Origin of the sequence: Vibrio cyclitrophicus, assembly GCA_023206055.1 — a bacterium.
GTDB lineage: Bacteria > Pseudomonadota > Gammaproteobacteria > Enterobacterales > Vibrionaceae > Vibrio > Vibrio cyclitrophicus_A.
This window is the reverse complement of the sequence record CP065367.1, coordinates 1,499,456-1,557,126: the sequence shown is the minus strand read 5'-3', so window position 1 is coordinate 1,557,126 and position 57,671 is coordinate 1,499,456. Positions and strand designations below refer to the sequence as shown.

60 protein-coding genes and 2 pseudogenes (2 of these 62 running past the window's edge) are annotated in these 57,671 nt (G+C 44.7%); 34 read left to right on the top strand and 28 right to left on the bottom strand.

The genetic code is table 11. The features are described from left to right. Positions 1 to 419 carry the start of an alpha/beta hydrolase gene (locus ITG09_22545; protein ID UPR54158.1) on the bottom strand. The gene continues 430 nt to the left of window position 1, outside the view, so only the first 419 of its 849 coding nucleotides appear in the window; the start codon lies at positions 417 to 419; its stop codon lies beyond the left edge, outside the window. Between the two features lie 192 nt (positions 420 to 611). After that, a complete protein-coding gene (locus ITG09_22540; protein UPR54157.1) occupies positions 612 to 1,205 on the bottom strand; it encodes a TetR/AcrR family transcriptional regulator in 594 nt (197 codons plus the stop codon). A gap of 161 nt (positions 1,206 to 1,366) precedes the next feature. Here ITG09_22540 and ITG09_22535 point away from each other — a divergent pair, with 161 nt between their 5' ends. Both ITG09_22535 and ITG09_22530 read left to right on the top strand, forming a co-directional pair. Beyond that, the gene (locus tag ITG09_22535) at positions 1,367 to 2,323 is read left to right on the top strand and encodes an AEC family transporter (protein UPR54156.1); all 957 of its coding nucleotides are present in this window, start codon (positions 1,367 to 1,369) and stop codon (positions 2,321 to 2,323) included. A 122-nt stretch (positions 2,324 to 2,445) separates the two neighbouring features. Beyond that, positions 2,446 to 3,486: an acyltransferase family protein gene (locus ITG09_22530; GenBank protein ID UPR54155.1), complete on the top strand. Its 1,041-nt coding sequence runs from the start codon at positions 2,446 to 2,448 to the stop codon at positions 3,484 to 3,486. Positions 3,487 to 3,610: 124 nt separating this feature from the next. Here the strand turns inward: ITG09_22530 and ITG09_22525 are convergent, their stop codons facing one another. Together ITG09_22525 and ITG09_22520 are read right to left on the bottom strand one after the other, a co-directional pair. Beyond that, positions 3,611 to 4,489 carry a 6-carboxytetrahydropterin synthase gene (locus ITG09_22525; GenBank protein UPR54154.1) on the bottom strand — a complete coding sequence of 293 codons (879 nt, stop codon included), beginning with the start codon at positions 4,487 to 4,489 and terminating at the stop codon, positions 3,611 to 3,613. Positions 4,490 to 4,719: 230 nt separating this feature from the next. Next, positions 4,720 to 5,544 carry an AraC family transcriptional regulator gene (locus ITG09_22520; GenBank protein UPR54153.1) on the bottom strand — a complete coding sequence of 275 codons (825 nt, stop codon included), beginning with the start codon at positions 5,542 to 5,544 and terminating at the stop codon, positions 4,720 to 4,722. Positions 5,545 to 5,654: 110 nt separating this feature from the next. On the opposite strand from ITG09_22520, the gene ITG09_22515 reads away from it, so the two are divergent. Both ITG09_22515 and ITG09_22510 read left to right on the top strand, forming a co-directional pair. After that, a complete protein-coding gene (locus tag ITG09_22515; protein ID UPR54152.1) occupies positions 5,655 to 6,131 on the top strand; it encodes a hypothetical protein in 477 nt (158 codons plus the stop codon). Positions 6,132 to 6,311: 180 nt separating this feature from the next. Beyond that, complete coding sequence (locus tag ITG09_22510) at positions 6,312 to 6,947, top strand: START domain-containing protein (protein UPR54151.1); 636 nt, start codon at positions 6,312 to 6,314, stop codon at positions 6,945 to 6,947. A 43-nt stretch (positions 6,948 to 6,990) separates the two neighbouring features. Here ITG09_22510 and ITG09_22505 read toward each other — a convergent pair whose 3' ends face one another. The 4 genes from ITG09_22505 to ITG09_22490 all read right to left on the bottom strand — a co-directional run bounded on the left by ITG09_22505 (position 6,991) and on the right by ITG09_22490 (position 9,733). Then, positions 6,991 to 7,521, bottom strand: coding sequence for a DNA mismatch repair protein (locus tag ITG09_22505; GenBank protein ID UPR54150.1), 531 nt, complete (start codon positions 7,519 to 7,521; stop codon positions 6,991 to 6,993). A gap of 8 nt (positions 7,522 to 7,529) precedes the next feature. After that, positions 7,530 to 7,916: an MAPEG family protein gene (locus tag ITG09_22500; protein UPR54149.1), complete on the bottom strand. Its 387-nt coding sequence runs from the start codon at positions 7,914 to 7,916 to the stop codon at positions 7,530 to 7,532. 612 nt (positions 7,917 to 8,528) lie between these two features. Further along, entirely contained in the window at positions 8,529 to 8,996 is a 468-nt protein-coding gene (locus tag ITG09_22495; protein UPR54148.1) for a YjiG family protein, read from the bottom strand. Further along, the gene (locus tag ITG09_22490; protein UPR54147.1) at positions 8,996 to 9,733 is read right to left on the bottom strand and encodes a YjiH family protein; all 738 of its coding nucleotides are present in this window, start codon (positions 9,731 to 9,733) and stop codon (positions 8,996 to 8,998) included. Before ITG09_22490 ends, ITG09_22495 begins: the two co-directional genes overlap by 1 nt. Before the next feature lie 532 nt (positions 9,734 to 10,265). Here ITG09_22490 and ITG09_22485 point away from each other — a divergent pair. Next, positions 10,266 to 10,436, top strand: a complete 171-nt coding sequence (locus ITG09_22485; GenBank protein UPR55253.1) for a hypothetical protein — start codon at positions 10,266 to 10,268, stop codon at positions 10,434 to 10,436. 249 nt (positions 10,437 to 10,685) lie between these two features. Then, positions 10,686 to 12,125 carry a sodium:proton antiporter NhaD gene (gene nhaD, locus ITG09_22480; protein ID UPR54146.1) on the top strand — a complete coding sequence of 480 codons (1,440 nt, stop codon included), beginning with the start codon at positions 10,686 to 10,688 and terminating at the stop codon, positions 12,123 to 12,125. Here the strand turns inward: nhaD and ITG09_22475 are convergent. From ITG09_22475 to ITG09_22465, 3 genes and pseudogenes are all read right to left on the bottom strand, one after another. Then, positions 12,122 to 12,346: pseudogene (locus tag ITG09_22475) on the bottom strand (hypothetical protein). The gene nhaD and the pseudogene ITG09_22475 sit on opposite strands and share 4 nt — an antisense overlap. Before the next feature lie 44 nt (positions 12,347 to 12,390). Next, complete coding sequence (locus tag ITG09_22470) at positions 12,391 to 12,873, bottom strand: methylated-DNA--[protein]-cysteine S-methyltransferase (protein UPR54145.1); 483 nt, start codon at positions 12,871 to 12,873, stop codon at positions 12,391 to 12,393. Positions 12,874 to 12,898: 25 nt separating this feature from the next. Further along, positions 12,899 to 14,275, bottom strand: coding sequence for a DNA-3-methyladenine glycosylase 2 family protein (locus ITG09_22465; GenBank protein UPR54144.1), 1,377 nt, complete (start codon positions 14,273 to 14,275; stop codon positions 12,899 to 12,901). 242 nt (positions 14,276 to 14,517) lie between these two features. On the opposite strand from ITG09_22465, the gene ITG09_22460 reads away from it, so the two are divergent. Next, a complete protein-coding gene (locus tag ITG09_22460; protein UPR54143.1) occupies positions 14,518 to 14,721 on the top strand; it encodes a hypothetical protein in 204 nt (67 codons plus the stop codon). A gap of 187 nt (positions 14,722 to 14,908) precedes the next feature. On the opposite strand, the gene ITG09_22455 is transcribed toward ITG09_22460, so the two are convergent. After that, entirely contained in the window at positions 14,909 to 15,799 is an 891-nt protein-coding gene (locus tag ITG09_22455) for a LysR family transcriptional regulator (GenBank protein ID UPR54142.1), read from the bottom strand. Between the two features lie 154 nt (positions 15,800 to 15,953). Here ITG09_22455 and ITG09_22450 point away from each other — a divergent pair, with 154 nt between their 5' ends. Continuing rightward, positions 15,954 to 16,307, top strand: a complete 354-nt coding sequence (locus ITG09_22450) for a DUF413 domain-containing protein (GenBank protein UPR54141.1) — start codon at positions 15,954 to 15,956, stop codon at positions 16,305 to 16,307. Between the two features lie 582 nt (positions 16,308 to 16,889). Continuing rightward, positions 16,890 to 17,690 carry a glucosamine-6-phosphate deaminase gene (locus ITG09_22445; GenBank protein UPR54140.1) on the top strand — a complete coding sequence of 267 codons (801 nt, stop codon included), beginning with the start codon at positions 16,890 to 16,892 and terminating at the stop codon, positions 17,688 to 17,690. Positions 17,691 to 17,950: 260 nt separating this feature from the next. Here the strand turns inward: ITG09_22445 and ITG09_22440 are convergent, their stop codons facing one another. From ITG09_22440 to ITG09_22430, 3 genes are all read right to left on the bottom strand, one after another. Next, positions 17,951 to 18,487 (bottom strand): transcriptional regulator, encoded by a 537-nt coding sequence (locus tag ITG09_22440; GenBank protein ID UPR54139.1) that lies wholly within the window; start codon positions 18,485 to 18,487, stop codon positions 17,951 to 17,953. A gap of 50 nt (positions 18,488 to 18,537) precedes the next feature. Further along, on the bottom strand, positions 18,538 to 19,686 hold the full coding sequence (locus tag ITG09_22435; GenBank protein ID UPR54138.1) for a mannitol-1-phosphate 5-dehydrogenase: 1,149 nt from the start codon (positions 19,684 to 19,686) through the stop codon (positions 18,538 to 18,540). A 184-nt stretch (positions 19,687 to 19,870) separates the two neighbouring features. After that, positions 19,871 to 21,763 carry a PTS mannitol transporter subunit IICBA gene (locus ITG09_22430; GenBank protein ID UPR54137.1) on the bottom strand — a complete coding sequence of 631 codons (1,893 nt, stop codon included), beginning with the start codon at positions 21,761 to 21,763 and terminating at the stop codon, positions 19,871 to 19,873. 571 nt (positions 21,764 to 22,334) lie between these two features. Here ITG09_22430 and ITG09_22425 point away from each other — a divergent pair. The 4 genes from ITG09_22425 (at position 22,335) to norW (ending at position 27,125) form a co-directional block, all read left to right on the top strand. After that, complete coding sequence (locus tag ITG09_22425; GenBank protein ID UPR54136.1) at positions 22,335 to 23,201, top strand: glycerol kinase; 867 nt, start codon at positions 22,335 to 22,337, stop codon at positions 23,199 to 23,201. A gap of 314 nt (positions 23,202 to 23,515) precedes the next feature. After that, entirely contained in the window at positions 23,516 to 24,172 is a 657-nt protein-coding gene (locus tag ITG09_22420; GenBank protein UPR54135.1) for an NAD(P)H-dependent oxidoreductase, read from the top strand. 276 nt (positions 24,173 to 24,448) lie between these two features. After that, the gene (gene norV / locus ITG09_22415; protein ID UPR54134.1) at positions 24,449 to 25,954 is read left to right on the top strand and encodes an anaerobic nitric oxide reductase flavorubredoxin; all 1,506 of its coding nucleotides are present in this window, start codon (positions 24,449 to 24,451) and stop codon (positions 25,952 to 25,954) included. Position 25,955: 1 nt separating this feature from the next. Then, a complete protein-coding gene (gene norW / locus ITG09_22410) occupies positions 25,956 to 27,125 on the top strand; it encodes an NADH:flavorubredoxin reductase NorW (protein ID UPR54133.1) in 1,170 nt (389 codons plus the stop codon). Positions 27,126 to 27,225: 100 nt separating this feature from the next. Here the strand turns inward: norW and gltS are convergent, their stop codons facing one another. Next, complete coding sequence (gene gltS, locus ITG09_22405; protein UPR54132.1) at positions 27,226 to 28,452, bottom strand: sodium/glutamate symporter; 1,227 nt, start codon at positions 28,450 to 28,452, stop codon at positions 27,226 to 27,228. A 316-nt stretch (positions 28,453 to 28,768) separates the two neighbouring features. Further along, positions 28,769 to 29,125 carry a YibL family ribosome-associated protein gene (locus tag ITG09_22400; protein UPR54131.1) on the bottom strand — a complete coding sequence of 119 codons (357 nt, stop codon included), beginning with the start codon at positions 29,123 to 29,125 and terminating at the stop codon, positions 28,769 to 28,771. A gap of 327 nt (positions 29,126 to 29,452) precedes the next feature. Between ITG09_22400 and ITG09_22395 the strand changes: the two genes are divergently transcribed. Beyond that, positions 29,453 to 30,250, top strand: coding sequence for a hypothetical protein (locus tag ITG09_22395; GenBank protein ID UPR54130.1), 798 nt, complete (start codon positions 29,453 to 29,455; stop codon positions 30,248 to 30,250). A gap of 98 nt (positions 30,251 to 30,348) precedes the next feature. On the opposite strand, the gene ITG09_22390 is transcribed toward ITG09_22395, so the two are convergent. Next, on the bottom strand, positions 30,349 to 30,735 hold the full coding sequence (locus ITG09_22390; GenBank protein ID UPR54129.1) for a tautomerase family protein: 387 nt from the start codon (positions 30,733 to 30,735) through the stop codon (positions 30,349 to 30,351). Between the two features lie 252 nt (positions 30,736 to 30,987). Between ITG09_22390 and ITG09_22385 the strand changes: the two genes are divergently transcribed. The 15 genes from ITG09_22385 to ITG09_22315 all read left to right on the top strand — a co-directional run bounded on the left by ITG09_22385 (position 30,988) and on the right by ITG09_22315 (position 42,718). Then, positions 30,988 to 31,608, top strand: coding sequence for a hypothetical protein (locus tag ITG09_22385; GenBank protein UPR54128.1), 621 nt, complete (start codon positions 30,988 to 30,990; stop codon positions 31,606 to 31,608). Positions 31,609 to 31,718: 110 nt separating this feature from the next. Beyond that, the gene (locus ITG09_22380) at positions 31,719 to 32,366 is read left to right on the top strand and encodes a sigma-70 family RNA polymerase sigma factor (GenBank protein ID UPR54127.1); all 648 of its coding nucleotides are present in this window, start codon (positions 31,719 to 31,721) and stop codon (positions 32,364 to 32,366) included. Then, positions 32,359 to 33,039 carry a cupin domain-containing protein gene (locus ITG09_22375; protein UPR54126.1) on the top strand — a complete coding sequence of 227 codons (681 nt, stop codon included), beginning with the start codon at positions 32,359 to 32,361 and terminating at the stop codon, positions 33,037 to 33,039. The genes ITG09_22380 and ITG09_22375 overlap by 8 nt, the downstream gene beginning before the upstream one ends. Positions 33,040 to 33,213: 174 nt before the next feature. Then, positions 33,214 to 34,161 (top strand): DUF1722 domain-containing protein, encoded by a 948-nt coding sequence (locus tag ITG09_22370; protein UPR54125.1) that lies wholly within the window; start codon positions 33,214 to 33,216, stop codon positions 34,159 to 34,161. After that, positions 34,158 to 35,573, top strand: coding sequence for a deoxyribodipyrimidine photo-lyase (gene phrB / locus ITG09_22365; protein UPR54124.1), 1,416 nt, complete (start codon positions 34,158 to 34,160; stop codon positions 35,571 to 35,573). The genes ITG09_22370 and phrB overlap by 4 nt, the downstream gene beginning before the upstream one ends. 14 nt (positions 35,574 to 35,587) lie before the next feature. Continuing rightward, positions 35,588 to 36,019, top strand: a complete 432-nt coding sequence (locus tag ITG09_22360; protein ID UPR54123.1) for a nuclear transport factor 2 family protein — start codon at positions 35,588 to 35,590, stop codon at positions 36,017 to 36,019. Beyond that, positions 36,019 to 36,750 (top strand): SDR family NAD(P)-dependent oxidoreductase, encoded by a 732-nt coding sequence (locus ITG09_22355; protein UPR54122.1) that lies wholly within the window; start codon positions 36,019 to 36,021, stop codon positions 36,748 to 36,750. Before ITG09_22360 ends, ITG09_22355 begins: the two co-directional genes overlap by 1 nt. Positions 36,751 to 36,752: 2 nt before the next feature. Next, a complete protein-coding gene (locus ITG09_22350) occupies positions 36,753 to 38,024 on the top strand; it encodes an FAD-dependent oxidoreductase (protein ID UPR54121.1) in 1,272 nt (423 codons plus the stop codon). Beyond that, positions 38,021 to 38,827: a DUF1365 domain-containing protein gene (locus ITG09_22345; GenBank protein ID UPR54120.1), complete on the top strand. Its 807-nt coding sequence runs from the start codon at positions 38,021 to 38,023 to the stop codon at positions 38,825 to 38,827. Before ITG09_22350 ends, ITG09_22345 begins: the two co-directional genes overlap by 4 nt. Before the next feature lie 105 nt (positions 38,828 to 38,932). Then, positions 38,933 to 40,213, top strand: coding sequence for a class I SAM-dependent methyltransferase (locus ITG09_22340; protein ID UPR54119.1), 1,281 nt, complete (start codon positions 38,933 to 38,935; stop codon positions 40,211 to 40,213). Next, on the top strand, positions 40,191 to 40,712 hold the full coding sequence (locus ITG09_22335; protein UPR54118.1) for a DUF2878 domain-containing protein: 522 nt from the start codon (positions 40,191 to 40,193) through the stop codon (positions 40,710 to 40,712). Before ITG09_22340 ends, ITG09_22335 begins: the two co-directional genes overlap by 23 nt. Before the next feature lie 3 nt (positions 40,713 to 40,715). After that, positions 40,716 to 41,291, top strand: coding sequence for a chalcone isomerase family protein (locus ITG09_22330; GenBank protein ID UPR54117.1), 576 nt, complete (start codon positions 40,716 to 40,718; stop codon positions 41,289 to 41,291). Further along, entirely contained in the window at positions 41,288 to 41,830 is a 543-nt protein-coding gene (locus tag ITG09_22325; protein UPR54116.1) for a DUF3833 domain-containing protein, read from the top strand. Before ITG09_22330 ends, ITG09_22325 begins: the two co-directional genes overlap by 4 nt. Positions 41,831 to 42,081: 251 nt before the next feature. After that, positions 42,082 to 42,345 carry a DNA polymerase III subunit epsilon gene (locus tag ITG09_22320; GenBank protein UPR54115.1) on the top strand — a complete coding sequence of 88 codons (264 nt, stop codon included), beginning with the start codon at positions 42,082 to 42,084 and terminating at the stop codon, positions 42,343 to 42,345. A 133-nt stretch (positions 42,346 to 42,478) separates the two neighbouring features. Further along, complete coding sequence (locus ITG09_22315) at positions 42,479 to 42,718, top strand: RNA-binding protein (GenBank protein ID UPR54114.1); 240 nt, start codon at positions 42,479 to 42,481, stop codon at positions 42,716 to 42,718. Between the two features lie 142 nt (positions 42,719 to 42,860). Here ITG09_22315 and ITG09_22310 read toward each other — a convergent pair whose 3' ends face one another. The 4 genes from ITG09_22310 to ITG09_22295 all read right to left on the bottom strand — a co-directional run bounded on the left by ITG09_22310 (position 42,861) and on the right by ITG09_22295 (position 45,658). Beyond that, on the bottom strand, positions 42,861 to 43,205 hold the full coding sequence (locus ITG09_22310; GenBank protein UPR54113.1) for a hypothetical protein: 345 nt from the start codon (positions 43,203 to 43,205) through the stop codon (positions 42,861 to 42,863). Between the two features lie 209 nt (positions 43,206 to 43,414). After that, positions 43,415 to 44,647, bottom strand: coding sequence for a PatB family C-S lyase (locus ITG09_22305; protein UPR54112.1), 1,233 nt, complete (start codon positions 44,645 to 44,647; stop codon positions 43,415 to 43,417). A 128-nt stretch (positions 44,648 to 44,775) separates the two neighbouring features. Beyond that, positions 44,776 to 45,237: an OsmC family protein gene (locus ITG09_22300; GenBank protein ID UPR54111.1), complete on the bottom strand. Its 462-nt coding sequence runs from the start codon at positions 45,235 to 45,237 to the stop codon at positions 44,776 to 44,778. Positions 45,238 to 45,265: 28 nt separating this feature from the next. After that, entirely contained in the window at positions 45,266 to 45,658 is a 393-nt protein-coding gene (locus ITG09_22295; protein ID UPR54110.1) for a GFA family protein, read from the bottom strand. Between the two features lie 241 nt (positions 45,659 to 45,899). Between ITG09_22295 and ITG09_22290 the strand changes: the two genes are divergently transcribed. Then, a complete protein-coding gene (locus tag ITG09_22290) occupies positions 45,900 to 47,378 on the top strand; it encodes a PTS transporter subunit EIIC (protein ID UPR54109.1) in 1,479 nt (492 codons plus the stop codon). Between the two features lie 150 nt (positions 47,379 to 47,528). On the opposite strand, the gene ITG09_22285 is transcribed toward ITG09_22290, so the two are convergent. The 3 genes and pseudogenes from ITG09_22285 to ITG09_22275 all read right to left on the bottom strand — a co-directional run bounded on the left by ITG09_22285 (position 47,529) and on the right by ITG09_22275 (position 50,663). Further along, complete coding sequence (locus tag ITG09_22285) at positions 47,529 to 48,848, bottom strand: HAMP domain-containing histidine kinase (GenBank protein ID UPR54108.1); 1,320 nt, start codon at positions 48,846 to 48,848, stop codon at positions 47,529 to 47,531. Beyond that, a pseudogene (locus ITG09_22280) lies at positions 48,832 to 49,505 on the bottom strand (response regulator transcription factor). The gene ITG09_22285 and the pseudogene ITG09_22280 overlap by 17 nt, the downstream one beginning before the upstream one ends. A gap of 234 nt (positions 49,506 to 49,739) precedes the next feature. Further along, positions 49,740 to 50,663 carry a LysR family transcriptional regulator gene (locus tag ITG09_22275; protein UPR54107.1) on the bottom strand — a complete coding sequence of 308 codons (924 nt, stop codon included), beginning with the start codon at positions 50,661 to 50,663 and terminating at the stop codon, positions 49,740 to 49,742. Between the two features lie 125 nt (positions 50,664 to 50,788). Between ITG09_22275 and ITG09_22270 the strand changes: the two genes are divergently transcribed. The 4 genes from ITG09_22270 (at position 50,789) to ITG09_22255 (ending at position 54,976) form a co-directional block, all read left to right on the top strand. Next, complete coding sequence (locus tag ITG09_22270; protein ID UPR54106.1) at positions 50,789 to 51,472, top strand: SDR family oxidoreductase; 684 nt, start codon at positions 50,789 to 50,791, stop codon at positions 51,470 to 51,472. 91 nt (positions 51,473 to 51,563) lie between these two features. Further along, entirely contained in the window at positions 51,564 to 52,772 is a 1,209-nt protein-coding gene (locus ITG09_22265; GenBank protein UPR54105.1) for an MFS transporter, read from the top strand. A gap of 85 nt (positions 52,773 to 52,857) precedes the next feature. Beyond that, positions 52,858 to 53,946 carry an alkene reductase gene (locus ITG09_22260; protein UPR54104.1) on the top strand — a complete coding sequence of 363 codons (1,089 nt, stop codon included), beginning with the start codon at positions 52,858 to 52,860 and terminating at the stop codon, positions 53,944 to 53,946. A gap of 208 nt (positions 53,947 to 54,154) precedes the next feature. Continuing rightward, positions 54,155 to 54,976 (top strand): HNH endonuclease, encoded by an 822-nt coding sequence (locus ITG09_22255; protein UPR54103.1) that lies wholly within the window; start codon positions 54,155 to 54,157, stop codon positions 54,974 to 54,976. 269 nt (positions 54,977 to 55,245) lie between these two features. Here ITG09_22255 and ITG09_22250 read toward each other — a convergent pair whose 3' ends face one another. From ITG09_22250 to secD, 3 genes are all read right to left on the bottom strand, one after another. Beyond that, the gene (locus ITG09_22250; protein ID UPR54102.1) at positions 55,246 to 56,112 is read right to left on the bottom strand and encodes a 23S rRNA (adenine(2030)-N(6))-methyltransferase RlmJ; all 867 of its coding nucleotides are present in this window, start codon (positions 56,110 to 56,112) and stop codon (positions 55,246 to 55,248) included. 201 nt (positions 56,113 to 56,313) lie between these two features. Further along, positions 56,314 to 57,252, bottom strand: coding sequence for a protein translocase subunit SecF (gene secF / locus ITG09_22245; GenBank protein UPR54101.1), 939 nt, complete (start codon positions 57,250 to 57,252; stop codon positions 56,314 to 56,316). Positions 57,253 to 57,254: 2 nt separating this feature from the next. After that, positions 57,255 to 57,671, bottom strand: the end of a protein-coding gene (gene secD, locus ITG09_22240) for a protein translocase subunit SecD (GenBank protein ID UPR54100.1). The gene runs 1,383 nt beyond the window's last position; the window shows 417 of its 1,800 coding nt (coding positions 1,384-1,800); its start codon lies off the right edge, out of view; the stop codon is at positions 57,255 to 57,257.

The following is a 57,671-nucleotide window of genomic DNA, read 5'->3' as shown; positions in this document are numbered from 1 at the left end:
GAATCTAGAATCGCTTCCAAGCCGTTCACAAATGCAGGGATATGACCATGCACGCCATCACTACCACCATGAGCAGGGTGATCATAAGCCATTGCCGTAAAACCTTTAGCTGCGATATGTTCCATCAGAGGAAAAAACTGACTCGCGGTGCCAGACCAACCATGAGTCAGCACCCAAACAGGACCCGTCCCCAAAGAGTAGGTTTTTAAGACTCCATCACGACCTTTGATTTCACTCTTGATGAGCCCTTGCGGATCGGCATTCTTCTGCTCAGTACGCATTGGAGTGAGTAGCAGCTTACGTGCTGTTTTCTTCGCGTGGCTCGGCGCTATGATGTAATGCAGATTGGTTGTAGCGCCAATTAAACTGCGCTTGAAGCTGAATTTGTTCGATGTATTAAAATAGATTTTGTCACTCATGACCGTTCCTTGTATCGCCATCACAATTGGCGGATCGAGCTCGGCCCTAAAATCGAACGACCGTGCTATTTGTTGATATAAAAAATGGCGCTACTGCGATTTATCATCGCTTACCACCACTTCTCTAAAATTTTGTTGTAAACCTTACTTCAGCAAGACTCACATGATTTGCGAGTTAACCTGCTGTATGTATTAAACCGCTTTCCAGCTGGCGATTAAGCGCTCTACACCACTCCAAAAATGCGTGTGGCTCGCTTGTTGGCCTCGTAATGAGTAGAACAAGTTCGCACTTAAATAGAGACCGTACAACTCGAAGGTTGCCTGCTTAGGGTCTAAATCGGCTCTGAACTGTTTGCTCTCCACCGCTTTTGCTACCTGAATCGTCAAGTAATCAATCCAAACCGAAATGGTTTTCTGCAGCGCTTTCTGAATCACAGACGTTTCACTGCCTGCATCTTTCCAAGCATCAATAAACATGCAGCTGCCTTGGAACGAATGGTTCCAACCCAGCCAATTATCGAGCAACTGCTTCAATTTCGCTTCAATATCACCATCACCGAGCTCTCGCGCAGGAATGATGACTCTTTCAGTGAATATGGCGTTGGAATATTCGAGTACAGAGAGCTGCAGGTTCTCTTTAGAGTTGAAGTGTGCAAACAAGCCACTCTTAGACATGCCACACTGCTTGGCTAATTCGCCAATCGTCAAACTCTCAAGCCCATTCTCACTCGCAAGTGCGAATGCATGGCTCAAAATATACTCTTTGGTTATCTTTCCCTTACTCATTATTCACCAATAATAAATCTGATACATTATTTTTAGCACGTTCGTTCTTTTTTTCAAGATTTTTTACTTAACCCTTGGTATTCATTTTGTCTTATCAAAGAACTGTGGAAAAATGCGACAATATTCAAAGGAAATTGAAATCGACTAACAAAGGAAAAAAAATGAACACACTTTGGGAACAGTTTGCGTTTTCGGCGTCAGTAACAGGCCCTATCTGTTTAATGCTGTTTCTTGGTGTGATGCTCAAGCGAATCGGCTTAATAAATGACAATTTCATTGATGTCGCATCTAAGGTCGTATTTCAAGTCACCCTACCCGCGATGCTATTTCTGAGTATTGTTCAATCGAATCACAACTTTTCAGCCAGTAGCGCGTTAGTTGCCTTTGGCGTCATCGCTAACTTTGTCTTTTTCTTATTCACGATTTTCTCAACCAAACTAGTATTCAAAGGTTCGAAAGATCAAGGTGTGATTGTCCAAGGTGGATTCCGCGCTAATACCGCGATCATCGGCCTCGCCTATGTAGCTAATATCTATGGTAACCAAGGTGTGGCACTGGCTGCTATCTATGTTGCATCCCTAACCGTGTTGTATAACATTCAAGCCGTGATTGCACTGACACCAAAAGGTGAAGACACAGGGGCTAAAGCCATTAAAGTGATCGCTAAGTCGATTACCAAAAACCCATTGATCATCGCTATTTTCTTAGCAGTCGTCTTCTATGCGCTTTCAATTCCTATCCCAAAAATGGTGACAGACGCTGGTCAGTACTTTGCCAACATGACGTTACCTTTGGCACTGCTGTGTACCGGTGGGTCACTGGATATCAGCTCGCTCAAACAAGAAAAGTTATCAACGTGGTTCGCCTCTAGCTACAAGTTAATTGCCTCCCCTTTATTGATTACACTGGCTGCTGGGTACTTAGGATTTGAAGGGCTCGATCTTGGGCTTATCTTCTTGATGAGCGCGGCACCAACCGCGGCTGCCAGCTATGTTATGGCACGTGCGATGGGTGGAAATTCAACATTGGCTGCCAATATAATCGCGCTCACCACCGTCGTTTCACTTATCACTTGCACGCTTGGTATTTTTGCACTTACTGCAATGGATTTAATATAGCTGCGACAGGCTTCAAAGAATCAATACAAGCCTTAAAACAAAGCTCGCAACCCTTGATTTAGCGCTAACTGGTTCAATAAAAAGGCTGTTAGATTCTACGAAAATTTTCTTAGAGATCTAATATGTCTTCCGTTCAACATACGCCTTCACAACGCATCGCCAGTATCGAGTTAGGCCGAGTGATTGCTATCTTGGCGATCATTGGTTTACACGGTCAAATGGCACTCACTTATTGGCAAATAGATGAAGTGCCTTGGATCGGTTATGTACTCAACCAAACCGCTCGTTTTGCGGTACCTCTGTTTTTCCTAATTTCCGGTTATCTTATTCAGCCCAAGTTGACTGCATCCCCGTGGCAAACCGTCAATAATTATTCTAAACCACTGCTTAAGGTATGGTTGGCATGGAGTATCATTTGCTTAGTGATGCCATTCAACCTCGCTAAGGTTGAAGAATTAGGTTACCTAGGCGAACGCCATGGCTACTGGGGCTTTTTAATGAATACCCCGCTCAACTCTTTCTTAGAGGGGGGGTTGGTTCACTTATGGTTCATTCCTGCCCTTGTGTGTGCGGTTTTGATCATCGCCTTAATGGTTGAAATGAAACTCGAAAAACTGCTATTACCGGCGGCTATTGTACTTTACGTTTATGGTGTTTTGGCAGGCAGCTACGCAACGCTAACCGGGTTAGAAGCACCCTTCTTCACGCGTAATGGCCCGTTCTTTAGCACGTTAATGGTGACCTTAGGTTTCCTTATTCGTCAGAATCAGTGGAAGGTGTCATCGGCCAAGGCGCTGGGATTATTAGCGCTAGGCATGTTCATTCACTTTGCTGAGGCAGCATGGCTAACCACGTTCGACGTCGGATTCAACATGAATGATTTCTTGTTTGGCACGGCGCTATGGGGGATGGGCGTGTTCATGTGGCTTTTAGCAAATCCAAACATGGGTAACTACGCTTGGGTTCGTTCTATCTCGAATCGCATGCTAGGTATCTACGTTTGCCATCTGCTGATCATTATCGTGCTGTTCAATGTTTGCGGAATATTGGGTATCACGGAACTCGGTAAAGACATCACCGTCTTCTTCGGCACCTTTATCCTGAGCTTTATGTTGGTTGCTGGTATCGAAAAAACGCCATTACGACACGCGCTGCTTCGTTAGTGTTTGTGCCTAAAACTATCCGCTAAATCAGTTTTAAAGAGCCACAAAAAAGAAAGGCAAGATAACGGGTTATCTTGCCTTTATTTCATCATATTGGAACCGAGATTATCTCACTCGTGAGGTGCTATAGGAACGCCATCGCGCCTTTACCTACCCCTTCATAAGCGACGATCTGTAGTGACTGGTTTTCTGCCAAGCTTGGGGCAACTTGATCCGCAATATAGCCTGCCAGTAACTCAACCGTGGTATCTGTTGGTAAGATTTCCGTTTCGCTCTTAGCAATCGCTAGTTCAAATTCGCCTTGAGGTGCCGTGTAGCGGAAGCCATAGTGGCTTTCATCATTAACGCTTTGCGCGTGTTCACTCAGGTTAAGTGAAGAAACTGAAACTTGGTCTTCTTTAGAACCTAAATAGATGTCTTCCCAGCGCTGAGCAAATGCTTGTTCGCGTTGCTCGTCACGCTGACCATCAACCAAAATTTCGACTGGAGAACGGTGACCATGTGCGATGCGTTGGCAGTTGCCATCATGCTTTTTCAAGCCATGGGTGTAGTGGTAGAACGCGCCATTAATGTTCTCATGACGAAGGGTGATCTCTAACCCTGTGACGTTACTTGGTAGGTTATCGCGAAGAATATGATAAACGTGTGCGGTCACACTTTCGATGGTGATCGCTTCAGCATCAATCAAGCAGTATGCTTCATCAGGGCAGTGCAGATGCAGGCTCTTGTCACCACGCAGCACATCTACCTTAGAGTAACCGACTTTGCTTGCTTGAAGAACAATTGCAGCGTTTTTCATTGGCAGCAGTAAGCGATGGTCAACATGTTGATCAACCAACTGTTTGATCTGCTTTTTGACTCGGCTAAAGTCCAGCACCATGCTCATTTCATTAAGTTCACCAGACATGGTGACATCTAAAATCCAACTATCTCCTACGACCCCTCTGTGTTCACAGATGTATGAAGAATCGATAACGGTAAGGTCTCTTACAAATAGGTTCAAGTTGAACTCCTTAGTGCTTTAATGAGATACGGGAGGCTGAATAATGTTCAGCAGGCACTTCGTCTCATTGATGTCTGATAAAATAGGACGGGCAGAATGTTACAACGAGCTTATAAAGTCCACCTTTTTACACCCTCTTCCGATAAAAGAACAAACTACATACAATTTCCGCTAAAACATAGACTAGCCTCATGCTAATAGCCACATTTCAGTTAGGGTTGCCCAGCGATTCACGACACATTTTGCTTTAGCCACAAACGCGGCGACATTCCCGTAACATGCTGAAAAGCTCGAGAGAAGCCAGAATAGCTGTTGTACCCCACTTCATCCGCCACCCAATTGATAGGCTTGTTTTGTAACAGCAACGACTGAGCCACAGACACCCGCCACTTTTGTACATAGTCACCTGGGGTTTCACCCACTTCACGCTTAAATGCTTCTATAAACTGAGTGCGAGACATCGCGGCCAGTGACGCCATTTCGACAATCGAATAATGACGAGCAGGTAATCGATGAATAGCCGTGACCACAGAAGCCAATCGTGGGTGAGCAAGAGCCGAGAAAACACCGCTATCAATTTTCTGTTGTTCAATGAGGTGACGAAAAATCAAAGCCATCAAGGCGTCACTCAACTTGTCCATTAAGTACTGCTGCCCCGACGATTCTTGGCTCGACTCGTTAGATAACACCTCGATCACTGGCATTAAGTTAGGTGCCTCCTCAAACGGAATCACTATCACGTCGGGCAGAGCAGACAATAAAGGATTCATCTGCCCCGAACGATACTCCACGTTCGCGCACACGACTTCCGCACCGTCTCCCACACCTTCAATCGCATGTGGCGTGCTATTCGGCAAATAAACAATGCAAGGTTGTGACAATTGCCTGTGTTCCGTGTGAGCGCTAGACAAGCTCAGCTCCCCTGCGCTCAATACATGCAGGTGTCCCTCTTTGCCTTGTTGCGCGTTAAACGACGACACCCCACACAGGTTTCCTGAATAGAAAACGCCAGTACGTATCGAGAAGTGTTCCATTAGTTGTGAAAGCAGATCCATGCATCCTCCGAACGATTCGCTTACTTTTTAGTTCTTTTGTCCCTTTATAGACCGGACGAGTGGGCTAAATTACTTCAAACAAGATAACTAACACTGACAAGGAACTTGATATGTCACACATGAAATCGACCAGTCAAAAAATCACGCTATTGGCCGCGCTACTTGGAACTAGCTTTTCTTTAATGGCCGCAGACCTTGATATGAGCGTCGACAGCAATGACCTCGCGATTAAAGGTTATGACCCTGTCGCTTACTTTGCCAATGAAGGGCCAGTTAAAGGCACATCTGAGTTCACAGCGACTTATAAGAATGCGATTTATAACTTTGTGAGCAGTGAAAACCGAGATGAATTCCGAACCAACCCACAAGCTTATGCACCTCAATATGGCGGCTATTGCGCCTTTGGTGTGGCAATGGGTAAGAAATTTGAAACCGACCCATTAGCTTGGAAAGTAGAGGATGGAAAGCTGTACTTGAACTTAGATAAGTCAGTTCAAAAGCGTTGGTTGGAGAACACGCAAGAATTCATCCAAGACGCCAACAGCAATTGGACGACGATCAAAACCGTAGAAGCCTATAAGCTTTAGGTTTTAGCTTAACCCTCAACGTTTATCCATTGCCCAAGAATAAAACGGAAGCGACCGAACGCTTCCGTTTTTATTTAGATTTTCCCAAAAGAAGTAAACCCAAAGCGATTGGAAACACCTACCAAGCCCATTTCTATTCTATACTCCTAGCAGATAAGCTTTTCTTTTTATGGAAGAATAATGACATTACCTAGGATTTTGGTACTCGGACTCTGCGCTCTATCGACACTGACTTATGCCAACCCGTGGCAGTTCGTCACAAGTGAAGATGGCATCATCATTGATAAAAGGCCACACAGCGAAGGCTTGGTCGAGATACGAGCACAAATGCAAACGCCCACCACTTATTCTGGTTTTTTGCTGTTATTGGAAGACAGTGAGAACGTGCCAAACTGGATAGATAACGTATCAGAAAGTCGTGTCTTAATGCAGATATCTGAGGATGAAAATATCGTCTATACCCAATTCAAAGCGCCATGGCCTGCTAGAGATCGCGATATGGTGACCTACTCAAAATACAGCATTGAGGATGGCCAGTTTGTCTTGTCGATTAAAGATGCATCTAACTATTTGGCGAAAGAGTCAGGGTATATTCGAATTTACGATGTGGACGCACTTTGGACGCTGCAACCGCTCACCAATGGCAATACTTACATTACCTACACCGCGTATGCGAACGCAGGTGGCATCTTGCCAAATTGGTTGATGAATAAGTTATCGATTGGCAGTGCACTGAGCACGTTTAAAGGGCTGAAAGAACAGCTACAAAAATACCAAGGCCAGCAGCACCCCAACCTGCCAAGTGAGTCTCGTTAACTATACAGGTTTAGTGAGGCAGGCAGCGACAACGCTAGATAAGCTAAGGCCTTCTTGCTAGATCGCGAGCCAAGATAAGTGCTAAACCAAACACCTGAAGAAACAGGGCAATATTCTTGTAGAAAGCCATTTTCTCATCGAGCCTTTGGATTAATTCAACCAAGGTCAGATTATCCAAATAGTAGTCATCAATTCGTGCTCGTTGGGCTTCTTGAGCACTGTTTATCAGCATCATAAGCTTAGGTAAATTAGCCAACGAGATGGCTGGCACCTCATCACTCACCCAACTCCGGAGTTGGCCGCGAAGCGCTTCATTAAGAACAGTGGCAGGTTGAGCGGTTTCTGGGGATAGCTTATCAAGGTGAATCAGAATCGCTTCACGCTTACGCTCTAAGGTTTCGATCGTATTCCAGGAAAGTTGTATCGAGTACACATTGCCGTATTTACGATCGTTGTATTCCGCTTTCTCCGCTTCAATTTTGTCCAACACCAAGCTCGACATGACAATCGCCATGATGTTGAGTATTAACCCTGCAAGGACAATCGCCCAAGCAGGAGGAAGGCGCAATGCCATAATGCTCCCTAGAACATTTTATCAAAAGGTAGGTAAGCTAAGTTTAGGACAATCAAAGAGATCATGCAGATAAGCGTTAACACCATACCCACTTTTCTGCCTTTGAAATTCTTCGCTAAGATCCCTTTCGCGTGAATCACTCGCCCCAGAATAAACGCCACACCAATGACATGAATAAGCCACACACCAGCCCCATTCACCTCTAGCAACCCCATCAAAATCACCGTTATTGGGATGTAATCCATCGCGTTACTTTGTGCCGAACGTGCTATCTGTAACGACTCAACACCGCCATCGGCATGAGCAACAAGATTGATTCGTCTTTGCTTAATAACTTCAATCGCCAACCAAATCATTACTACCGTCAGCAGAGCTGCGTAAAGTGCTGTAACCATTATATTTCCCTATTACTTGGTGTTTATTCATCATCCATTACCCATCAATTCATTGATGCGGTCAACGCAAAATGATAGTCGAGCCCGAAAGTTTGTAAGAGATCTCTCACACCGAACGTAAGAGATCACAATCAAGCTTCGCAGAAAATTCCTAAAATACAAACCCAACCCCTTGTTTTGTATGAATCCACGCATATTTATTTCGGTTAGTGAGTACATTTATTTCTTGAGGTGGATTGTGAGTAAAGCCTCTGCAGTGTTTAATACACATGTCGACAGGGAGTTGGCAGGAACAGGAAAAAGCCTAACGGATTAGGTATCTTCAGGATGAAGATTTGATAGCTTAGGACGAGTTATCAGCAAGGAAGTTATGCTCTAGGATAGAGTCACTTATCAGGATGATGAGTTAGCAAGGACACCGCTAGGACGGCGATGAATTGGATAGGTTAAAGGATTTAGCCACGTCAAGGAACGATGCAGGGAGCACCAGTTACCTATTGAAAGATAAGTAACGCGCAGTAGCAGGATGGCTACGAAAAGAATAGACCCCGTTTGGTGAAAGCCAAGCGGGGTTTCCTTTTTTGTGACGTTTGAAATCGAGCCAGATTAACGTTACAAAATAATGTTCATCAAGAACATCGCACCAAAGGCATTCAATACTGAAATCGCAATCATCACTGGAATGTAGCGACCTTCAGTCCCGATTGGTCCCATGATACGACCCATGTATTGCACCTGAGAGCCCATCAAGTAGATAGCTGGCGCCAAGATAGCGATATGGTTGCCGTTCAGGATGCCTTGGTCAAACAACGTAATAACCACGCCAACCGCACCACCCATCGACATCCACGCGCCAATCAATACTGCTGCCGCTTCACCCGGCAAACCAAATACCGCCATGATTGGAGCAAATACACTGCCCATCAAATCCAGCGCACCAGTGATCTGCAATGCCTTGATGATAACAAACGCCATTAGAACATTCGGTACTGTAGAGGTTGTCGCAATGACCCAGCCTTTCTTAGCACCTTCAACGAAAATATCAGTAACCATTGGTTTCTTTGCTTTAACTTCGCTCATTATGCTACTTCCTCTTCCAATTTTTGTTCTTTATCTGCTTTTGGTTTGTCTTCTTTGCCTTCAGTAATATTGAGGTAGAGGCGGAATAGGTTCGCACCAACAAATTTGAAAACAAACATCACTGCAACCGCTAGACCAATAGACGAAGTCACAGCAAGAGAGCCGTCCATCGCTGTCAGCGTGAACAACACTGCGCCCGAAGAGAAAAAGTTAACGATAGCCGCGCCAGCAGTAAACTGGAACATAGTGAAGACATCGGTTTCACGCTTAGTTAGATGCCCTTCGTCTTTTAACTGACGCGTCATCGCTGCGCCAGCATCGGTACTTTGCAAAGACGCAATCAGTGCCAAGCCTGAGTTGCCCGGAATACCCATCAAAGGACGAAGTAGAGGTGTAAGCAACTTACGAGCAGCATCCAGCGCGCCGTAATGCTCAAGAACATTAATCATTCCTAGTGCAAACATCACGGTCGGAATAAGTGTCAAAGCAAAAATGAAACCGTCACGAGCACCACTACCGCCTTTACCACGTAAAGAAGTAGTTGCTGCTTGAACACCATCGGCCGTCTCACTGACATCGTAAGCGACTTGGCCAAACGAACCGTTGAGCGTCGTAAAATCGAACACGCCATACCATTCGTTGGACTGCATTAAACCGGAAAAGAACACAATCGCGAAAGCGAGTGCGATGTAACTGCCGATCGTGACTTTACGATCGGTTTTGGTTGGATTAGCCATAAGGACCTCTATACATCTCGTTTATGTGGAACAGAACACGTATAGATAGTGCAAACTAATGAGCAAAAGGTTACTGACCAAAATCAAATAGCGTATAAGTTTAAATGGAAGAACATCAACAACATATAAAACTGTGATTATGGTTTAGATATCGAAATACATACTGACAAAATCCTCATATTTAAAATACAAAACTAATCACAATCCGCTTCAACAGCGCAACCGAAAACACACAGATTCGCCACACAAATCAAGCTACAAGAGAAAACCTATCCCACAATCCGATCTCTGATAATAGTGTGAGAGATCTCTTACATTGTTTTTCTGGTCAATTTTAATTCGATTACAATACAGAGACTTAAAGAGTGATTACGATTCAAAAATATAACCGTTTGCCCTTAGTTGATTGAGTTTTGAGCCAAGCGCAAACAGTGAGCCATTTTATAAAGAATTTGAGCTTAATTCGAAATTTCAGCCCTCATAGGTGCTATAGACTTCGCGCTGCCAATATAGAAGGAGAACGGTGATTACTATGGAAATGAGAACGCTTAAATATCAAGTAATGGGCAAAGGCATGTGGATCACTGCAACAGTATCTCGCGTAGTAGCGGAAAAACTTGCGCTTGAATACCAATCCTATGGCTGGCCTGTTGAAGTATGTGCTGCAGAACAAACACTGACGTTTGATCTCAATGCTGCATAATATTGGCAATTTCGAATAAGCTCTATCGGCACTGAGTCCGGTAGGGCTTTTTCTTTAGTCTTTAGTCTTTAGTCTTTAAGTGTTCAATACAGTAATTTTGAGCATGTAAGACCGTATTTCGTTCGCATCACAGTCTATTGCTTTCACTATAATCTATTGAATTATTAAGATATCTATCACACTGCACATGGTTATTTAGGTCTACGCTTTTACCCGTGTTAATAACTTATTAACTTCGGAGCGTAATCCATGTTAGGTTTCCAGCTTTCTGCTGTTCTTTCTTTGTTACTCTTTTCTACGGTAGCAGGCGCTGCTACTGCTCAGTTGGGAGAACCTCTCAAGCTCACCAGCTCATTTGCTGGCTACCTATCCCTGACCATTTTCGTTGTCGCCTACATCGTGGTGATGATGGAAGAGTACCTAAAGCTCCGAAAATCCAAGCCAGTTTTACTTGCGGCAGGCCTGATCTGGATAATCATTGGTTTTACCTACCAAGAACACAACCTCACTGAGGTAGCGAAACACGCACTCGAACACAACTTATTGGAATACGCCGAGCTGTTACTTTTCCTACTCGTCGCCATGACCTACATCAGCGCCATGGAAGAGAGAAGACTGTTTGATGCTCTGCAAGCGTGGATGGTAGGCAAAGGCTTTAACTTTCGCTCTCTGTTCTGGATAACCGGTATTCTGGCCTTCTTTATCTCACCTATCGCCGACAACCTCACGACAGCTCTATTGATGTGCGCTGTGGTTCTTAAAGTGGCAGGTTCTAACCCTAAATTCGTCAACTTAGCCTGCGTGAATATCGTCATTGCAGCCAACGCTGGCGGCGCATTCAGTCCATTCGGTGACATCACAACGCTCATGGTGTGGCAGGCTGGTTATGTGAGTTTTAGTGAGTTCATTCCTTTGTTTATTCCTTCGGTGATGAATTACCTCGTCCCTGCGTTGATCATGTCTTACTTTGTACCCACCACCCAGCCTGACACGGTTCATCAACACGTTGAATTAAAGCGCGGTGCAAGACGCATCGTGTTCTTGTTCATCATGACGATAGCCACTGCGGTTGCTTTCCATGCCGTACTCCACTTCCCTCCAGTAATGGGCATGATGATGGGGCTCGCCTATCTGCAGTTCTTTGGCTATTACTTACGAAAAACCTTACCCAACTCACTCGCCAAGAAAAAAGCGGTGGCAATTGCCAACAATGACGAAGGAGCATTGAAGAAACTCGGTTCAGTCGTACCTTTTGATGTATTTCGAAGAGTGTCGCATGCCGAATGGGACACATTGCTGTTCTTCTACGGTGTGGTGATGTGTGTCGGTGGCTTGAGCCTACTTGGATACTTAGAGCTAGCCTCTGGCGTGATGTATAGCCAATGGGATCCAATTTGGGCCAATATCATGGTCGGGATCTTATCTGCAATTGTCGATAACATTCCGGTGATGTTTGCAGTGCTATCTATGGAACCACAAATGTCGATTGGCAACTGGTTATTGATTACCTTAACAGCAGGTGTCGGCGGTAGTTTATTGTCGATAGGTAGTGCAGCTGGCGTAGCATTAATGGGCGCTGCGCATGGCAAATACACCTTCTTTGGACACTTAAAATGGATGCCAGTGATTATGATTGGCTATGCCGTCAGTATCGCGGCTCACCTGTGGTTGAATGGCGCTCTTTTCTAATTCGATGAACCTTTTGTCGGCTTCTCAACTCGTGTCCAGACATTGCTTAACTGCATCGCTGGACACGTATTGCAAGTAAGTACTTCACCTTGATGCTGAATTCGCATCACCAAATCTGAGTCAGTTCTGCTGCTTCCAGAGTTCAGCTCAATGATGATCAAATCATCGTCGACACTATAACTGCGCGTAACCGTGTTATCCGTGGTTTGATAGGTCACTTGCCACTAATACTCGGCTTCATCAGTCACTCGAATTGGATGACAGTTTAATCTTCTGCTCTTCCCTCAATGGCCAACAAGCGCTGTTTGCGTTCTACACCACCCGCATACCCTGTCAATTTGCCATTTTTACCAATAACGCGGTGACACGGTACAATCACTGACACCGGATTTTTGCCATTCGCCAAACCCACAGCACGAACGGCTTTCGGATTGCCAATCGCATCAGCCAGTTGTGCATAGCTCCAAGTCTCTCCATAAGGGATGGTCGTCAGCGCCTGCCAAACCAACTGTTGAAATGGCGTCCCCTTTGCGGCGATCGGCACAGAAAACTGGATAACCTCACCAGCAAAATAGCGATTGAGCTGGTCGGCTACCAATTCAAAGATCGGAAAGCTGTCATCTCGAACACCTAATTCTTCAGGCTTGGTGGTGTATATTTCAAACCAGAGACCTAGCAACCCTTCATCGTTCGCCTGTAAAGTCACGGTGCCCAATGGGCTCTCATAATAAGTAAAACGGTTAGCCATGATATCTCCTAGCTTAGTATTCCGATTAAGATTGATTCCAACAATGGAACGTTGCGTAGCTTCCCCAAGGTGAAACGCTCTCCTCATTAATGGCAGGGCGATGCTCAATGAACTTCTTCACCACCAGGTCGCCAATCAACAGATGATTAGGTTCGCTTAACCCGCGAAGCAGCGCATATTGAATCGTCCAAGGTCCAATGCCCTTCAGGTCAATCCACTTAGAAGGATGCTCGGATTCGTTATCGACCATGTACTCAGCAAAACGCTTTAAGGTTTCCTTACGGCTTCCCGGCATTCTTAAAAAGCTCACATCTGCATCGGCTATATGTTTTGGGGTCGGAAAGTAAGTTTCCTGCTCTGTATCAGAAAGCTCTTTAACCAACAGGTTAAGCTGCCCAATCGCCGCGGTTACAGAAACTTGCTGCCCTAGAATCGCCCTCACTCCTGCTTCCCAAACACTCCATACACCAGGAATGCGAATTCCGCTTTTAGCGACCAAATTCGGGTCGATAGTTGTGAAGAAAGCTTCGACCTTTGCAATGTCGACATCTAAGTCAAACATGCGTCGTATATTGGCGATCAAGCTTCTTAGTTGATTGATATCGTCTAGCTCAAACTCAATATCCAAGCGGTTATCTTTGACTAAAGTGGCCTTGAACCAGCCCTTTGAACCATTCACATTCACCGTGCGCTGGTAATAGTCTTCACCCACCTCTTCTAAGCCTTCAATCATTCGTCGTCGATAAAAACCCAACAAATGATTCCAGTCCAGCGGGCCGTGAAAACTGAGTTGGATATGATTACTTAAGTTGTTATTTGGCTTGGTTCTTCGGATTTGGCTTGGCGAAAGCTGTAATTCTTTTAAGAAAGCATCATTGAAACGACGAGTGCTGTTAAACCCGCTCGCAAAACCCACATCGGTAATGCTCATGCTGCTGGTATGCAGTAGTTGCTTGGCAAACATCAACTGGCTATAAAGACTATATTGCTTGGGTGACACTCCGATGTAATTGTCGAACAAGGTTCGTAGATAACGATCTGAAATGCCTAATCGAGTAGCAAGTTCGACGATCGATCCTGAATTCAGTGCGCCATTATCAATCAGCTGCATCGCACGTAAGAAAGTGGTTTCGACGCCCTTCCAAGCCGGCGAAAAAGGCGCGCTGTCTGGTCGGCAACGTAAACAAGGGCGATACCCCGCTTTCAATGCTTGAGCTTGATGTGAAAAATATTCGACGTTTTCTTCTTTAGGTGGGCTTGCTGGGCAAATCGGGCGACAAAAAATTCCTGTCGTTTTCACCGCAGTAAAAAACATGCCATCAAAGCGAGCATCTCGGGCATATCGAGCCAAATGACACTGCTCACTGGTTAAGGTGCTGTTGTGATTGATCTTTTTCGACATGCTGTACTCTTCCCGTTTGCCATAGCGTTTGATCCGATAGCTAAAAGTTTACCGTGATCCACCATTGTCGCTAGCCACTTTCGGAAGCGAAGGTTAGATAAATCACAAAAAAGGGTTTTAATTTTATTCAATTCGACTAAATTTAACCTAGAGAAGGCAACCTTCTCACAACGTCAACGATAGGTACTTAGCACGCCAAGATGCAGAGACCTATCGAATATAAATATAAAAAGGAAAAGGCTATGGTTCTTCACACGTGTCGTATTGTTTTATCAAACCAACAGGTTCTCACCAGTCAATCAGTCGAGCAGTCTCTAAGCTTTCTTGAAGACAAAGCGGACAAGGGGATTTCTATGATTGAGATTGACGCAACGGATGGCAATCAAATCCATTCGTACATGTCACACTCTCTTGAAGAGTCTATTGAGAATCTAATGAACCTATAAGTGTTAACACTATAGAGCCTTTAGATAGGGCTAGGTATACCAGGCTTAAACGATTTTATTTGAATTAGAAGCGATCTCTAATTCAGAAAAGAACTACATCTCTGGTTTAAAACAAAAATGGCTCCTAACTAGTTAGGAGCCATTTTTTTATCTCATCAACAAAGCATATTGCTGGCTGCGCGTGCCATTACTCTGGCGTCTGTTCAGCGGCTTGTTGCAACGTGTAAGCAGTCGATGGGTCAATCTCATTAACCAACTTCTCAACCTGCATGATCGCATCAACCGAAGTACTGCTTTTACGGTAGCTCAGATAAATTGGGCGATACCAGTCTTCAACCCCTTTCACCTTGTGCAGTTGACCCGAATCGATAAAAGGTTCGACTAGAGAGACTGGCAAATACGCACTGCCACCTTTCTCTAAAATGAAATCGAGGGCGATACGGGCTGTAGAGGTGCGTAGATAAGGTGCTGGCACTTTAGGGTGACGTTCTGCGTGTTCAGAACCAAAACGCGTTCCCCAATCCACATACACATACTTGTGTTGGAATACAGATTCCAGATCATCTTGTTGCGTTGATACCAACACCAAAACCAAGTCAGCGACTTTTTTACAGTTCAGCTCTTCCGCTTTGATCTGATCGAACGCGAAAGCCATATCTAAGGTTCGTTCTAACAAATTACGGTTCAGTTGCTCGCGCCCCATCACCTCTGCCATAAAGCCGTAACCGCCAAAAGAGTCGGTCACCACACTTAAACAATTTTGTAGATACGCATCCCAAATGTTCGGCGTGCCGCCCAGCGTTAACTGCAAGGCCTTACCACTTTCTAACGACAGCTCAAATTTAGCTTGCTGTAGGGTGGACACCATCACTTCCGCATAACCAATCAAACGTTCACCGGAAGAGGTGAGCTTGATGTTGTTGCGGTCACGAATGAAGAGCTGAGTATCAAAATAGCCTTCAAGCTGTTTGATCCGCGCACTCACCGCCGCTTGTGTTAAATACAAGTTTTCAGCTGCACGCCCAAAATGGCGCACCCTTGCAACCTCAAGAAAGGTTCTAAATACTTTCACATCCATCAAATACATCTCTGTAATAAATCTGCTAACTAGCCGATCTAGGATTGTTTATCGTAAAGGCAAAAACGTTTTGTTTCCTATTTTAGCCTTTTAACAATATTTTCGCGTGAGCAATAAACACTAATTTCTATCTAACCACATTACTGAGGCTGATATGTCTGAGACCGAATTCCGACACGGAAAAAAACGTTTTTATGACACCATTAAATTCCCACGAGGGTTCGCTAAGTCAGGTAATTTTACTCTGTCAGAAGAGGAAATCCTAACCTTGTTTGGTGACACTATGCTTGCACTTGAAACTGGTGAACTAACACCAATCAATGCAGAAGAAAGACACTTCATCAAAGTGTTGTCTCACCCTCATAAGGCAAAGTCCAAGTTAGACCTTGTTTGGTTGAAGTACATTCAACTGGCTCGTGGACGTCGTCGCTTTCATACCCTAAACGGCTGCAAACGCGGTGAAGTGCCAAGGGAAGAATATGAAAGTGAGTTAGTGTTAGAAGATTAGTAAAATCGCCCAAAGTGATACATCATCGCTTTGGGTTTTTTTTGCCTTCAAGGTTTACACTTCAAGCTCGCTTTTTCTTCGTAATAGGTAAGTTTAGCTAACCTGTTCGGTTTTACCAATATTTATAGACAATTCATAGTGATAGCGTGAATTAACATCTATCCCTAGTCACTTGAAGTACATCTAACCCAACTAAATTCTTTGAACCTCGCTCTACAACTTCCTTTTATCACGATAGTGGCACATTGCCATCATTATTTTTTCACGCCTCAACTATACTCTCAAAGCCGATGAGCGCGCTGAAGCTCTTTAATGCGCCAAAGCTTATCAATCTGCAGAAACGCACAGACCCTTTCAGGCACTGAATCAAATCAACATTCCTGTATATGACAAGCGTATTAATCTTGTTTAACGCCACCAAATATCCATACAATAATTGTGCAATTTTGAGAGTTCTAGTCACAGATACGACGAAAAAAGCAAAAACTTGACCTAAAACAATAGCGGAACTTGATAACTTATTTTATAATGCGAATTAATGTTTCAGAACACTATAAAATTTTATTTCTAGGGGCAAAATCAATGAGACTTATTCCATTAAGCAACAAAGCAAAAGTAGGTAAATGGGCTGCTCGTCATATCGCAGACTCGATCAACAAATTCGCTCCAACTGCTGAGCGTCCATTTGTACTAGGTCTTCCTACTGGTAGCACACCTCTAACTACTTACGCTGAGCTAATTGAACTTTACAAAGCTGGCGAAGTAAGCTTCAAGCACGTTGTAACATTCAACATGGATGAGTACGTTGGTATCGAACCAAACCACCCAGAATCTTACCGCACATTCATGCACGAGAACTTCTTCAACCACGTTGATGTCCAAGCAGAAAACATCAACCTGCTAGACGGCAAAGCTGAAGACATCGATGCTCACTGTGCAGCATACGAAGAGAAAATCCGTTCTTACGGCAAAATCAACCTGTTCATGGGCGGCGTAGGCATCGACGGTCACATTGCATTCAACGAACCAGGTTCTTCTCTATCTTCACGCACTCGTATCAAAACGTTGACTGAAGACACTCGTATCGCGAACTCTCGTTTCTTCGATGGCGACATCAACCAAGTTCCTAAATACGCACTAACTATCGGTGTTGCTACTCTTCTAGATGCTGAAGAAGTGATGATCCTTTCTCTAGGCCACAACAAAGCGCAAGCGCTTCAAATGGCTATCGAAGGTTCTGTAAACCACATGTGGACTGTTACAGCTCTACAAATGCACCGTAAAGCTATCATCGTTGCTGATGAGCCAGCTCAACAAGAGCTTAAAGTTAAGACTCTACGCTACTTCCAAGAGCTAGAAGCTGAGAACATCCAAGACCTATAATCTCTATAGTCTTGAATAGAAGGGCGTTTTTAATAAACAGAGCGTCTTGAATAGAAAAGCCACTGAATGTGGCTTTTTTTGTGCCTGTTGATTTTGTATTTAATGGAAGGGAGGTTTCGAGTATTTTTTTGAGGCACAAAAACAACAAAGCGATTTCTCCAACGAGAGAAACCGCCATCATTTTAAGCTTTGGATTGAAACGAACGAACAGCTACAAGATATGTAGGATGTGAAACAAGATAAGCGGCTACAAACTAGAGCTAAGAGCTCAGCGCGTTATCTCGGCATAAGGTCGTGATAATGTCAGTGATAGCCAATACGATTGTCGACTTCACCTTTTGATTGTGTCGCCCCAAGAACATTTCAAGCATTGGACCAGACATCGTTTCCACCATCTCCGCGTCATATTCGATAGGCATAATACGCTGAATCGCGTGTACCTTGTTGAGTTCAAATATCACATCAACTTCTGTAAAGCTGGTGTCTTCACCTTGTATTTTCGCCCACTCTTTCAAAGTGACAAAAACTTCTAGATCGTCGTAGAGTTCTTTACTGATCACACCAAGCCCGAGTAGCAACTTAGCACGAATCATAATCTCGCCTAACGGCCCACCACTGTTGAGAAGTGGTTCTACAACGAACTTAATTGCAGTGTCGTCTTTCTTAAAGATATTTTTTAATACGGCATCTACCGTGTCGTCCAATGCATCGTAAGCAGCCATTAGGCAGGCGCCAGCACTCTCAGCTTCCGAAAGGGCTTCGAGTAATTCAGTTTCATGGCTTGTTTGTATGGGCATAACGGCTCGACAATAAGAAAGTGCCACTGGTGTGGCACTTTGATGGTTTATCATTTCAATGTTAGATAAGCTTCTTCCGCTAGTTTAACAACTTCTGAGTTACTATTCAGCTCAGAATAATGCGCTAATGTCTCAGCAAAGCCTTTTTCTGCGAACATTGCTTGAAGTTCAACCGCTTGTGGGTCGTCTTCGTTCTTGTAATGAAACGCAGCAGCGATTGCTTTCACTAGGTGAGCATTCGGTAGGCCGTACTCTAATGTACCGTTTAGAGGCTTAACTAGGCGGTCTTGCGGGCTCAATTTACGAATTGGCTGACGACCCACACGGTCTACTTCATCACGTAGGAACGGGTTAGCAAAACGACCTAGAATCTTTTGGATGTAAGCCGCGTGAGCTTCTGGGTCAAAGCCGTAACGCTTAATCAGAACTGCACCACTCTCTTCCATTGTCGCAGTGACTTCAGCGCGGATCACGTTATCTTCGATAGAGTCTTTAATTGTCTCGTGACCTGCAAGCACACCAAGGTATGCCGTTACCAAGTGACCCGTGTTTAGCGTGAACAGTTTACGCTCAACAAACGCCATTAGGTTATCAGTGCATTCCATACCTGGGATGTTTGGAATCTCACCTTTGAATTGTGTTTGGTCTACGATCCACTCGCTGAACGTTTCAACCGTTACCGCTAGAGGGTCTGTTTCGCCCGCTTCTGCCGGTGGAACAATACGGTCAACCGCTGAATCAACAAAGCCAATGTGCTCTTCAGTGAACGCTTTCATTTCATCAGAAAGGTGCTCTAACACTGCTGCTTTTAATTGGCTAGTCCCGCGAACCATGTTCTCTGCCGCGATGATGTTCATTGGTGCAGTGTTGTTTGCTGCTGCACGCTTTTCAATGCCTTGAGCGATAGACTTAGAGATGATTTTAAGAACCGTAGGACCAACCGCTGTCGTCACAAGATCAGACTCAGCAATGCAATCTACCACTGCGCTTGTCGCTGAGTTTACTGCTGTTACGTTCTTAACAACTTCTACAACACACTCTTCGCCAACAATCTTAACTGGGTATTCTTGACGTTCAATTAACGCATTTACAACCGTTTCATTTACGTCAGCAAACGTAACCTTCATACCAGCATCAGAAAGAAGCTTACCAATGAAACCACGACCGATATTACCTGCACCAAAATGTAACGCTTTCATAATTTTGACCTTATAAATATTTGAATCTAGATAGCTAACGGCTCAACAACATGCCTTGACGATGTGCCCTAGGCATTAAGCAGTAAGCTATTCAGACTGAATCTTGTTAGAAAGATTTAAGACCGAAAATGAGGCCAGTAGGGGGATACTGGCCTCCTTCACTCAGGAGCTTGACTAGAGCTTTTTAGTTTCCGTTGAGAATACGTAGAACATCAGCAGGGTTTGTTGTGTTCTGTAGGCATTCCACAGCTTCTTCATCATCGAGTGAATTGGTAATAGCCATCAGCACCATGTTGTGCTCATCGCCTTGTGCGGCAATACCGATAACCATTTTCGCGATATCGTCTTCATCTTCGCCCCACTGAATACCTTCAGGGTACTGACAGAAAACGATGCCGGTTTTTTGTACGTACTGTTTCGCTTCGATTGTGCCGTGTGGCACTGCGATAGACTCACCTAGGTAAGTAGACACCAGCTCTTCACGAGCAAACATACCGTCTACGTATTCTGGTGATACGTTGCCAAGTTTTACTAATTGTTCGCCAGCAAACTTGATTGCGTCTTCTTTTTGAGTCGCTTTAAGGCCAAGGAAGATGCTGTCGTCAGTGAGTGCAAGCTTATTGCCTTCTTGCGCTGGAGTTGCTGCAGGCGCCGGAGCTTCAACTTTCTCTTCACCACTTTGAGCATCGACAAGTTCTGCAACTAGTTGGTCGTATACGCCGCCATCTAGGAAGTTGCTTAGAGACATATGCATCGCACCTGGAACAGTGCTACGAGCACGGTCTGTTAGGTCTTTATGCGTAATAACGATTTTCGAATCAGCCGGTAGGTTGTTGATTGCGTAGTTGGTCACTTCAATGTCTAGGCCAGCGGTTGCTACTTTCTTACGTAGTAGACCTGCGCCCATTGCACTTGAACCCATACCCGCATCACACGCTACATAAACTGCTTTTACATCCGCTAGGTTTACGTTTGCACCTGATGCCGCACCTTTAGAAGACGCTTTCATGTCTTTCATTTGTGCAGAAGCTTTTTCTAGAGAGTCTTCGTCATCACCTTGAGCTGAAGTCTTAAGCAGGATTGAAGCTACGATGAAAGACACAGCGGTTGAAGCAATTACTGAAAGTACAACACCTAGGTAAGAACCTTTTGGCGTCATCAGTAAAACGGCGAAGATAGAACCTGGAGATGCTGGAGAGATAAGACCAGAATCAAACATTACGTTAGTGAATACACCCGTCATACCACCTGCGATTACAGCAAGAATTAGACGTGGGTTCATTAGAACGTACGGGAAGTAAATCTCGTGGATACCACCTAGGAAGTGGATGATAGATGCACCAGCAGCAGACTGTTTCGCGCTACCTTTACCAAATACCATGTAAGCAAGTAGAAGACCAAAACCAGGACCTGGGTTAGCTTCAATTAGGAAGAAGATTGAACGACCAATCTCTTCAGATTGTTGGATACCTAGTGGAGAGAAGATACCGTGGTTAATTGCGTTGTTTAGGAAAAGAATTTTCGCAGGTTCAACAAAGATAGAAGCTAGAGGAAGAGCACCTGCTTCAACCATTGCGTTAACACCAGCCGCAAGACCACCAGATAGAATCTTAACTGCAGGACCAATCACGACAAACGCGATGATTGCGCAGATCATACCGATGATGCCAGCAGAGAAGTTGTTCACTAGCATTTCGAAACCGCTCTTCACTTTACCGTGAACAGCTTCATCGAATTTCTTAATTGCGATACCACCTAGTGGACCAACAATCATTGCACCCATAAACATAGGGATATCTGTACCAACGATAACACCCATCGTTGTAATTGCACCAACAACCGCTCCACGGTCGCCGCCAACCATTTTACCACCGGTGTAACCGATCAATAGCGGTAGTAGGTATGTGATCATAGGACCAACCATTGATGCTAACGTTTCGTTAGGCCACCAACCTGTTGGAATAAATAGTGCAGTAATGAAACCCCACGCAATAAATGCGCCGATGTTTGGCATTACCATATTGGATAAGAAACGACCAAAGTTTTGAACCTTAATCTTAGCTTCTGGTGATAACATAGGTAGAACCCCGTAGTGTATTGGTTGGTCAAATGACCGAAAGTGTGTACTCAAAAGTCGATTAAAATGTATCACAACATTTCCAAAATGCACCCTAGCCCAAATTTCGTGATAAACATCACACACAAAAAACACTTTCGGGTTAACAAGCACACCTTGGATCACAAAAAAACCATGAATTTAAATTACAAAGCCAAATTAATGAGAATGAATATCATTAACACAAGATCCAGATCACACTTTACTTTGTAGTACTTAAAAATAAATAGTGATCAAAATCACACTTAGTAAAATATAGCATCTAAGATCTATATAAACCGTATAAAAGAACATCGTGTCACGTATAGAAAATATGCATACAGATGAGCAAAATCGCTATAACTGTAATTTAATTACAAAATGAGCTACATTTTTCTAAAAATACAAAACGAGACATAAAGCTCTACTAAAAACATAGACCAGAGAACTGCAGTTAGCATTGATAGATGTGATATGGTATTTACCAACGCTATCGCATCATATATATCTCCAACACCCATCAGCTAATCGCTCCGCTATTTGAGAAAAGACTATGTCAGACAAAATTTCCACATCCGCACTGGCTAAACAAAAAGGCATAGAAGCTAAAGCTTTATTTGGCGATCTAAAAACAGCTGGCTATATCGTGCGTTCACAAGAACGCTGGATTCTCACAGAAAGAGGAGAAAGCTTTGGTGGGGAATATGTCGAGCACAAGAAGTTTGGTGTCTTTATTGTCTGGCCAGAGAAACTGCTTATCGATTTAGACTCATTCTCAGGAAAAACACTCACCGCCACCCAGTTGGGTAATGCCTTTCAACTCAGCGCAAAGAAAATCAACTTACTGCTCAATGAGCTTGGCTGGATTACAAAAGAAGAAGACGGTTGGCACGTCACCTCTACAGGCTTAAAAGCTGGTGGTGAACAAAGAGAAGATAAAGCGACTCAAAACTTATTCGTGGTATGGCACGACTCACTGGTTCGCAATAAACGTTTAAAGCAGTCTGTTGTGGAATTTTTGGGGCATGACGCTGAAAGCCACTCAACGGATGTGTCATTTTCCAGTTTTCGTCAAAAATTCGAGGCGAAACACCGAAGCTTAGATGGGCATTATGTTCGTTCAAAAGGAGAGCTGATCATCGATAACTGGCTTTATATGGCGGGAGTCGTTCATGCGTACGAGCGTCCACTGCCAATATCCAAACAAGTGATTAGTGATTTTTATCTGCCAAGTGGCAAGGTGTACATCCAGTTTTGGGGAACCGATTCTGCACCTATCGCTGAAGACAAACGCATTGAAACGAGAGAAACATACGCAGAACACGGCTTCAGCTTGATTGAACTCACCCCAGAAGATATCCCAAACCTAGACAGCGTACTTCCACCATTATTGCGTCAATATGGCATCAAGGCGTACTAAGCTACTGAATCTAGACACTCCACACCCGTTGAGATCACATTTATCGAATAATTATGGATGTTATTTACCATAGTGATTTGATGTGTTCGCTATTTTTCCCGAGTCATTCTTCTATTATCTTACATCCATCGACTTGAGCTACCGCAGATACTCGATTTATTGGGGCATGTTCGATAGCCATTTAAGTGTTCGGTCTTATAGAGACTTACTGTTCTTCTATAGATATACAGCCTAAATGCGTTATCCGTTTATTGTTGACGTTACCGAACATAAAACCCTACAACATTTATTATTGATAGATATTAGGATTCAACATGACTCATCCAATCATTACTGATCTAAACACTCGTTACACAGCTAAAAAATACGATGCAGAAAAACGCATCTCTGCGGAAGACATGGAAGTAATCAAAGAAGCACTTCGCTTGTCGGCTTCTTCTATCAACTCTCAGCCTTGGAAATTCATCATCATTGAGAGTGACGCAGCAAAACAACGCTTCCACAATACTTTCGAAAACATGTTCCAGTTTAACCAACCACATGCGAAAGAAGCATCACACACGATCCTGTTTGCTCACGATCCTAAGTACACTAAAGAGAAATTCGCTAAGCGTGCTGACACAGAAGTAAGCTCTGGTCACCTACCCGCTGAAATGTACGAGCAATTCTTAGGTGCTTACGCATTCGCAGACATGAACACAGACGAAACAGGTTTCAACGGTAACTGGACTAAGTCTCAAGTTTACATCGCACTAGGTAACACACTGCACACACTAGCTCGTCTAGGTATCGCTTCAACACCTATGGAAGGCGTAGACGCTGCTATGATCGGCGAAGAGTTTGCTGACGAACTAGAAGGTCACGTTGTTGATGTAGCGCTAGCTATCGGATACCACAAAGACGGCGAAGACTACAACTACGGCAAACCAAAAGCGCGTCTAGCTCTTGATGAAGTGGTTACTACGTTATAACAGCTACTACGCTGTAATAGCTAAAACAAACAAATCGCACTGCTTTATTTGGCCAGACGCTTGTCTGGCCTTTTTTATATCTGTTATTTATCCAAGCCAATATCCACAAACAAGTCATAAAGACGCATTAATATCAATATGATTGCAAAAATCAATAAGTCATAAAGACACCACTTAGAGTTAAATGGCAATAAATTTCATATAAAACAATAAGTTAAAAACATGGCACAACTAGTGCAATGAGAGCCTTAGATATTTAAATAAGGTATTATCATTATGACTATTCACGTTAAATCAAATGTTCATTGGGTTGGTGTCCACGACTGGGAAACCGAGCACTTCCATGGTAAGGAATACCACATGAACAAAGGTACCAGCTATAACTCGTACCTGATCCGTGAAGAGAAAACGGTGCTTGTCGATACCGTTGATCATCGCTTTACTGAGCAATTCCTTGCAAACCTTGAGATGGAAATCGACATCAACGAGATCGACTACATCATTTGTCAGCATGCCGAGGAAGACCACTCCGGAGCCCTTTCTGCACTATTAGCCAAAATTCCAAACACACCTGTTTACTGCACAGAAGCTGGTGTTAACTCGATTGTTGGCCATCACCATCAACCAGATTGGAACTTCAGAACCGTTAAAACTGGCGACACGCTCGATGTGGGTAATGGCAAGCAACTTATCTTTGTTGAGATGAAGATGCTGCATTGGCCAGATTCAATGGCGACTTACTTAACTGGTGATAAAATCCTGTTTAGTAACGACGCTTTCGGCCAACACTACTGCGACGAAAATCTATTCAATGACCAGCTAGACCAAGTTGAGCTGCATGAACAATGTCTGCGTTACTTCTCGAACATCCTGACACCGTTTGCGCCGCTGGTTAAAGCAAAGATTGAAGAAGTGTTGAGCTTAGGCGTGCCGATCGATGTAATTGCGACTTCTCACGGCTGCATTTGGCGTGACAACGCGACTCAAATCGTTGAGCAATACTACGAATGGTCGAAAGCCTACAAAGAAGATCGCATCACCATTGTCTACGACACCATGTCGAACAATACCCGCATGATGGCAGATGCTATCGCTAAAGGGATCCGTAAAGGCAGCCCAGAAACGGCGATCAAGGTGTTCAATATCTCTAAGCACGATAAAAACGACATCCTTGCCAACATCTTTCGTTCAAAAGGTGTGCTCGTTGGTTCATCGACCATGAACAATGTAATGATGCCGCAGATCGCAGCTTTGCTTGAAGAAATACATGGCCTACGTTTCGCAGAAAAAAGAGCCGCTGCATTCGGTTCTTCAGGTTGGACAGGTGGCGCAGTTAAACGCATCGATGCTCGCCTACGTGAAGCCAACTTCGAAGTCAGCGCACCACAACACATCCACTGGAAACCAGACACAGAAGCCCTTCGCCAATGTATCGATTACGGCATGACACTGGCTGAGGTGTGGCGTGCAGAAGCCGATGAAGTGAGCACACCAAAACAAGTATCACGCAATGTAACACCGCTCGAAGCCACACCAGCACCGGGGAACACCACTACCGAGCTCAAAGACACGACAGAGCAGAAGTTAGAAGAAGCACAAGACAAGCCTGTCCATAGTGCAGATTGCACTTGCTGGCGTTGCACCGTGTGTGAATGGGTGTACGACCCACAACTAGGCGAACCCTACCAAGGCGTTGAACCGGGAACCCCATGGGCACAAGTACCTGATGATTTCCTTTGCCCTGAATGCCATTTAGGCAAAGAAGTGTTTGTGGAGAAGTAGCATGTCGAACATTGTTATTGTGGGTGGCGGTTTCGCTGCCCTACAAACCATTAAGATGGTACGTAAACTTAACCAAGATATCGCAATTACTATGATCACCGCCGATGCCGGGGTTGAGTACAGTAAGCCGAATCTTTCGCACGCGTTCAGTCAGGCGCAAACACCAGAAGCATTGTCGATACATAATGCTCAACAGTTGGCTGAACAATACAACGTGGTCATCAAAACCAAAGCACTCGTGAGCGAGGTAGATACTGTTCAGCAGTGTGTTCATGTTGATGGCCAAATCATCCACTATTCAAAGTTGGTATTAGCGACAGGCGCAACGCCCTTCATACCACCAGCGGAAGGGTTAAAACGCAGCGCGACCATTACTCTCAATAGTTTGGAAGAGTTCGAGAAACACAAAGCTCAGGTTGATGACGCACAACGAATCACCGTGATTGGCGGAGGCTTGATCGGCGTTGAGCTCGCCTTCGACCTTCAAACCGCAGGCAAAGATGTCACCATCATCGAACCCGCGAGTTACTTGCTAAATAACTTGGTGCCACCTTTCGTGTCCCTAGAGTTAGAAAGAGAGTTAAGAAAAGCAGGCGTCACCGTTGAAACCGATTCTGCAGTGTGTCGCGCAACTTATCTCCCTAATGGGGTGAGGTTGCAAACTACTTCTTCTCGATTAATACGAACCGATATCGTAATTGCCGCAGCAGGGCTAAGACCAAACACGCTGTTAGCCAAACAAGCGGGAATAGAAGTAAACAGAGGGGTTGTGGTCGATAACACCATGAGAACCAGTGCCGAGAATGTGTATGCGATTGGTGACTGCGTCGAAATCGAAGGTCGAGTGATGGCCTATTTGCAGCCAGTAATCTTGTCGGCAAATGTGTTGGCTAAGCAGCTGGCTATGGATAAAGGCGACATCAAAGTGGGCGAAGCAACGCTCAGTTTGCCTCACATCATCACTAAGGTGAAAACACCGAGCTACCCGATTCAACTCGCAGGGCGTGATATTCAAACTGCTCAGAGTTGGGAAACGCGATTCGACCCAAAAGGCATTATCGCTAAAGGCTTCAATGAAGATGATCAGTTGGTTGGGTTCATTGTCACGGGAGAACACACCAAAGCTGCATTCCCTCTGCTTAAGGAACTCCAGACCAGCTCTCCAGCATAAGCTAGGCATTCGCTAGACAATAAAAAAGCCAGTCAACAGACTGGCTTTCTTGTATTCATCTTAGTGCGACTAGCTCATCGCGTTTAAGCAGAGGAGAACATTAACCAATAAACGAGATGTACCCTTGCAGGATAATCAGGTTAACGATATCGATAAAGAAGGCACCCACGATTGGCACAACCATGAAGGCTTGTGGTGACGGACCGAAACGGTTCACCAAAGAGCCCATGTTCATTACCGCTGTTGGTGTTGCACCTAAGCCGAAACCACAGTGGCCACCCGCCATAACCGCTGCGTCGTAGTTAGAACCCATTACTTTGAACGTCACAAAGTAAGAGAAAATACCCAGTACAACCGCCTGAACCGCAAGGATAACCAAGAACGGAATCGCAAGGTCAAAGATGTTCCACAGCTTAAGGCTCATTAGCGCCATTGCTAGGAATAGTGACAATGACACCGTACCAAGAATATCGACCGTTTCGCTATCCGTCTTATGCAGCTTAGTGACTTCAAACACGTTAGTGATGAACACACCGATAAACAACGCGTAAACGAAGTCAGGAATCATCAACCAAGAAATTTCAAAAGTCGCCACCCACTGCTCTAGGTACTTCGCACCCGTAATACAGATAAGAAGGATGAACAACACTTCAATCACCTTCTTCGCCGTCACTTTGTCTTCTTCATACTCGTTGTAAGTAACCAGTTCAGGGAAGCGTTCGTGCGTTTGCGTGCCTGTGCCGTACTCAGATTCAAGCTGGTTTTTATCAATCAGCTTTTGCGCCACAGGGCTACCGATAATACCACCGATAATCAAACCAAAGGTCGCTGAAGCCATTGCGATTTCTAGCGTATTTGCAATGCCAAACGTATCTGCAAAAGTTTGAGACCAAGCCGCGCCTGTGCCGTGACCACCCGAAAGAGTGATAGAGCCAGCAATCAAACCCATCAAGGGTTCAAGGCCTAGTGCCGTTGCTAAAGTTACGCCTACACCGTTTTGGATAATGATGTAAACCGACGCTACCCCTAAGAATAGGAATACCTTAGCGCCACCTTTTATCAGCTGCGTGTAGTTAGCCGCAAGGCCGACCGTTGCAAAGAACATCAACATAAACGTGTTCTGCAGGGGCAAAGAAAACTCAAGATCAAGGCCGTTAAAGTGCAGGGCTGTAATAGCAAAAGCGACAATCAAGCCGCCGACAATGGGCTCTGGAATGTTGTACTTTTTGAGAATCGGAAGCTTTGCATTGACGAAATGACCTAGAAACAAAACACTAATCGCGATTAGGAAGGATTCTAGTGGTCCAATTGAAATTAATTGATTCATATAACCTCTATTTTTTTACGTTCTCATCTTCCCTAATGAGTCTAGTTTTATCTGTAATTATTTGTGCTGCTCTACCTATATTTATACAAACTGGAGAGAAAGTGTGGATTCGAAAAGCGAACACATTACTGCGATCGCTTAGTGCCATGTTAGTAGCACGTTAACTTTTATAGGAGATAAAAGGATTTGTGACAATAATCACCTCCTAAAAGTTGAAAACGGCGTGAGTATCTATGCCGCTGACTCTGCTTTCTTAATACCTAAAAAAGCAAAAAGGAGCTATTTCTAGCTCCTCTTTCATCACCATCGCTGGTAATTAGAATTTTTTCGGTGCGTAACCAGTCATAACTTCAATGCGAAGTTCTTTACCGACCTTCGTCATTGGGTGAACAATTACGAGTCCTTTAACAGACTTTTTCAGTTTACCCATATCCGCTTGCTCAGCCTTAGTGATTTCACGGCTAAATGGCATATCAACCAGAGACTTACGCTCTTGGTTCACATCAAAGCTTTCTTTGTGTTTAAGCTGGGCAATTTTCTTAGTTAGCTTCTTAATCTCTTCCTCGAACTGACGAACAACAGGACGATCATTACGAGTTTTAGCAGCATCTAGCTTGTGGCGACACTTGTCTAGACGGTTGTTAATTTGTTGAAGTTCGTTTTTAACACTCATAATAATTTCCTAAGATTAAACAAGCCAATTCGGATTGGGGCGCGGAGTATAGCACAAGGGTTCTGTTGAACCGAAATTTATCTGTTAATTACCAACAGAAACGAATCACATCTACACCGCTCATTCAGCTTGCCTATTCTTTGTGGCGAACCTCTCAGCGGATTGTTCATTGATAGGATAGCGTCTACTTCAAAAATTGCAGTCCTCGATGCATCAAAATTCCGTCTAAACTTATACTCTAACGCAGTAACTAAATCAGGGTACACAGCTTGGAGTTGTTACCCCCAGCAACGACTCTGATTCGCAACGTAATCACAAGGATAGCCGATGACATTATTGAAACGAACATTGACCTGCAGCCTAGCCCTGAGTGCAATGTTTACCGCAACTTATGCATCTAGTGAACAAACAACCCAAAGTAACCTAATCGTCGAGTACTCTGCACCGCAAAATGTTGAAGAAGAACAGCTCAAACGCGAAATTCAAAACAGCGGTGTTAATGACATCGTGGTCGACCTATCAAACCAACTGTTCATGTTTGAGAAACCATTAACCATTCAATATGGCGGGGAAGAAGGACCACTCTACGATCCACAAACCCATCAAGTGCTGATCCCTTATAGCTTTTACGCTGAGTCACTCAATTATTTCGAGAAGAACCAATACGAAAAAGAGTACGGGAAGTCAGCGCAAACCGGCGCTATTGATACCTTGCTGCACACCCTGCTGCACGAAGCTGGGCACGCGTATATCGAAGATCAGAACATTGCCATATTGGGTAAAGAAGAAGATGCAGTTGATAACCTAGCAACCGTGCTACTGCTTAACTACGTAGAGCATGGAGCCGATGCCGCTATCAGCGCTGCAGACATGTTCGCTTTCGAGTCAGAAGACCGCCCGGAATATTACGACTTGGGGGAATACATCGACGAGCACAGTTTCGACCTGCAGCGTTACTTCTCCACTTTATGCTTGGTGTATGGCAGCGATCCCGATGCCTATAAGAACTTGCTCGACGAGGTGGAAAACGACTATTTGAAAGATAGGAAAGAGTTCTGTGTCGAGCACTTTGACGTGATCCATGAAAATTGGCATCAGTATTTAAAAGAGAGTGACGGTGCTTAAAGGTTAGCGCCGAGAGCGAGAAAAAAGGCTTTGGCATCAAATCCCAAAGCCGTAACTCGATAGATTAGCTTAAGAGTTAAGAGTTAAGAGTTTAAACCCTAGACCTTCACTTTATACTTCAGATCTTGAGCTTCATCGCCGGTCATGCCTCGAAACCCCCAGCAGTGCGATGGCTGCTCCTTAATGGTGATCTCGATATCAATGGGAGAGATGGCCAGTTGTTTCTCTATTTCTGAGAATATCTTCTTAATCAGGCGCTTTTTGGTGTTTACCGCTCGACCTTCCATCATATTGATCTCAATGACGGTGTAAGCTTCTGTTCGCCCTTCGGGATAAAAAAAGTCATCTCGCTCCAATGGCACAAATCGATGTGCTCGCTTGTCATCGGGTAACCCCATCTCACTGTTCAAGCACTGCTGCAACACATTAGAGAGCTGCAACTTAATTGGATTTAAGCACTCTTTGATACCATAAATAACAATCATGACCATTCCTTTGATGCGATGTTAGGTATAGAAGAACGTCAGATAGAAGCATCGTTTGGCGACTACCCATTCGCTTACTATTTGTACATATATTACCTAATGACGCGTATGAGAAAAGGTAAAAACAATGAATTTATGAACAGGTGCAACAAAATACCTATCCCTTTGCAAACATAAGCCGAAGCGAATTGATCGAACACCACCCTCCTCGCGTATATCTTCTCAAATCACATTAGAACTAAGGAGTGCTATGTGCCAAATTCACCTAGGAAGACCACGCGGACAGACGCCGAACTAGAAACACCCGTAGAGTCTTCTCTAGAGCTCGCAGTGTTTCCTCTCCCTATCTTCCTTCTACCGGGAGGTAGACAAAGACTGCGCATTTTTGAGCCAAAGTATCTAGCGATGATCGCTCACGCAGCGCAGGGCGATGGTTTCATTATCGCCACTCAAGACAACTCTAACTCTGATGATCTTAGTTCTTGGGGGACAAAGGTGACCATCGTCGATTTCAATATGTCTGATGACCAAATCTTGGAAATTGATGTCGAAGGCGAAAAATTGGTGCAGTTACATGGTTCGTTTCGAGACGTTGATGATCTGATTAAAAGCCAATTCAGCTTGTTACCTCACTGGCCTACTCATGACTATAAAGTACCCAACGTGTTTGCTGCATTTTTGGTTCAGTTGTTTCGCGACCACGATTCGATAAGAACACTCTATCCCTCTCCAGATTTCGAGAGCACACAATGGATCTGTGCGCGATTGCTCGAAATGATGCCTATCCCATTGGAAAAGAAAACAGAATTTACTGAGCCAGCCAGTTTCCCGTCTCTAGTTCCTTTTTTGAATCAAATCATTACGGGGCAATAAGCACTTTTATTCACTATAATTTTGTATAGTGGAAATTAATTTAAATTAAAGTGATCCCGACTTTTTCTTTACACGTAGTGCCTATCAAATTCGCATGATGGTTAGTTACTATGCAAGTGGAAAGCAGAAGTTCAGGGAACGGCAAGGAGCATGTCATTATTCCCGATAACAAAGTACCTACAGACAACAAAGTACCGACAGAGCTTTCGAGCTGGTTGATGTTGGTTGGTACAGATAGAGACAAGCAGGCGTTCACCTGTTTGTTCAAGTTCTTCGCTCCTAAGATTAAGCGTTTTGGCATCAGTAAGTTGGGTGGCGAAGCTGCTGCCAACGAACTAGTTCAAGACACGATGACTAATGTTTGGAAAAAAGCACATCTCTACAATGTAGACAAAGGTGCTGCGACCACTTGGGTCTACACGGTAATGCGTAACGCAGCGTTCGACATGTTGCGTAAAGTGAAAGCGAAAGCCGAACAAACGATAGCCGACGATATCTGGCCAATCGATGCGATGGTAGCCGAATCTCAAAGTGAAGATTTGCCATTCGGTGATCATTTGATGAGCCGACACGTAATGACTCAAATAGAAAAGTTGCCTCTCGCTCAGAAAACCATCGTCAAAGGCGTTTACTTTCAAGAGCTTTCTCAAGAGCAACTCGCTCAGCAACTTGGCGTCCCACTTGGAACAGTGAAGTCACGTCTGAGACTCGCTTTAGCCAAACTTAAAGTTCACATGGGAGACCAAAGCCATGATTAAACATCACCCAAACGCGGCAATCTTGAAAGACTTCGTCGATGGCACGTTGGCTGATTCAGTTTCTTTGATTGTTTCTAGCCATGTAGAGCTGTGTGAACACTGCCAACAACAAGTTAAGTTGCTTACCGCTGAATCGGCGAATAATGCATTTGACGCAGAGCCAGTATTTTCAAATGAAGATTTAGACAGCTTCTTAACGGACGACATGGACTTCGATTTTGACGCGATAGATCAAATCACAGCCGATGCTTCTCAGTCAGTTGAAGCGACTCCAGAGGTTCAGAAAGTAACCGTCGCCGACACGACATTCACAATCCCCCGCGCTCTGAATTCAGTGGCGAGAAAAGATTGGATGAACCTAGGTAAGATTTCACGAGCGAGACTCGATTTCGATGACGAAGCTCACCACACCAGTTTGTTGCACATCGATAAAGATGGACAAGTACCTTGCCACACTCACAAAGGCTTCGAGATCACGCTGCTTTTAGAAGGTAGTTTCGAAGACGAAATGGGTGTCTATAACAAAGGCGACTTCATCTGGTTGGATGGTAACCATACTCACCAACCTGCGACCAAAGAAGGTTGTGTGTGCTTGACCGTTTCAAGTGATGCGCTTTACTTCACAAAAGGTGTGAGCCAACTATTCAATCCACTTGGAAAATATATCTATTAACCCAGTTGCACGCTATAAATATACAGGATGGCATTAAGCTATCCTGTAAATCGTCCAAGCATCTGAATAAAAGCATCTACGGTGTCAAAGTAAAAATACACCAAGCTCTGTAAGTACGATTAGCAATGTTGAACTATAAGAAATAGCTCAGAGCAAGAGCAAAGGAGTTGGCCAATGGAAAAGAAAATTAAAATAGGTATTAGTGCATGTGTTGCTGGACACAAAGTGCGCTTCGATACAGGTCATAAACGCTCTCGTTTTTGTACAGACGACCTAGCAGACTACGTGGAATTGGAACCTGTTTGCCCAGAAATGGGGGTTGGACTTCCAACTCCTAGACCAACCATCCGTCAAGTTCGTCAGCTAGACAATATCATTCACGTTTCCCGACCTGACGGAACTGGTGATGTGACCAATGAGCTGATCGAGTTTGGACAAAACTATTCAAAGAACAACCAACACATCGCTGGCTTTATTGTGTGTCAAAAAAGCCCAACCTGCGGTATGGAGCGCGTAAAGGTGTACCACCACCATGGTCGAGGCTCTGAATCGACAGGCGTAGGTATGTTCACCCAACAAATTATGGACGGCAACCCGTTACTTCCCGTTGAAGAAAACGGCCGCCTTAACGATCCCATTTTGCGTGAAAACTTTATGACTCGAGTGTTCACTTACCAAAAGTGGCTCGATCTTGTGGACGAAGGTGTTACTAAACATAAATTGATTCAGTTCCACAGCGCCCACAAATACTTAGTCATGTGCCACCACGTTGAGGGTTACAAAAGCTTAGGTAAACTGTTGGCAAGCAACGATCTTGAAATCGACGACTTGGCAAATCAGTATATTGAAGGCTTGATGACGGCACTATCTCACCATGCGAACCGCGGTAGTCACGCCAATACTTTGCATCACTTACAAGGTTACTTTAAGAAACAGCTGAGCAGCGCTCACAAACAAGAGCTTACCAATCAGATTTCATCATTCAGAGAAGGGTTGGTTCCACTGTTAGTTCCACTAACGCTGATCAATCACTACCTGATGGAATACCCAAACGAGTACCTAGAATCACAAGTTTATCTAAACCCGCACCCACAAGAACTTAAACTGAGATACGGATATTGAGCGACATTCTATGGATAAGACGAGACCTGCGGACTCACGACAACCCCGCGCTCGTCGCAGCTGTTGAAAACGGCGTAACGACAGCCGTTTTCATTTCAACACCGCAACAATGGAAACAACACCATCTTGCGCCAATCAAAGCGGATTTTATACACCGGCACCTGACGCAACTGGAATCCCAACTCGCTGAGCTTGGAGTAACGTTGCTTCACTTAAAAGCGACAGACTTTGACGACCAATCCAAACAACTCATCAACTTGTGCGAGCAGCTTGATGCCAAGTGCGTCTACGCAAACTCTGAACCAGAGATTGATGAACAAGCTCGCGATAAAAAGCTGATTTCAGGTGGTCTAAACCTGAAGATCAGCGATTGTGACGTGATGCTGCCACTCGGTAGCGTTCTCAACAAACAAGGAGAGATGTTCAAAGTCTTTACGCCCTTTAAGAACGCTTGGCTAAAAGAAGTTCAGGTGAAAGGCATCATCTGTAGTCCTGCTCCTGTCGTGCCGACTGAACGTTCACAAACACAGCTTCCTGACGACTTACAAGCCTTAACCATCTCCGCTGACTATGATTTCGACTTTCCTCGTGTTGACTCAAGTCGCTGGCCAATAAGCCAAGATGTATTGGGCAATGTGATCCCGAATTTCTTAGGCAGTAAAGTCTACGACTACGCGCGTCTGAGAGATATTCCTTCAGTTAAAGGGACATCAGGGCTATCGCCTTATTTAGCGATTGGCGCAGTAAGCCCACGTTGGTTAGCGATTCAATTGATTCAGCAACAGCCCGACCTGTTATTTGATACGCAATTACCGGCCTTTTGTTGGCTCAACGAATTGATTTGGCGAGATTTTTATAAGCATTTGATGTTCCACCATCCTAAACTGGTTAAAGGCGCTAACTTTCAGCAAAAATACAGTGGTTTGGATTGGTATCACGATCACCCTAGCTTCAAAGCCTGGTGCGAAGGAAAAACAGGATATCCATTGGTTGATGCAGCAATGCGTCAACTGGTTGAAACAGGCTGGATGCACAACCGGCTAAGAATGGTGGTAGCAAGCTTCCTAACCAAGCACCTGCTTATTGACTGGCGTTGGGGTGAGCGTTTCTTTATGTCGCATCTTATCGACGGTGACTTTAGTGCCAATAATGGTGGCTGGCAGTGGGCTTCAAGTACTGGCTGTGATGCTCAACCTTACTTCCGAATTTTCAATCCAATCACTCAGAGTGAAAAGTTTGATCCAAAAGGAATTTTTATTCGTAAGTACATACCAGAGCTGCAAAATATCCCAGATAAGCATGTGCATTTTCCACATGACTTTATCGCAAAAAACGGAATTAACAGCGAATACTGGCAACCCATCGTTGAACACAAAGAAGCACGATTGAGAGCCTTAGCCTTCTTCAAATAATTAGAGTGAGTATTATGGATAACTCTCTATGGCTTGATAACTTTCTCAACATGTATCGAGAACTCGGAACCGACAATTTCGACGTGCTTAAGACGGTTTATCACCCTGATATTGAATTCCAAGATCCGCTGCATCATGTCAGCGGTATTTCGGCGCTTACGCACTACTTCGAGAACCTCTACACCCAGGTAACGAGCTGTTACTTTCATATCGAACACACTTTTGAATCGAACGACGAAGCGTCTGTTTACTGGACGATGCAGTTTGCTCACAAGCAATTAAATGGGCAAAAGCCTATCGAAGTACAAGGACACAGTCACCTTAAGATGCTCGACGGTCAAGTGGTCTACCACAGAGATTACCTCGACGTCGGGTCTATGTTGTACGAACACATTCCAGTACTGGGCTGCGCGATCAAATCCATCAAAAAGAGAGCGAGCCGATAATGCGTATTATGATCACAGGCGCGACCTCAGGTATCGGCCAATCCCTAGCTAAAGATTACGCTCAGCAAGGTCATCAGGTGATTGCATGTGGCCGTAACTCAGACAAGCTGCAAACCTTAGTTGATTCTCATGAGACAGACATCGCTCATTCGTCAATGACACCGCTCTGTTTCGATCTGACCGATTATCACAATTTCCCAGAACTCGACCAAGATAAGCCTCTCGATCTGCTTATTTTAAATGCTGGTGATTGTGAGTACATCGACGACCCAATTCATTTTGATGCCGAGCTTTTTGAGCGCGTCATCAACATCAACCTGATCTCAATTGGCTACGCCCTTAAAGCCTGGTTAAAAAACATCAAGCCGGGCGGCCGTTTGGTTTTAGTGAGCTCCAGCGCCAGCTTTTTACCTTTACCAAGAGCCGAGGCTTATGGCGCTTCAAAGGCAGCCCTCACTTACTTAGGCAGAACACTTTCGGTTGATCTGGCCGAGCACAACATTCATGTCTCAATTGTGCACCCTGGTTTCGTTGAAACGCCATTAACCGAGCGAAATACTTTCGCTATGCCTATGATTATTAGTAGTGAGGCCGCAACTCAGCGAATCGTAAATGGTATTGCTCAAGGAAAGAGTGAAATCGATTTCCCAAGACGATTCATCATGTTGATGAAGCTACTAAGAATGCTTCCAACTCCAGTTTGGCAAAAACTCGCTTCAAGGATGGTATAACAATGAAAAAAATCGCCATTATAGGTTCAGGCATCTCTGGACTGACTTGCGCACATGTATTAGATAAACACCACGACGTTACGGTATTCGAGAAAAATGACTACGTCGGCGGGCACACTGCTACGGTTGATATAGAACACCGAGGCACGGCGTTTTCAATTGATACTGGCTTCATCGTTTTCAACGACAGAACTTACCCGAATTTCAACAAACTGCTTGAGCAACTCGGTGTCGAAAGGCAACCCACTGAAATGAGCTTCAGCGTACACAACACCACGACTAAATTCGAATACAACGGCCACAGCATTAATTCGTTATTCGCTCAGAGGAGTAATATTTTCAAACCTCAATTCTGGTCTTTGGTTTCTGACATTCTTAAGTTCAACAAATTGTGTAAGGCGCAATTCGAAAGCAATGTGTTTACTCCAGACGTTACCCTTGGCAGTTTCTTGCGTGAAAACCAGTTTTCCGACTTCTTTAGCCAACACTACATTCTGCCGATGGGTGCCGCTATTTGGTCGACTAGCTTAAAAGAGATGGAAGAGTTTGAGCTAAAGTTCTTCATTCAGTTTTTCTACAACCATGGTCTGCTCGACATTGCTAACCGCCCGCAGTGGTATGTGATTCCAAAAGGATCGCGTTCTTATGTTGAAATCATCCTTTCACGCCTAAGTAAGTCTGTTGCACTCAATACATCGATTAAACAAGTAACTCGCCAAGAAACAGGCATCACGATTGAATTTGAAGATGGCAGCACACAAGACTTCGACGAAGTAATCTTTGCCTGTCACTCAGACCAAGCGTTACGTCTGCTTGGTGATGCGACAGAGCAAGAACAACAGGTACTGGGCGAAATCCCATACAGCCGTAATGAAGTGGTTCTGCACACTGATACCCGATTGTTACCAGACAGAAAGCTGGCTTGGGCAAGTTGGAACTACATGTTAGACGGCGACAGTAAACGACCTGCCTGTGTCACTTACAACATGAACATTCTGCAAGGCATCGAAAGCCAAGACACCTTCTGTGTGACCTTAAATCAAAGCGAAGCCATCGACCCAGAAAAAATCATTCGCAGCTTTGTTTATCATCATCCGGTACTTAACTCGAACACCGTAGAGGCTCAGCACAAGCGCGAGCAGATCTGTGGCAAAAACCAGACTCATTTCGCCGGCGCGTACTGGTACAACGGGTTCCATGAAGATGGCGTCCACAGTGCACTCGATGTGACCAAACGCTTCGGTTTAGATTTGAGTACGAGTTCAGCGCTATGAACAGTCAAACCCTGACATCCGAAATGGAGATCGCATCCGAAAAGAGTGAAGAGCTCAGCGGTATCTATTGGGGCAACGTCAGACACCGCCGCTTTGGCGACATCACTCATGAGTTCAGCTACCAGTTATACATGATGGGGTTGGATCTCGATGAAATCCCTCAAACAACAACTCGCAGTCGTTTGTTCGGTACTCAATGGTATAACCCGATTCGCTTTGTCGAATCGGATTATCTCGCTGAAAAAAAAGAAAATGTCACAACTGATGAACCTAAAACACTAAAGCAACGTATAGCTTCCAAAGTACAACAACTTGGTGGGGTTTGGTCTGATTCAAACCGTGTGACGATGCTGGCTCAGTGCCGTTGTTTAGGGATTTATTTCAGCCCAATTAACTGTTTTTTCTGTTACGACGAGACTGGTGATTGTCGCTATATGTTAGCGGAAGTGAGCAACACGCCTTGGCGAGAAAGACACTATTATCTCATTGACATGCACAAAGAGTTGAAAGTAAAAAAAGAGTTTCACGTTTCGCCGTTCATGGATTTAGACATGAATTATTTGTGGAAAATAAAACCACCAACGAAACGGACGTTAGTACACATCGAGAGTCATCGTAGCGACAAGATTTTTGATGCCACTCTGGCACTCTCAAAGCAGTCGGTAACAAAAGCAAACATTAGACGAACGGTATTCAAGATTCCGGCAATGACAATCAAGGTTGTAATGGGTATCTATTTTCAGGCTCTCAAATTATTTCTGAAAAAAGTACCGTTTGTGGCGCATCCAGACTCAACGTCTTGAGCGCATATGAAAGAACTCAATTGAAGCTTGGATTCGCTCCAACCAAGGGGCAGAACTCAGCTTAGTTGGCACAAAATATTAGAATGAGTTATCAGCGAGGTTTACATGGAACAGCTTGCCAAACAAAACAACAACGTAGAACAACAAGCTAAAGCCGTTGCTGTTTCAAGCAACTGTAAATATCGAGCTTTAATCTTCAAGGTGTTAGAAAGCCTGCAATTCGCGACGCTTGAGATCATTGAGCGAGACCAACATTCCGTATTCGGCGATCGAGAAGCCGAGTTGAAAGGTCGAATCGTGATTCATGATGCGACCTTTTTTAGAGATGTTGTCATCAACGGCAGTATCGGTGCATCTGAAGCTTATATCGATGGCAAATGGACCAGCCCGAATCTCACGCGTGTGATTCAAATTATGGCTCGGAACCAAGCCCAATTGGATGAGCTTGATGACAAGACACAATGGATTTCTCGCATCAAAAACCTCTTGCTGCGTCGTAAGAATGCCAACACCGAGCAAGGCTCTAAGCGGAATATTCTTGCGCACTACGATATTGGCAATGAGTTGTACGAGCGCTTCTTAGATAGCTCGATGCAATACTCTTCTGCTATCTACAGTGAAGAAGCAGAAACCCTATCCAAAGCTCAACAAAACAAAATGAAAACTATCTGTGAGCGATTAGAGTTGTCAGAGAAAGATAACGTGGTCGAGATAGGCACTGGCTGGGGTGGCTTAGCTATATTCATGGCACAACACTACGGATGCCATGTCACCACTACCACAATCTCAGATGCCCAACACGCGCTTGCAGAGCAGAGAGTAAAAGCGCTTGATTTAACAGACAAAATCACCCTGCTTAAAGAGGATTATCGTAACCTCACTGGTGAGTATGACAAGTTGGTCTCTATCGAGATGATCGAGGCGGTTGGTCATGAATATCTGCAGACCTTCTTTGAGAAATGTTCATCGCTACTTAAACCTTCAGGCAAGATGCTGATCCAAGCGATTACTATTGCAGACAGCCGTTACGATAAATACCGTAAAGGTGTCGACTTTATTCAAAAGTACATCTTCCCCGGCGGTTGCCTACCTTCGGTTTCAGTGATGACCCAACACCTTGCGACCAGCACCGACCTTGTTGTTCAAGAAATTGATGATATTGGCCTGCACTACGCTCGAACGCTGAATGATTGGAACATTGCTTTTGAAAATAGTTGGGAAGAGTTAGAGTCCCTCGGCTATTCAGAAGAGTTTAAGCGCTTGTGGATCTTCTACTTCTGCTACTGTGAAGGCGCATTCAAAGAGCGCGTGATCAGCACTCACCATGTAGTCGCAAGAAAACCTCGATACTTTGGAGCAAAAGATGAAGCAGTTTTGGATTATTAATCTCGTACTGTTTCAAGCGACCTGGGTTTGCAGTGCCTTCTTTACCGCGCAAGCCCCGTTCGTCACGCCACTGATTGTAGTGGTTCACTTCCTCCTATCACCGACTCGCAGTAGCGATTTGAAGATACTCATTCTATTACCATTGGGGCTATTGCTTGATAGCCTCATGCTTCACTTCGGCGTGTTTGCCGTCGATTCTGAAATTGCCAATCAATCGTGGTTTCCTGTGTGGCTCATCTGCCTGTGGATCATGTTTTTGATTAGCTTCAACCACAGCCTTAATTGGCTTTTAAAATGCTCGAAAGTGATCTTGTTCGCCATAGGGTTCGTAGCAGGTACTAGTAGTTATTGGGGAGGCATCAAAGCAGGTGCCCTTCTAACGACTTGGCCAGATGCATCGGTAGTCGCTGCCCTTGCAATAAGTTGGGGGATTTTGTTGCCCTTACTGGTGGCCGCCTACTCCAACTTAATACAACCTAGAATGGCAATAACGAGGTGACTTATGGCTTATCCAAGCAACCCGACACAAACGTTCAAACCTGAGAACGTTATTGTTCGTACTCATCAGCGAGCACAAAACACACTTCTAAGCTTTATCACTCTCTCGTTAATTTTTGCTGCGCTGATATTTTCCGGAAACACTAAAGCCTCTGCGGTCGATGACTTAAATAAACTCGGCCAAGGTGAGATGAGTTACCTGTTTTGGACTCTCTACTCCGCGGAATTCTACGCGACTCCAACCAACTCTGAACGAGCCTTAAAGCTTGAATATTACCGCTCTATCGACAGCAAAGACCTCGTAGACGCTACCGAAGATCAGTGGAACAAGCTTGGCTACTCTGACAGCAACATTCAACGTTGGTTGAAACCCTTGTATGCGATGTGGCCTAACGTGGAAGAAGGAAGCACACTCACGATTCGTGTCGCTAAAGATAACGTGAGTCGTTTTTATTTCGATGAACAACCGATCGGCACCATCCAAGACAAACAATTCGGCGAAGCCTTTCTAGCGATTTGGTTATCTGAAAATACTTCTGAACCCGTTCTTCGTAAACAACTTCTAGGTTTGAAAAAATGAATCCAAAAACAACAATAATGAAATTCGCTCTGGCATTTTTTTCACTCACTTGGCTAGTGGGCTGTGGTTCTGCAAGTTTAGAAGACCATGCCGACACTACGCCAGAGCTCAAGCTTGAAACCTTTTTTAATGGCGAGCTAATGGCCTACGGCATGGTGCTCGACCGTTCTGGTAACCTACTGCGACGCTTCGATGTCAAACTGATCGCGACTTGGGACGGTGGCAACGGAGAAATAAAAGAGTGGTTCTCTTTTGCTGATGGCGAGCGCTCAACTCGCGTTTGGAATCTACTCAAAACGGGCGAAAACACCTATTCAGGCACCGCCAACGATGTAGTAGGTACCGCTTACGGCGAGACACAAGGTTCGGCATTGTATTGGAAATATGATCTCGAAATTGAAGTAGACGGCAGCACTTATGAAGTTGTGCTCGATGATTGGATGTTCTTGATGGACGACAAGCGCTTGTTCAACAAGACTGAGATGTCCAAGTTTGGCTTTAAAGTGGGAGAGGTCATCTTATACATCGAGAAGATTTGATTTAACTGCCGTTTCTGCTTTTTGGTTTCAAATCGATGACTACATCTCATCTACAGTACGTAACAAAACAGCCCACAACGAAAATTGTGGGCTGTTTTGTTTAATCCCTCGAATAGCATACCTGCATGCTCAAGCCACTGTGCTAAGATGCGCCACCAGCATACAAATGGGCTAGACTCATACTCAGCAGTCCCCATTTGTTTCGCTAAGCGTAGATTCCCTACCATGAATAATTGAAAAGGCTTTAAAGCATGAGCAAGTTGACCTCAGCGGAGCGTAAAGCTCGCGACAATGAACGTTTCTCACAACGCGTAAACGACCGCAGAGAAAAAGGTGAAGACGTAGTTGCTTACGCACTGACCAACAAAAAAGCTGTAAAATTCCTGACTAAGTCAGAGAAAAAACGTTTCAACGAAACGAGAGCGACTCTGCAAGAAGAGAAGCGAGTGAAAGAACAAGAAGAGCTTAACCGAATCGAAGACGCGTTCACGATCAAACAGTTCGACGACGAATAATCACTTATGATTACTCAAAAGCGCTGGCTCTATGTTTAGTCAATCAAAGCAAGCGTGAACTTAAATTATTATGCCAAGGTGAGCGTGAAAGTGTGCGACAATGCTCGGCGTAAATTCATATTCAAGGTTTATTATGAAACTTCTAGTTCGTAACCTATCGCGCTCTACATCTGAGCAAGACATCCGTGTGCTATTTTCTGAGTTTGGCTCAGTAAAAGAGTGCAGCCTAGTTTTAGACCAAGAAACTGGCGAATCTAAAGGCTTTGCTTTTGTTGAAATGCCAGAGCAAGAAGAAGCTAAAGCAGCACTAAACAAGCTGAACTTGTCAAAGCTTGGCAAAAACACGATTCGTGTAAAAGTAGCGAACTCTTAATCGAGCACCGCTTCATAAGCCACGTGGCTTAGCTTAATGCAGCACAGATGATAAAGCCCGTAACGATATTCCGCTGAAAAACGCAATATCGTTACGGGCTTTTTGCTGCTCGCGATTCTCGTTTCACACGTTTCGAATACGCCTACAGACCTTCATGTTCATCAATAGCACGCCTTGCTTCTGCCATTGAACATCCAGATTCCATCACCAGCTGAGCCACCGTCATTGAGGGTGTTGCGGCCAACAGCGAGGCCAAACACACCACAGGTTTAGGCAGCACTTTGTCGATCGCGGTTGCTATCCAACCGTCTTTTTCATGGGTGAGTAGGGTTTTAAATTCAATGAGTTGATGTTCTTGAGCGACCAACAGCCAATTTCGCGAACGGCGAACTCGTTTCAACTGACATCCACATTCCGCAGCATTCGCCATCAATTGGATTTTATCACTCACACGGTGTACAAAACTATTCAGTGGAACGCTAAACATAACTCTCTACCAACCAATCTCTACCAATCATTCAAGTGTTCTCGAATACCACTCAACACTTCAATCACAACTCAATAAAATCATGCTTAGGATTACACAGACACAAAAAAACCGCCAGTCATGCACTAAGCAGCCTCGCGGTTTTTTGTTCTTTTAGAGTTTACTGCTCAGTATCGGCAACTAAGCATTTTTCAGATAAGTAGGGGGAATCAGCAGCAGCTTTTTGTAGCGTCACTATCACAACAAGTTGAAGTAGTCTGATTTCCTCGCTCAAAGCCATCAATCGCGTCTGCTAACGCAATAAATGATTGCTCTATATTATCGCGCGACGTCGCGATGTTCATTCGCATAAAGTTAGGACTTTCGGCACCAAACCAACCTCCTGGGGTTAAGCCCATTTTAGCCTGTTCAAACACCACATTTTTTAGTTCTTCTTCCGAAAAATCCAAGCCTGAGAAATCAAACCACACTTGGTAAGTGCCTTGCGGTTGGAAAACTTTTAACTGAGGAATGCGCTGCTCAGCAAACTCAGTGATCCATTTAACTGTGTCTTGCAGATACACCAACATGCCATCTAACCACTCACCACCTTTCTCAAAAGCGGCCACGGTTGCAAATGTGCTGAACGCATTACCGTGGTCAAGATACATCGCGACCACATTGGTTTTGAACGCTTCAAATAGTCCATCATTGTTGGTGTACACATAGCCGTTTGAGATGCTGTGCATACCGAAGGTTTTTGCCGGAGATCCAATCAAGGCAATGATCTTATCGTAGTCAAAACTGGTTAAGCTCGTAAAAGCGTGCCCTTCAAAAATAATGTCTGAGTGGATTTCATCGCTGATGATCAACACATCATGACGTTTAGCAATCTCGATAACCTGTGTCACTTCTTGCTGCGTCCACACACGACCAGTTGGGTTATGTGGATTACAGAAAATCATCGTCTTCACTTTCTGCTCGATGATCTGTTGCTCCATACCATCGAAATCAATGCGATAACCTTGCTCGTCATTGATGAGTGGGCTCTTCACTACCTGACGATTCGCCTTGTTCACCAAGTTAGAAAACTGGTGATATGCTGGCGTATGGATAAGAACACCATCGCCTTCGTTGGTGAACTGGCGTAATAGCAACGCGATACCGGAAAGCACACCTGGCACCTGCACAAACTTGTCCGCAAATAGCTTTAAACCATGACGCTTTGAATACCATTGCGACAGCGCTTCAAACACCCCTTGTTCATTAAATTCGTAAGAGTACACACCGCGCTCAACCAGACGGTTAAGCTCTTGAGTGATCGGTTCCGCGACCTGAAAATCCATGTCGGCAACCCAGTAAGGGAATACATCTGTGGTGTTGTAAATGTTCTGTAGCATCTGCGTTTTGCTTTTGATAAACGCATTTTCACCGTAATTCGATGCACTGTTAAACGCTGTCATGGAGGTTTCCTCAAATAGTGTGTTTGGTCTTTTTACAATCAACTGGATTGCATGAATACCCTTAAGACGATGGCTAAACTCAAAAGACGAAGTTTTTAAAGAAATCTTGTGATTAATTTAAATTAATCTCACATCTCTACCACAATGTCTGTTTTTACCGAGTTCGCGATAAAGCAATTTTTGTGCGCCAAGTGATGTAGCTTTTCGAGCTGCTTAGCAGTGGGCTTTTTAGTGCCTAAAAACACGATCTCAGGTCGAAGAGTCACCTTAGTGACAGACGAGCGGCCAGATTCATTTTCTTCCAGCACACCAATCGCATCATCCACATAAGAGTCGATCACGTATTTCTGTTTCGCCGCAATACCCAAAAACGTCAGCATGTGACAGCTAGAAAGTGCCGCGATAAAGGCTTCTTCCGGGTCAACATTCACTTCCACCGAAAACGGCAGTGGCACAACGTGAGGAGAGGACGAAGCAGGCACAGTAACACCACCATCGAACTCCCATGTGTGGCCGCGGCTGTATTGATTGTCGCTAAAGGCTTCATCTGCCGCTTTTTGCCAGCGAATGAGCGCACCATATTCAGACATAGAACCGTTCCTTTTTAATGTTCATTACTTAACGATCAGCAGGGTGATTCACACCATCGTTGGTCACCACATCACCAATATCAAAAGGGTTCACTCCTTCCAAACAGCCGATGTTAAAACCGTATTCATTTGGGCTTGAGCGGCGTTGGTGATGGGTATAGATACCGCAGTTTGAGCAGAAATAATGCTTCGCGGTGTTGGTATTGAATTGATAAAGCTTAAGATGCTCCGCACCTTTGAGGATCTTGATGCCATCTAGCGCAACAGAGCCCACAATCGCTCCCCTGCGACGACAGATAGAGCAATCACAACGACGTGGCTTCTCTATTCCGTTAGGTAGGCTGAGTTCTAGTTCGACTGCACCACAGTGGCAGGTGGCTTTGTGAAAAGGTTGGATAACCGTGTTGCCGACTACTTTCATTTTTCTCTCCATTTACATCCTTGTAATCGAACTATCTTAACGAGAACTATTTACCTTGTCCGTAATGAAGCTTTGAATTTACCACTTTCAGAACAATCAACTTATCCATAAGATCTTCAATAATTCTCAGTTTTACTACGACATCGCCCTACATTAACAATCGTTAATCTACACACAACCCGCCCTTAATCCTTGTGCAAGTAAGCTTCCAGTATTAATCGAAATATAGAGAGAACGAAAAGTGAATATACTCGGATACTTACAAAAAATAGGTAAAGCACTGATGGTGCCGATCGCGGTACTGCCAGCTGGTGGTTTAATGCTTGGCTTAGGTTATGCGTTGGACCCAACCGGTTGGGGCGCAAACAGCGCGTTAGCAACCATACTTGTGTATGGCGGCAAAGGTATTATGGATAACCAAGCGTGGCTATTCGCCGTGGGCGTGGCTTATGGTTTAGCAAAAGATAACAACGGCGCCGCTGCACTTTCAGGCTTACTCGGCCTGCTCATCGTGGAGATGATTGTCGGCAATGTCGCGGTTATATCTCAAATCACCGGTGTACCTGTTGATCAAATGGGCACATCAGAGCTTATCGCATCGAAGGCCGCTGTGAGTGCATTCACTGGCATCATGATGGGTATTGTCGCCGCTACGTTGTACAACCGATTCCACACAATAAAGCTGCCAGCTGTTCTTGGATTCTTTGGGGGTAAGCGTTTCGTTCCGATAGTGACGTCAATCGCCGCTATTTGTATCAGCTTAATCATGGTTTACGTTTGGCCTGTTGTTTATGGCGCACTTGTCGACTTTGGTATCGCAATTTCTGAGATGGGTGCGACAGGCGCAGGCCTCTATGGTTTCTTTAACCGCTTACTGATTCCCGTTGGCCTGCACCACGCTCTAAACCAAGTATTTATTTTCGATTTAGTTGGCATCAACGATATTTCTAAGTTCTGGTCGGGCACTGGCGAACTCGGTGTGACGGGCATTTATCAAGGTGGCTTCTTCCCTGTTATGGGTTATGGCTTACCGGCTGCATGTTTGGCGATGTACCACTGTGCAAAACCCGAAAACAAAAAGAAAGTCGGCGGTATTCTAGGTGCATCAGCGCTTACTGCGATTCTAACGGGTGTAACAGAACCTATTGAATTCACCTTCATGTTTGTCGCACCAGTGCTTTACGTGATTCACGCATTCCTAGCCGCTATTTCACTGTATATTGCTGCGAGCATGCAATGGATCGCGGGCTTCACTTTCAGCGGCGGCTTGATTGACTTTGTCTTATCGTACAATCTGCCATTGGCGATGAAACCATACATGCTAGTGCTTCAAGGGTTCTGTTTTGCTGCGATTTATTACTCAATTTTCCGCTTTGCGATCATCAAGTTTGACTTGAAAACACCGGGCAGAGAAGACGTAGACGTTGCAGAAGTCGCAGAAGTGAGCTCAAACGAGAAAGCAGCCCAATACCTTAAAGTGCTAGGCGGTCATGCGAACCTAACCAATATCGATTCATGTATCACTCGACTACGCTTATCTGTCAATGATCTGACTGTCGTTGATGAAGCCGCATTAAAAGCGATTGGAGCGTTGGGTGTGGTTAAGATTGGTTCTAATAACCTTCAGGTCATTATAGGAACAGAAGCAGAAGAGGTTGCTCATGCAATGAGACAAATCCCTGAAAGCCAAGACCTAACGGGCGTAGTCGTTCCCGGCTAGTTCAAACACAAGCTTTCGCATCATTCTGAATAGAAAAAATGCGAAGCGCTATCAAGTTAATAAAAAGGCCAAAGCACAAGCTTTGGCCTTTGTCTTATTCACTATTTCAGCTAAGGGAAAATCAAAAACATATCTTTATTAAGAAGCTGCTCAGCGCTCAAAGTAAAGGCGCGCTCGCAACCCTGGACGACTCTCTTTTAGATGGCTTTCTCTTGGAAAGTTATCGCGCAGAATAAGGTGAGCGTTGTGACGCTTTACTACCGCATCGACCAAAGATAATCCAAGACCATTGCCAAACTCAGTACGACTCTTATCCGCTCGGAACATCGGTCGGCATACGTTCAACTTATCACTATCAGAGATACCTATACCGTTGTCCGCAACTGACACGCCGAACAGGTCGATCACGACTTCAATTTCACCCTTTTCAGGCGTGTACTTCACAGCATTCTCAACCAAGTTAAACACGGCACGAAAGAGCAGGCTTTTGTCCCCGAGAACTTCACAGTCTTGATCCTGTCTACAACTCAAGGTTTGTTGCTTCATTTCGGCAATAGGGCTGATAAATTCAATCGCATCTTGAACCACTTTTCCAAGGTCAACACGCTCGGTCTCTATCGGCATTTGGCCACTATTCAACTTGGTTATTTCAAGCATGCTGTTAAATAGTGACAGAATCAGTTCCAATTCGTCATGGCAAGCAGAGAACTGTTCTTGATGTTCTTCTGTTAGATCCGACGTAGACAACACCTCTTCAAGGCGCAACTTTAGGCGAGCCATCGGGGTACGCATGTCATGTGCCATTCCTACGGTCAACGACTTCAATGACTCTTCATTTTTCGCCATCTGCTCAATCATAAAATTGAGGTGAATCGCCAAAATATCGAACTCATCATCCTGCTTCGATACCGCAATCTTAACGTTTTTCTCACCACACAAGACTCGGTTCATCGCTTGGTTGACTCTTTCTAAGCGTTTTAAGATAAGTACCGTAAAAAACAGAGCGGCTATTAACATCACCGCAATAGGTAAAACGATTCCAGAAAATACGATAGGAATAAGCGTATTGCGATACTCTTCTACTGCTTTTTGATCAATGCCGATCACCAACCTGTGGGTGTCGCCAATGGGAATATCAGTCGTTTCTGATACTACGGATCTCACGGGATAAATGGGAAGTGAACCGGGGGGAGTTGAGTGCTCTACTAAGTGGTAATAAAAGTTGCTATCGGAGGTTTGTTTTGCCGCGAGTAGCTTCTCGACATCGGCCTTGCTCTGCTGAGCAACATAACTGAATTCTGAAGATTCATCCTGTAATTGTTTGACCAATTGTTCACGATGAAAAGCGTCTGAGTCTTTATAAACTTGCCTAATAACAATAACATTGATCACTGTTATCAAGACGAATAATGCGACTAGTGTTTTAAATACCGAGGAGCGAGTAAGCGTGTAATCATCGGCGAAGGACATACCCTGCCCCTCTGACAGTGTGAAGAAGATCAGAGCAACCCGCGTCTTCCAACTTACGTCTTAGATTAGCGACGTGAACATCAATCACATTAGTTTTCGGGTCAAAGTGGTAGCTCCAGATAGCTTCAAACAAACGCATCCTCGAAACTACTTGTTCGCTGTGTTCAACAAAGTATTGAATTAACTAAACTCTTTAGGCTGTAACAACAGTTCTCGATTTTTACACATCACTCGATGTGCACGTAAATCGATTTCTAAGCAATCATAAACTAAATTAGTCTCACTAACCGACTGACGTTTCGTTCGATTGATTATGATGTCGACGCGCGCAATCAGTTCTGCGAGAGCAAATGGCTTGATCAAATAGTCATCACTGCCCGCTTGTAAGCCGTTGACTCGATCTTCCACGCTATCCATCGCGCTCAAAATTAAAACAGGTAAGTGCTCTTCAGTGGCTTTGATAGCAGAAAGCACTTTCATACCATCCAGATAGGGCAACATTCGGTCTAAAACGACGAGCTGATATTCAGAACTTAAAGCCATCATCAGGCCTTTTTTACCATCTTCAGCTTGGTCGACAGCATAGCCATGTTCCTCTAGCCCTTTCGCGACAAATTCTCTGGTGGTGGTGTCATCTTCGATGATTAGTATTTTCACTGATAGCCCTCTTACTTCAACGTTAAATTTTACCGGAAATAAAAAATTTATCGTCAGAAAAAAGAAAGGCTCGCGTGACTAATGCGAGCCAGATGCGGTTTAGGGGGTAAACCACAATTCGGTAATGATGTTAGGTGTTTACCTCAAAGGAGGTTCAGTCTTAGTATACGCTTGTCGATATTGATGTTTCATTTTCGTTAGATTAACAATAATTAATCTTTGCCTGTTACTGCATTACTTAACCAGCAGATCGCCAAACCGTTCGAGCAGGAAATCTAAAAACAACCGGATACGCTTCGGCTGATATTTCTTGCTGATGTACACCACGTTCAAATCGGCACTCGACACCGACATCGCGGTGTTGAAGTTCTTCATGTAGCCATTAAGTAGAGTCACAAGACGTTGGTTATTGATGTCATCTTGCACATCAAGTACCGACTTCAACGCAATCCCTTCTCCTTTTAATGCCCAGTATCGAATCACTTCGCCATCGTCTGAAAATCGCTTCGGCACAACCGTCACCGACTTCTTCATATCGTGGTCTTGGAAATGCCATGTCTTGAGTTCTTCATTGCTACGCAGCATAGCCAAACAGTCATGTTCAACCAAATCTTGTGGTGTCAACGGCGTTCCATTCTTGGCGAGATATTCAGGCGAGGCACACAGCACACGTCGGCTTGGTGACAAACGTCTGGATATCAAACTGCTGTCGACCAACTCACCATAACGGACCACGATATCCATGCCAGATTCAGCAATGTTCGAAAGGTTATCGTTCAAATAGAGGTAAGGAATCACATCAGGATATTGCTGACAGAACTCAGAAAGAATAGGAAGAATGTACTGCTTTCCGATGTCTTTCGGCGCGGCGATTTTAAGCGGGCCTTTGACCTCTTTGACACCATTTTGAATCAGATTTTCGGCCTCACTGACGTTGTCTAAAATCTCCAAACACGCCTTGTGATACAGCTCTCCAGAGTCGGTCAAAGACACATGGCGCGTACTTCGATTCAACAACTTCACACCATATCGTTCTTCCAGTGCTTGAAGCCTTGCTGTCATGGTCGCGGGTGATAAACCCAGTTCACGTCCTGCAGCAGCCAAACCTTGATATTTAACGATACTGACGAACATCGCCATGTCTGAAAACTTATCCATGCTATTCGTGCTCTCGCCCTATTGTTCATTTAAATCGAATAATGAATTTATATTTTAGACAATTATCAAATTTAGTCGAACAAATATAATGACAACCATCAGCAGAGCACGCAGGAATTCAGACCATGAGCAACACACTAGCGAACCAAGAAAAGAGCACTTTTGTCATCATTGGTGGCACATCAGGTATCGGCAAAGCATTAGCAATGCAATTGAGAAACGAAGAAAACACAGTACACGTTGCCAGCCGACATACAGGCGTTGATATCAGCAATGAAAAATCGGTTTGTGAATACTTTGAATCGATTGGCGTGTTTGACCACTTAATCGTAACGGCTGGCTCGTCCGCTCCCGCAGGAAAAGTAACAGACGTAGCAACCGCAGACGCTAAGACAGCTTTTGACACTAAGTTTTGGGGCAGCTTAAACGTAGCCAAACATGCCGCACGCTACATGACGCCAAACGGCTCTATCACACTCACAACCGGCATGTTGTCTCGCAAAGTAGTGGCTGGCACTTACGTAAAAACCGCCATCAACGCCGCACTAGAAAGCGTAACCAAAATACTGGCGAAAGAGCTATCACCGATTCGCGTCAATGCCGTCAGCCCCGGCTTAACCATGACCGAAGCATACGAAAACATGGACGATTCTGCTCGTTCAACCATGTACGACAACGCCAAAAACAATCTACCAGCAGGCAAAGTCGGAGAGGCTAAAGATATCGCAATGGGCTATCTATTCGCGATTAACAACCCATACATAACGGGGTCAATCATCGACATCGATGGCGGTGCTCTACTCGGCTAACACTCCGCAAAGAAGCAAAGAAGCAAAGAACAATCGTTAGGGCGTGTATCTAAACGTCCTAACAAACAAGAATTAACACAGGTACTTCACTATGAAATCAGAAGCGATCCATAAAGAAAAGATCCCATTCCAAGTTTGGATACTAACACTCGCGGCGTTCGCTATTGGTACGGCTGAATTTGTTATCGCAGGCATCCTTCCACAAATCGCCACATCCCTTTCGATCACCGAAGGCCAAGCAGGCTACCTGATCAGTGCTTACGCGTTGGCTATCGTTATCGGCGGCCCTATCTTAACCATCTACCTCGCGCGCTTTAATAAGAAGATGGTGCTAATCGGTTTAATGGCTCTGTTCATCATCGGTAATATCTTGTCAGCCTTAGCTCCTAGCTACCCACTTCTACTTGCAAGCCGCGTTATCGCAGGCTTAGTGCAAGGTCCTTTCTATGGCATAGGTGCAGTTGTCGCGACCAATTTAGTGTCTGAGAAAATGGCAGGTCGTGCTGTTGGTCAGATGTTCGCTGGCTTAACGCTCGCTAACGTTCTTGGGGTTCCCGCAGGGACTTGGGTAAGCTTGCAATTCGGTTGGCACACCACTTTCTTTACCGTAGCAGCACTTGGCACCATCGCCATGATTTCAATCTTAACGTCAATAAAATCTTCAGGTCACAGCGAAGCGAAAGACATCAAAACGCAGCTTATGGCGTTCAAAAATCCAATGCTTCTCATCAGCTTAGCAATCACTGCTTTTGCTTGGTCTGGCTTCATGACGCTTTACGGCTACCTTGCGCCTATCGCCATGCACATCACGGGTTACGGTCAAGAGTCAGTCACTTGGATCTTAGTGATTGTGGGTGTCGGCTTAATCATCGGTAACACCTTGGGCGGACGCTCTTCTGACAAAGATTTAGGCAAAGCATCGATGTTTTGGGCTGTCGCGATGATAGTTTCATTGGTTGTGGTTGGCCTTGTTGTAGACAACAAAATCCTATTCGTTGCAGCTGCATTTGTCTTTGGCATTGCATCATTTGCGAACGTTCCTGCTATGCAGCTTCGAGTAATGAACCACGGTGGCGAAGGGCAAGAGCTAGCAGCAACCGCGAATATCTCAGCCTTTAACTTAGCCAATGCTTTCGGTGGTTTCCTAGGCGGCATGGTACTCGACAGCCAACTAGGCGCAAGAATGATTCCATTCGCAGCCGTTGTCGTTCCTATCATCGGCTTGTTCTTGATTGCTAAAGCTAACCGAAACGGAAAGCCACAAAGCAACTCAATATTCGCACCAACAGAAGCTAAGTAATTTAAGAACTCAGAAACTTCAAAATGCCAATTCATTCTCAAACTGGCATTGGCACAGCAGCTAAAAATTCACAAAGGTAGAGACCATGAACAAATTATTCGAAACATCAGAACTAAAAGGCCTAGAACTGCAAAACCGCGTCGTTATGGCACCCATGACTCGCGCTCGCACTAGCCAACCTGGAAACGTGCCAAACGATATGATGGCAACCTATTACCAGCAACGTGCCAGTGCAGGGCTTATCATCACTGAAGCCACACAAATTTCAGATGACTCTCAAGGTTACTCATTCACACCCGGCGTTTATACCGATGCACAAATCGAAGGTTGGAAATCAGTAACCACAGCCGCAAAAGAACAAGGCGCCGCGATATTCTGCCAACTATGGCATGTCGGTCGCGTATCTCACCCTACCTTTCAAAAGGGCGAACTACCGATTGCACCGTCAGCTTTGGCTCCAATAGAAACTCAGGTTTGGATTTCTGACGAGAATGGTAATGGCAACATGGTCGATTGCATCCAACCAAGAGAGATGACCCAAGCAGACATTGATCGTGTTGTTCAAGATTTTGCTAACTCAGCGAAAAAAGCAGTCGAGGCAGGGTTCAACGGAGTGGAAATCCACGGTGGTAATGGCTACCTCATCGATCAATTCCTAAGAACCAATTCAAATAAGCGCACCGACAACTATGGTGGCAGCCGCGAGAACCGACTTCGCTTTCTAATCGAAGTCGTGGATGCGGTCATTGAAGCAATTGGCGCAGACAAAGTGGGCGTACGTTTAGCTCCCTTCATCACCTTCAAAGACATGAACTGCCCAGACATCGTGCCAACGATTTTAGAAGCGTCAAAGGAACTGCAAGCTCGTAATATCGCTTATCTGCACCTATCAGAAGCCGACTGGGATGACGCACCGGTTATTCCTGAAAGCTTCCGCATAGAGCTAAGAGCCTTGTTCTCCAACACCATCATCGTCGCAGGCAGCTACACGCCACAACGCGCCGAAGAAGTATTGAGTAAAGGCTACGCGGATCTCGTCGCATTTGGTCGCCCATTCGTTGCGAATCCAGATCTCGTTTCACGCCTACAAAACGGTAACGAACTATCCGATCTTGATGGAGCGACTCTGTTCGGCGGCAACGAAAAAGGCTATACCGATTATCCAGCTTTGTAATAGTAAAGCATTAAACAAGCACCAAGCCTGCATGAGTCCTGCAGGCTTGCCTCTCTAGAAATGTGACCGAGCCGATACCTTTTCACACCCAAGAACCCACTTGCATATTTTAACTTAAACCACTGTTATATTTGAATTTTACACGGAATTAAAATTATAAAAATATCAATAACAATTAAAATTCAAACGGACAAATGAGGACTCTCCATTGTTCAACGTAGGACAGATTTACAATCGACGCGCAGATATACACGGTCATTACAAGGGTCAACAATATGGTGGTATCGCTACGCCTGCAGCCCACCCATATGTATTTATCTTCACTAGCGATGCTGGTGAAGAATTTGGCTACTCTGATGGTTTTAGTGCAGACGGCACTTTCCGATATACAGGAGAAGGGCAAGTAGGTGATATGCAGATGGTTAAAGGAAACTTGGCCATCTTTGAACACCAAAACAACCTTAAAGAGATTCTCTTATTTGAATCTGTCTCAACTGGTTTTGTTAGATTCGTCGGAGTCTGCAACTACATCTGTCATCACATTGAGCAACGCCCCGACAAGAACGACCAACTTCGTGATGCAATAGTTTTCCATCTAGATATCGTCCCACAAAGTGTCGACAATACCATTCAAACACCAAAAGCTTCATACTTAACGAAGCCAACTAAAAGTAAATCATTGAAGCAATTACGAGACATCGCTTTAGCTTCAACGCCACTTCAAGCTGACCCTAAAGAACAACTCACGCACGTGAAGTATCGTAGTGAAGCCATTAAGCTTTACGCGAAAAAGAGGGCAAACGGGCTTTGTGAAGGCTGTGGAAAGCCGTCGCCTTTTGAGACCAAGTCAGGTCCTTATCTAGAAGTACATCACCTGACACGGTTAGCGGATGGTGGTGCAGATTGTCCTGAAAACGTGATTGCACTCTGTCCGACTTGCCATCGTAAAGCACATTACTCAGTGGAAGCTGCAGATTTCAATGCGAAACTCATCGAGAAAGCACTAAAGATTGAAGAACAACTGTTGTAAACATTTCCTTCAGGCAAAAGAAAGGCTCGCGTGACTAGTGCGAGCCTTATGCAGTTTAGGGGGTAAACCACAATCTGATATTAATTTGGGGTAATTATTTAACTTATGAGCCAGTATGCACCTGTGCGCATTGATATTCTATTTTTAAATGATTCACAGCCATTAATCAATCGATAAAAGTTAGCGTTTGGTCAATTTAAACCACATTAATTGCAGTAGTTTAGTGAACAGCGTCTAGAAAAACACCAAAAAACCCAGATAAATCAGGTTTATAGACTTCTCATTTGCCAATAACCCTCACCATCGGTTGCGAGCTGACTGTGTAAGTAATCCAGAGTATCGGCCACCGTTCCAGCAATGCCTTGTGGTGGATTGAACAACAGCAAACCACTGCCGATCAAGCGATCATCACCCTTGGGATCTCTTAGTCGCAATTCAGATTTAATCGGACTTGGCAGCAAACCATCTTTGACCGCTGTCACGCAATGATTAAGAATCAGCGAGCTCTTGTCGTCCGTATAAAGTGGATACCAGATCAGAGCAGATACCTTCTCAGATTGCTGATAAGCCTTAACCAAGGCATCGATCACCGCGAGATATTCAGAATCGGTTTCGTAGGGTGGATCGATAACAATCAGATGATGGTTGTCGTGTTTTGCTATGTCGTCCGGCAGTGCTTTCAAGCCATCACCCGCGGTAATAGTGAGCTTACTTGAAACATCAAGATCGCGTTGCAGCTTCTCAATGTTGGTTAGCAATAGGTCGGCTTCATCTTGCTGGATGTCTGAAAAATAGAAGCTATCTTGGCTGCGACCTTGTTGATATGCGATGGCAGCAGAACCAGGATACAAAGAGATAAGCTGATTCGGATTGTAGTATTCAAGCACCGACATAAAAGAACTGAATGCCGGCGGAAGATAAGCCTTGTTGCGCCATAAGTACCCGACCCCTTCAGCAAACTCACCCGCATGATTGCTTGGTGCTGTGGTTAGGTCATAACACCCTGTACCAGAGTGGGTGTCGATAACATTGAGGCGTGAATGTTGCTGCATTAATGACTGAACAAGTGCACTCAATACGGGATGCTTGAGTGCATCACCGTGGTCGCCTACATGACATTGATGTCGATATTCCATTCCCTTGCCTCATTTCTACGAACGTCATCTAAACATACTTCATATCATGAGGGCTTGCCTGCTCAATCCATCGTTTTTTGAAATAGGCTCTCTTTTCTGTAACTGTTTGACTCTTATAAAAAATAAAGCCCCTCGTTTTGTTATAAACGAAGGGCTTTGTTGACGTTACTGACTAAGTCGTACTGTTAACCAATAGATAACCTAAGGGTACTCACCCTCAACTTCTACTGGCGCTTTCACTTGGTAGTGACAAGGCTGTAGCCCAAGTAGTTTAGGTAGTGTGATACCTACTGAAACGGAAGACCACGTACCGCTGACGATACCCACCACCAGTGCAATTGCGAATCCTTGCAGTGCAGAACCGCCAAGTAGCCAAAGCGAAGATACGGTGATTAGCGTTGTACCTGAAGTCACCATGGTGCGTGAGAAGGTCGCTTTAACCGATTCGTTAAGCAGGTTATCCGTATCACCGTTTGGATTGCCGCGCAGCATTTCGCGTACACGGTCGGCAATGATGATCGAGTCATTCAATGAGTAACCCAAAATTGCCAACACAGCCGCTAATACGGTCAGGTTGAACTCAAACTGAGTGAACGCGAACAAACCCAAGATAAGCGTCACGTCATAGATGATCGCGGCAAGGGCACCCAACGCCAAACGCCATTCAAAACGTACACTCAGGTACAGCATTATCATTAGGAAACACACCAATACCGCCAAGCCACCTTGGTCAACCATATCTTGACCTACTTGAGGGCCAACCACGCTGCTGTTAAGCACTTTTACTTGGTCACTCACAGAAGACAAAGCATCCACTAAGTTTGGCTGTGGAGCGTCTGTCAGTTGGCTGTAACGGATTGTCCAGCGATCTTGTTCTGCCATACCAACCACTTGCACGTCTTGTTGGAAAGCCGTATCAAGTTTTGTTTTTAACGCATCTTTGGTTACTTGATCAGAGAGCTGAACCTCGGCAACCACACCGCCTGTGAAATCCAAGCCCCAGTTAAAACCTTTCACCGCCACCAGCATCACAGAGCTCATGAACAGCACAATAGATATCGCAGACATCACCTTACGAAGGCGAGTCATATTACTGTTTGAAAAATAGCGGTCTGAAATAGTCATTTTTGAAATACTCATGCTTAAATCCTTACATCGTGGCGTTGGTCACGCCCCCAAACCAAATTGATGATCGCTCGTGAAGCAAAAATGCCCGTAAACATACTGGTTAGAAGACCTAAGCCCAGTGTCAGAGCGAAGCCCTGAATCGGTCCATTACCAATGGTATATAGAGCCACAGCAACGATCATGGTGGTGACGTTAGCATCGAAAATTGACGAGAATGCGCTATCGAAACCACGATCAATAGAGCTAGCAAAACTGCGTCCTTCTTTCATCTTGTCTCGAATACGCTCGAAGATAAGCACGTTAGTGTCCACCGCCATGCCGACGGTCAGTACCAAGCCCGCAATACCCGGCAGAGTTAAAACCGCACCCGGTAACAGGGCAATCAAACCAAACAACGTGGTCATATTAACCACCAATGCACAGTTCGCGAC

Coding starts and splice junctions, on each gene's coding strand:
- ITG09_22540 (UPR54157.1), bottom strand. CDS start 1,205: ATGAGTAAGGGAAAGATAACCAAAGAGTATATTTTGAGCCATGCATTC.
- ITG09_22535 (UPR54156.1), top strand. CDS start 1,367: ATGAACACACTTTGGGAACAGTTTGCGTTTTCGGCGTCAGTAACAGGC.
- ITG09_22530 (UPR54155.1), top strand. CDS start 2,446: ATGTCTTCCGTTCAACATACGCCTTCACAACGCATCGCCAGTATCGAG.
- ITG09_22520 (UPR54153.1), bottom strand. CDS start 5,544: ATGGATCTGCTTTCACAACTAATGGAACACTTCTCGATACGTACTGGC.
- ITG09_22515 (UPR54152.1), top strand. CDS start 5,655: ATGTCACACATGAAATCGACCAGTCAAAAAATCACGCTATTGGCCGCG.
- ITG09_22510 (UPR54151.1), top strand. CDS start 6,312: ATGACATTACCTAGGATTTTGGTACTCGGACTCTGCGCTCTATCGACA.
- ITG09_22505 (UPR54150.1), bottom strand. CDS start 7,521: ATGGCATTGCGCCTTCCTCCTGCTTGGGCGATTGTCCTTGCAGGGTTA.
- ITG09_22500 (UPR54149.1), bottom strand. CDS start 7,916: ATGGTTACAGCACTTTACGCAGCTCTGCTGACGGTAGTAATGATTTGG.
- ITG09_22495 (UPR54148.1), bottom strand. CDS start 8,996: ATGAGCGAAGTTAAAGCAAAGAAACCAATGGTTACTGATATTTTCGTT.
- ITG09_22490 (UPR54147.1), bottom strand. CDS start 9,733: ATGGCTAATCCAACCAAAACCGATCGTAAAGTCACGATCGGCAGTTAC.
- ITG09_22485 (UPR55253.1), top strand. CDS start 10,266: ATGGAAATGAGAACGCTTAAATATCAAGTAATGGGCAAAGGCATGTGG.
- nhaD (UPR54146.1), top strand. CDS start 10,686: ATGTTAGGTTTCCAGCTTTCTGCTGTTCTTTCTTTGTTACTCTTTTCT.
- ITG09_22470 (UPR54145.1), bottom strand. CDS start 12,873: ATGGCTAACCGTTTTACTTATTATGAGAGCCCATTGGGCACCGTGACT.
- ITG09_22465 (UPR54144.1), bottom strand. CDS start 14,275: ATGTCGAAAAAGATCAATCACAACAGCACCTTAACCAGTGAGCAGTGT.
- ITG09_22460 (UPR54143.1), top strand. CDS start 14,518: ATGGTTCTTCACACGTGTCGTATTGTTTTATCAAACCAACAGGTTCTC.
- ITG09_22455 (UPR54142.1), bottom strand. CDS start 15,799: ATGGATGTGAAAGTATTTAGAACCTTTCTTGAGGTTGCAAGGGTGCGC.
- ITG09_22450 (UPR54141.1), top strand. CDS start 15,954: ATGTCTGAGACCGAATTCCGACACGGAAAAAAACGTTTTTATGACACC.
- ITG09_22445 (UPR54140.1), top strand. CDS start 16,890: ATGAGACTTATTCCATTAAGCAACAAAGCAAAAGTAGGTAAATGGGCT.
- ITG09_22440 (UPR54139.1), bottom strand. CDS start 18,487: ATGCCCATACAAACAAGCCATGAAACTGAATTACTCGAAGCCCTTTCG.
- ITG09_22435 (UPR54138.1), bottom strand. CDS start 19,686: ATGAAAGCGTTACATTTTGGTGCAGGTAATATCGGTCGTGGTTTCATT.
- ITG09_22430 (UPR54137.1), bottom strand. CDS start 21,763: ATGTTATCACCAGAAGCTAAGATTAAGGTTCAAAACTTTGGTCGTTTC.
- ITG09_22425 (UPR54136.1), top strand. CDS start 22,335: ATGTCAGACAAAATTTCCACATCCGCACTGGCTAAACAAAAAGGCATA.
- ITG09_22420 (UPR54135.1), top strand. CDS start 23,516: ATGACTCATCCAATCATTACTGATCTAAACACTCGTTACACAGCTAAA.
- norV (UPR54134.1), top strand. CDS start 24,449: ATGACTATTCACGTTAAATCAAATGTTCATTGGGTTGGTGTCCACGAC.
- norW (UPR54133.1), top strand. CDS start 25,956: ATGTCGAACATTGTTATTGTGGGTGGCGGTTTCGCTGCCCTACAAACC.
- gltS (UPR54132.1), bottom strand. CDS start 28,452: ATGAATCAATTAATTTCAATTGGACCACTAGAATCCTTCCTAATCGCG.
- ITG09_22400 (UPR54131.1), bottom strand. CDS start 29,125: ATGAGTGTTAAAAACGAACTTCAACAAATTAACAACCGTCTAGACAAG.
- ITG09_22395 (UPR54130.1), top strand. CDS start 29,453: ATGACATTATTGAAACGAACATTGACCTGCAGCCTAGCCCTGAGTGCA.
- ITG09_22390 (UPR54129.1), bottom strand. CDS start 30,735: ATGATTGTTATTTATGGTATCAAAGAGTGCTTAAATCCAATTAAGTTG.
- ITG09_22380 (UPR54127.1), top strand. CDS start 31,719: ATGCAAGTGGAAAGCAGAAGTTCAGGGAACGGCAAGGAGCATGTCATT.
- ITG09_22375 (UPR54126.1), top strand. CDS start 32,359: ATGATTAAACATCACCCAAACGCGGCAATCTTGAAAGACTTCGTCGAT.
- ITG09_22370 (UPR54125.1), top strand. CDS start 33,214: ATGGAAAAGAAAATTAAAATAGGTATTAGTGCATGTGTTGCTGGACAC.
- ITG09_22360 (UPR54123.1), top strand. CDS start 35,588: ATGGATAACTCTCTATGGCTTGATAACTTTCTCAACATGTATCGAGAA.
- ITG09_22355 (UPR54122.1), top strand. CDS start 36,019: ATGCGTATTATGATCACAGGCGCGACCTCAGGTATCGGCCAATCCCTA.
- ITG09_22350 (UPR54121.1), top strand. CDS start 36,753: ATGAAAAAAATCGCCATTATAGGTTCAGGCATCTCTGGACTGACTTGC.
- ITG09_22345 (UPR54120.1), top strand. CDS start 38,021: ATGAACAGTCAAACCCTGACATCCGAAATGGAGATCGCATCCGAAAAG.
- ITG09_22340 (UPR54119.1), top strand. CDS start 38,933: ATGGAACAGCTTGCCAAACAAAACAACAACGTAGAACAACAAGCTAAA.
- ITG09_22335 (UPR54118.1), top strand. CDS start 40,191: ATGAAGCAGTTTTGGATTATTAATCTCGTACTGTTTCAAGCGACCTGG.
- ITG09_22330 (UPR54117.1), top strand. CDS start 40,716: ATGGCTTATCCAAGCAACCCGACACAAACGTTCAAACCTGAGAACGTT.
- ITG09_22325 (UPR54116.1), top strand. CDS start 41,288: ATGAATCCAAAAACAACAATAATGAAATTCGCTCTGGCATTTTTTTCA.
- ITG09_22320 (UPR54115.1), top strand. CDS start 42,082: ATGAGCAAGTTGACCTCAGCGGAGCGTAAAGCTCGCGACAATGAACGT.
- ITG09_22315 (UPR54114.1), top strand. CDS start 42,479: ATGAAACTTCTAGTTCGTAACCTATCGCGCTCTACATCTGAGCAAGAC.
- ITG09_22310 (UPR54113.1), bottom strand. CDS start 43,205: ATGTTTAGCGTTCCACTGAATAGTTTTGTACACCGTGTGAGTGATAAA.
- ITG09_22305 (UPR54112.1), bottom strand. CDS start 44,647: ATGACAGCGTTTAACAGTGCATCGAATTACGGTGAAAATGCGTTTATC.
- ITG09_22300 (UPR54111.1), bottom strand. CDS start 45,237: ATGTCTGAATATGGTGCGCTCATTCGCTGGCAAAAAGCGGCAGATGAA.
- ITG09_22295 (UPR54110.1), bottom strand. CDS start 45,658: ATGAAAGTAGTCGGCAACACGGTTATCCAACCTTTTCACAAAGCCACC.
- ITG09_22285 (UPR54108.1), bottom strand. CDS start 48,848: ATGTCCTTCGCCGATGATTACACGCTTACTCGCTCCTCGGTATTTAAA.
- ITG09_22275 (UPR54107.1), bottom strand. CDS start 50,663: ATGGATAAGTTTTCAGACATGGCGATGTTCGTCAGTATCGTTAAATAT.
- ITG09_22270 (UPR54106.1), top strand. CDS start 50,789: ATGAGCAACACACTAGCGAACCAAGAAAAGAGCACTTTTGTCATCATT.
- ITG09_22265 (UPR54105.1), top strand. CDS start 51,564: ATGAAATCAGAAGCGATCCATAAAGAAAAGATCCCATTCCAAGTTTGG.
- ITG09_22260 (UPR54104.1), top strand. CDS start 52,858: ATGAACAAATTATTCGAAACATCAGAACTAAAAGGCCTAGAACTGCAA.
- ITG09_22250 (UPR54102.1), bottom strand. CDS start 56,112: ATGGAATATCGACATCAATGTCATGTAGGCGACCACGGTGATGCACTC.
- secF (UPR54101.1), bottom strand. CDS start 57,252: ATGAGTATTTCAAAAATGACTATTTCAGACCGCTATTTTTCAAACAGT.